This window comes from Kitasatospora sp. NPDC001683 (genome assembly GCF_053596495.1).
Window position 1 is genome coordinate 1 of sequence record NZ_JBSFGK010000069.1, and the last position, 42,684, is coordinate 42,684.

General features: G+C 71.8%; 40 protein-coding genes. 11 read left to right on the forward strand and 29 right to left on the reverse strand.

What is annotated here, in order from left to right; translation table 11 throughout:
- Nucleotides 1-58: 58 nt before the first annotated feature.
- Nucleotides 59-1,489 (reverse strand): pyruvate kinase, encoded by a 1,431-nt coding sequence (gene pyk / locus ACWCYO_RS29485; RefSeq protein WP_270147633.1) that lies wholly within the window; start codon nt 1,487-1,489, stop codon nt 59-61.
- A gap of 281 nt (nt 1,490-1,770) precedes the next feature.
- On the opposite strand from pyk, the gene ACWCYO_RS29490 reads away from it, so the two are divergent.
- From ACWCYO_RS29490 to ACWCYO_RS29520, 7 genes are all read left to right on the forward strand, one after another.
- Nucleotides 1,771-2,865 carry a substrate-binding domain-containing protein gene (locus ACWCYO_RS29490; RefSeq protein WP_449785896.1) on the forward strand — a complete coding sequence of 365 codons (1,095 nt, stop codon included), beginning with the start codon at nt 1,771-1,773 and terminating at the stop codon, nt 2,863-2,865.
- Nucleotides 2,862-4,520 (forward strand): VWA domain-containing protein, encoded by a 1,659-nt coding sequence (locus ACWCYO_RS29495; RefSeq protein WP_449785897.1) that lies wholly within the window; start codon nt 2,862-2,864, stop codon nt 4,518-4,520. Before ACWCYO_RS29490 ends, ACWCYO_RS29495 begins: the two co-directional genes overlap by 4 nt.
- The gene (locus ACWCYO_RS29500) at nt 4,507-4,998 is read left to right on the forward strand and encodes a hypothetical protein (RefSeq protein WP_449785898.1); all 492 of its coding nucleotides are present in this window, start codon (nt 4,507-4,509) and stop codon (nt 4,996-4,998) included. The genes ACWCYO_RS29495 and ACWCYO_RS29500 overlap by 14 nt, the downstream gene beginning before the upstream one ends.
- A gap of 255 nt (nt 4,999-5,253) precedes the next feature.
- Nucleotides 5,254-7,089, forward strand: a complete 1,836-nt coding sequence (locus ACWCYO_RS29505; RefSeq protein ID WP_270147629.1) for a bifunctional metallophosphatase/5'-nucleotidase — start codon at nt 5,254-5,256, stop codon at nt 7,087-7,089.
- An 82-nt stretch (nt 7,090-7,171) separates the two neighbouring features.
- Nucleotides 7,172-7,726: a Uma2 family endonuclease gene (locus ACWCYO_RS29510; protein WP_449785899.1), complete on the forward strand. Its 555-nt coding sequence runs from the start codon at nt 7,172-7,174 to the stop codon at nt 7,724-7,726.
- Nucleotides 7,727-7,865: 139 nt separating this feature from the next.
- Entirely contained in the window at nt 7,866-8,792 is a 927-nt protein-coding gene (locus ACWCYO_RS29515) for an NADP-dependent oxidoreductase (RefSeq protein WP_270147627.1), read from the forward strand.
- 33 nt (nt 8,793-8,825) lie between these two features.
- On the forward strand, nt 8,826-9,761 hold the full coding sequence (locus ACWCYO_RS29520; RefSeq protein ID WP_270147626.1) for an AraC family transcriptional regulator: 936 nt from the start codon (nt 8,826-8,828) through the stop codon (nt 9,759-9,761).
- A 10-nt stretch (nt 9,762-9,771) separates the two neighbouring features.
- On the opposite strand, the gene ACWCYO_RS29525 is transcribed toward ACWCYO_RS29520, so the two are convergent.
- The 19 genes from ACWCYO_RS29525 to hisI form a co-directional block, all read right to left on the reverse strand.
- Nucleotides 9,772-11,229, reverse strand: coding sequence for an aldehyde dehydrogenase family protein (locus ACWCYO_RS29525; RefSeq protein WP_270151310.1), 1,458 nt, complete (start codon nt 11,227-11,229; stop codon nt 9,772-9,774).
- A gap of 48 nt (nt 11,230-11,277) precedes the next feature.
- Nucleotides 11,278-12,144 (reverse strand): helix-turn-helix domain-containing protein, encoded by an 867-nt coding sequence (locus ACWCYO_RS29530; protein ID WP_270147625.1) that lies wholly within the window; start codon nt 12,142-12,144, stop codon nt 11,278-11,280.
- A gap of 426 nt (nt 12,145-12,570) precedes the next feature.
- Complete coding sequence (locus tag ACWCYO_RS29535) at nt 12,571-14,031, reverse strand: glutamate synthase subunit beta (RefSeq protein ID WP_449785900.1); 1,461 nt, start codon at nt 14,029-14,031, stop codon at nt 12,571-12,573.
- Nucleotides 14,024-18,625: a glutamate synthase large subunit gene (gene gltB, locus ACWCYO_RS29540; protein ID WP_270151309.1), complete on the reverse strand. Its 4,602-nt coding sequence runs from the start codon at nt 18,623-18,625 to the stop codon at nt 14,024-14,026. The genes ACWCYO_RS29535 and gltB overlap by 8 nt, the downstream gene beginning before the upstream one ends.
- Before the next feature lie 441 nt (nt 18,626-19,066).
- On the reverse strand, nt 19,067-19,789 hold the full coding sequence (locus tag ACWCYO_RS29545) for a VIT1/CCC1 transporter family protein (RefSeq protein WP_270151307.1): 723 nt from the start codon (nt 19,787-19,789) through the stop codon (nt 19,067-19,069).
- Nucleotides 19,790-19,952: 163 nt separating this feature from the next.
- Entirely contained in the window at nt 19,953-20,969 is a 1,017-nt protein-coding gene (gene lgt / locus ACWCYO_RS29550) for a prolipoprotein diacylglyceryl transferase (RefSeq protein WP_270147622.1), read from the reverse strand.
- Between the two features lie 118 nt (nt 20,970-21,087).
- Entirely contained in the window at nt 21,088-21,951 is an 864-nt protein-coding gene (locus ACWCYO_RS29555) for a DsbA family protein (RefSeq protein WP_270147621.1), read from the reverse strand.
- 61 nt (nt 21,952-22,012) lie between these two features.
- Nucleotides 22,013-22,450, reverse strand: coding sequence for a MauE/DoxX family redox-associated membrane protein (locus tag ACWCYO_RS29560; RefSeq protein ID WP_449785901.1), 438 nt, complete (start codon nt 22,448-22,450; stop codon nt 22,013-22,015).
- A 209-nt stretch (nt 22,451-22,659) separates the two neighbouring features.
- Nucleotides 22,660-22,905, reverse strand: a complete 246-nt coding sequence (locus tag ACWCYO_RS29565; protein ID WP_270147618.1) for a hypothetical protein — start codon at nt 22,903-22,905, stop codon at nt 22,660-22,662.
- Between the two features lie 216 nt (nt 22,906-23,121).
- A complete protein-coding gene (gene trpA / locus ACWCYO_RS29570; protein ID WP_449785902.1) occupies nt 23,122-23,931 on the reverse strand; it encodes a tryptophan synthase subunit alpha in 810 nt (269 codons plus the stop codon).
- Nucleotides 23,932-23,933: 2 nt separating this feature from the next.
- Nucleotides 23,934-25,184 (reverse strand): tryptophan synthase subunit beta, encoded by a 1,251-nt coding sequence (gene trpB, locus ACWCYO_RS29575; protein ID WP_270147615.1) that lies wholly within the window; start codon nt 25,182-25,184, stop codon nt 23,934-23,936.
- A gap of 49 nt (nt 25,185-25,233) precedes the next feature.
- Complete coding sequence (gene trpM, locus ACWCYO_RS29580; RefSeq protein WP_167395798.1) at nt 25,234-25,383, reverse strand: tryptophan biosynthesis modulator TrpM; 150 nt, start codon at nt 25,381-25,383, stop codon at nt 25,234-25,236.
- Nucleotides 25,384-25,393: 10 nt separating this feature from the next.
- Nucleotides 25,394-26,200: an indole-3-glycerol phosphate synthase TrpC gene (gene trpC, locus ACWCYO_RS29585; RefSeq protein ID WP_270147612.1), complete on the reverse strand. Its 807-nt coding sequence runs from the start codon at nt 26,198-26,200 to the stop codon at nt 25,394-25,396.
- A 231-nt stretch (nt 26,201-26,431) separates the two neighbouring features.
- On the reverse strand, nt 26,432-26,872 hold the full coding sequence (locus ACWCYO_RS29590; protein ID WP_333493501.1) for a DUF2752 domain-containing protein: 441 nt from the start codon (nt 26,870-26,872) through the stop codon (nt 26,432-26,434).
- Between the two features lie 143 nt (nt 26,873-27,015).
- A complete protein-coding gene (locus tag ACWCYO_RS29595; RefSeq protein ID WP_270147610.1) occupies nt 27,016-27,291 on the reverse strand; it encodes an HGxxPAAW family protein in 276 nt (91 codons plus the stop codon).
- A gap of 182 nt (nt 27,292-27,473) precedes the next feature.
- Entirely contained in the window at nt 27,474-28,067 is a 594-nt protein-coding gene (locus ACWCYO_RS29600; protein ID WP_449785903.1) for a TIGR02234 family membrane protein, read from the reverse strand.
- 26 nt (nt 28,068-28,093) lie between these two features.
- On the reverse strand, nt 28,094-28,567 hold the full coding sequence (locus tag ACWCYO_RS29605) for a Uma2 family endonuclease (protein WP_270147606.1): 474 nt from the start codon (nt 28,565-28,567) through the stop codon (nt 28,094-28,096).
- Between the two features lie 20 nt (nt 28,568-28,587).
- On the reverse strand, nt 28,588-30,108 hold the full coding sequence (locus ACWCYO_RS29610; RefSeq protein ID WP_270147604.1) for an anthranilate synthase component I: 1,521 nt from the start codon (nt 30,106-30,108) through the stop codon (nt 28,588-28,590).
- A 49-nt stretch (nt 30,109-30,157) separates the two neighbouring features.
- Nucleotides 30,158-30,529: a phosphoribosyl-AMP cyclohydrolase gene (hisI, locus tag ACWCYO_RS29615; protein ID WP_270147601.1), complete on the reverse strand. Its 372-nt coding sequence runs from the start codon at nt 30,527-30,529 to the stop codon at nt 30,158-30,160.
- A 93-nt stretch (nt 30,530-30,622) separates the two neighbouring features.
- Here hisI and ACWCYO_RS29620 point away from each other — a divergent pair, with 93 nt between their 5' ends.
- Nucleotides 30,623-31,204: a hypothetical protein gene (locus ACWCYO_RS29620; protein WP_270147600.1), complete on the forward strand. Its 582-nt coding sequence runs from the start codon at nt 30,623-30,625 to the stop codon at nt 31,202-31,204.
- 223 nt (nt 31,205-31,427) lie between these two features.
- A complete protein-coding gene (locus ACWCYO_RS29625) occupies nt 31,428-32,072 on the forward strand; it encodes a TIGR03085 family metal-binding protein (protein ID WP_270147599.1) in 645 nt (214 codons plus the stop codon).
- 104 nt (nt 32,073-32,176) lie between these two features.
- On the opposite strand, the gene aspS is transcribed toward ACWCYO_RS29625, so the two are convergent.
- Nucleotides 32,177-33,487 (reverse strand): aspartate--tRNA(Asn) ligase, encoded by a 1,311-nt coding sequence (aspS, locus tag ACWCYO_RS29630; RefSeq protein ID WP_449785904.1) that lies wholly within the window; start codon nt 33,485-33,487, stop codon nt 32,177-32,179.
- A gap of 495 nt (nt 33,488-33,982) precedes the next feature.
- Here aspS and ACWCYO_RS29635 point away from each other — a divergent pair, with 495 nt between their 5' ends.
- The gene (locus ACWCYO_RS29635; protein WP_270147595.1) at nt 33,983-34,762 is read left to right on the forward strand and encodes a VOC family protein; all 780 of its coding nucleotides are present in this window, start codon (nt 33,983-33,985) and stop codon (nt 34,760-34,762) included.
- Between the two features lie 74 nt (nt 34,763-34,836).
- On the opposite strand, the gene hisF is transcribed toward ACWCYO_RS29635, so the two are convergent.
- The 8 genes from hisF to hisD are packed head-to-tail and all read right to left on the reverse strand — an operon-like array spanning nt 34,837 to nt 40,627.
- Nucleotides 34,837-35,607: an imidazole glycerol phosphate synthase subunit HisF gene (gene hisF / locus ACWCYO_RS29640; protein WP_270147594.1), complete on the reverse strand. Its 771-nt coding sequence runs from the start codon at nt 35,605-35,607 to the stop codon at nt 34,837-34,839.
- Nucleotides 35,604-36,044 (reverse strand): RidA family protein, encoded by a 441-nt coding sequence (locus ACWCYO_RS29645; RefSeq protein WP_270147593.1) that lies wholly within the window; start codon nt 36,042-36,044, stop codon nt 35,604-35,606. Before ACWCYO_RS29645 ends, hisF begins: the two co-directional genes overlap by 4 nt.
- Nucleotides 36,041-36,766: a bifunctional 1-(5-phosphoribosyl)-5-((5-phosphoribosylamino)methylideneamino)imidazole-4-carboxamide isomerase/phosphoribosylanthranilate isomerase PriA gene (priA, locus tag ACWCYO_RS29650; RefSeq protein ID WP_449785905.1), complete on the reverse strand. Its 726-nt coding sequence runs from the start codon at nt 36,764-36,766 to the stop codon at nt 36,041-36,043. The genes ACWCYO_RS29645 and priA overlap by 4 nt, the downstream gene beginning before the upstream one ends.
- Before the next feature lie 22 nt (nt 36,767-36,788).
- Nucleotides 36,789-37,424, reverse strand: a complete 636-nt coding sequence (hisH, locus tag ACWCYO_RS29655; protein WP_449785906.1) for an imidazole glycerol phosphate synthase subunit HisH — start codon at nt 37,422-37,424, stop codon at nt 36,789-36,791.
- 37 nt (nt 37,425-37,461) lie between these two features.
- Nucleotides 37,462-37,614: a hypothetical protein gene (locus tag ACWCYO_RS29660; protein ID WP_270147590.1), complete on the reverse strand. Its 153-nt coding sequence runs from the start codon at nt 37,612-37,614 to the stop codon at nt 37,462-37,464.
- Nucleotides 37,611-38,204 carry an imidazoleglycerol-phosphate dehydratase HisB gene (hisB, locus tag ACWCYO_RS29665; protein ID WP_270147588.1) on the reverse strand — a complete coding sequence of 198 codons (594 nt, stop codon included), beginning with the start codon at nt 38,202-38,204 and terminating at the stop codon, nt 37,611-37,613. Before hisB ends, ACWCYO_RS29660 begins: the two co-directional genes overlap by 4 nt.
- 6 nt (nt 38,205-38,210) lie before the next feature.
- Complete coding sequence (locus ACWCYO_RS29670) at nt 38,211-39,323, reverse strand: histidinol-phosphate transaminase (RefSeq protein WP_270147586.1); 1,113 nt, start codon at nt 39,321-39,323, stop codon at nt 38,211-38,213.
- Nucleotides 39,320-40,627, reverse strand: a complete 1,308-nt coding sequence (gene hisD / locus ACWCYO_RS29675; protein ID WP_449785907.1) for a histidinol dehydrogenase — start codon at nt 40,625-40,627, stop codon at nt 39,320-39,322. Before hisD ends, ACWCYO_RS29670 begins: the two co-directional genes overlap by 4 nt.
- 91 nt (nt 40,628-40,718) lie before the next feature.
- Between hisD and ACWCYO_RS29680 the strand changes: the two genes are divergently transcribed.
- Nucleotides 40,719-42,296, forward strand: coding sequence for an oxidoreductase (locus ACWCYO_RS29680; RefSeq protein WP_270147583.1), 1,578 nt, complete (start codon nt 40,719-40,721; stop codon nt 42,294-42,296).
- Nucleotides 42,297-42,684 lie beyond the last annotated feature (388 nt).

Here is a 42,684-nt window from a genome sequence, read left to right on the forward strand (position 1 = left end):
GAGGGAACCGGGCTGCGCACCTACTTCCACCGGAAGGGCCGCGCCGCCGACAGACAGCTCAGACGTCCAACGTCCCCACGTGGTGGACGCGGACGAGGTTGGTGGAGCCGGCCAAACCAGGCGGGGAGCCCGCCGTGATGATGACGATGTCGCCCTTCTGGCAGCGGCCCAGCGACAACAGCGCCGCGTCGACCTGTTCGACCATCTGGTCGGTCGTCGGGGCGAAGGGGCCGAGGAAGGTCTCCACGCCCCAGGTGAGGGCGAGTTGGCTGCGTACGGCGGGCTCGTACGTGAAGGCGAGCACGGGGATCGGCGAGCGGTAGCGGGTGAGCCGGCGGGCGGTGTCGCCGGACTGGGTGAAGGCGATGAGGTACTTGGCGTGCAGGAAGTCGCCGATCTCGGCGGCCGCGCGGGCGACGGCGCCGCCCTGGGTCCGCGGCTTGCTGCCGGTGGTCAGCGGGGGCAGGCCGGCGGCCAGGATGTCGTTCTCGGCGGCTTCGATGATCCGGCCCATCGTCCTGACCGTCTCGACGGGGTACTTGCCGACGGAGGTCTCCCCGGAGAGCATCACCGCGTCCGTCCCGTCCAGCACCGCGTTGGCGACGTCGGAGGCCTCCGCGCGGGTGGGCCGGGAGGCGTTGATCATCGAGTCGAGCATCTGGGTGGCGACGATGACCGGCTTGGCGTTGCGCTTCGCGAGCTTGATGGCGCGCTTCTGGACGAGCGGGACCTGTTCGAGGGGCATCTCCACGCCCAGGTCCCCGCGGGCCACCATGATGCCGTCGAAGGCGTCCACGATGGAGTCCAGGTTCTCGACCGCCTGCGGCTTCTCGATCTTGGCGATGACCGGGACGCGCCGCCCTTCCTCGGCCATCACCCGGTGGACGTCCTCGATGTCGCGGCCGCTGCGGACGAAGGAGAGCGCGATCAGGTCGGCCCCGGTGCGCAGCGCCCATCGCAGGTCGGCGACGTCCTTGTCGCTGAGTGCGGGGACGGAGACGGCGACGCCGGGGAGGTTGAGGCCTTTGTGGTCGGAGACGAGTCCGCCTTCGATGACGAGGCATCGCACGCGTGGTCCGTCGACGTCGAGGACTTCCAGGGTGACCCGTCCGTCGTCGACGAGGATGCGTTCACCGCGGCCGACGTCGCCGGCGAGGCCGGCGTAGGTGGTGCCGCAGATGGTGTTGCCCCCCACGACGCCGTTGTCGGTGGAGATGGTGAACTCGTCGCCGCGTTCGAGAAGTACGGGTCCGTGGGCGAAGGTGTCGAGCCGGATCTTCGGGCCTTGAAGGTCGGCGAGGACGCCGACGCTCCGGCCGGTTTCGTCGGCGGCCTTGCGGACGCGACGGTAGCGTTCCTCGTGTTCGGCGTGGGAGCCGTGGCTGAGGTTGAGTCGGGCGATGTCCATCCCGGCGTCGACCAGGGTTTTGATCTGGTCGTACGAGTCGGTGGCCGGCCCGAGGGTGCAGACGATTTTTGCTCGGCGCATACTGCTGAGGGTAGGCATTACCGGCGCGTAACCTCGACGTGGGTCCGGACTGCTGGATGACCTTTGGGGTAAGGCGAGTTGAACAATCTGACACATCCTCGGACCGGTGTGCGACAGCCGAACCGAGGCCGCCCCCGACCCTCCGGCCGATGCGATTCCGTGAAGCGGTGTTCACCCCTGGTTCACCGTCTCTTCCGGCCGTGCTCCCCGCCCGGCGGGACGCTCGTCACCCCCGGGTGACCGCGCCCGGGGGTGGGAGCGACGAGGGGGAGGCGCTCGGCATGAGACGCGCTCTGGGGGTGCTCGCCGCCCTGGCCCTGCTGGGCGGGGTGACGTACGCACTGGTCCCGGACGACGGTCCGGAACCGCGGAAGACGGTCACGGTCACCGGGCTGATCGGTTCGGAGAAGCGGGCGTTCTTCGAAAGCCCCGAGGTGAAGGCCGAGTTGGCGCGGCAGGGCTTGGAGGTGCACGCCGATTCGACCGGTTCCTGGACGATGAGCGAGCAGGCGAAGAGCAACTCCGGGCTGGACTTCGCCTTCCCGGCGAGCACCGCGCCGGCCCGCGAGATCCAGCGCAACTGGGGGCAGCAGGACTCCCCGCTGGTGCCGTTCTACTCGCCGCTGGTGTTGGTGGCGCACGCGCCGGTCGCGCAGATCCTCCGGGACAACAAGCTGGCGGCACAGGACGATTCGGGCGTCTGGACGTTCAAGATGGACGAGTACGTCAACGACCTGAAGGCGAACCGCAGGTGGCAGGACCTGACGAACACCGAGGGCCACGGCGACCTGGCCGGGCCGATCTACATCACCACGACTGATCCGGAGAGTTCCTCCTCCGGTGCGCTGTACGTCGCCCTGCTGTCGTACGTCCTGAACAACCACCAAGTGGTGTCGGACGACGCGGGCATCGAAGCCGCCCGGCCCGTGCTGCACCAGGCGACCGCGATGCAGGGCGGCCAGAAGAGCAGCAGCGACGAGCCGTTCCGGGACTTCCAGGCGGGAGTCGGCAATCCGCTGTTGTTCGGGTACGAGTCCCAGGTCGCCGCGCTGACGGCGCAGGGCCAGTCGGCCGGCGACACGGTGGTGATGTACCCGGACACCACGGTCTACTCCGACCACACCATCATCGCCCGCACCGAGAACGGCAGGAAGCTGGCCGCCCTGCTTCAGGACGACGACGCGCTGCGTGCCCTGGAGGCCAGGTTCGGTTTCCGCCCGCAGGCCCGCCCGGGTGCCTTCGCCGAACTGGTGAAGGGCAGCAAGCAGCCGGCCTTCGCCCAGGACCTGAACGCGGCGAAGGTCAAGCAGTCGCCCGTGCCGTCCCTGGACAACCTGCTCAAACTGACCGCGGCGGCCAAGGGGAGCCCGAAGTGAACGTCCCGACCACCCGTCGCAGTCGGCTGACCGCGGTGCTGGCCGCGGTGCTCGCCGCGGCGACCGCCTGCACCTCCTCCTCGTCCGCCCCCGCGCCGCACCCGAACCCGTCCGACTCGCTCGCCGAGACCGCGCGCCCCGGGGTGCTGCGCGTCCTGGCCGGCAGTGAACTGCAGGACCTGCAGCCGGTCCTGGACGACGCCCGCAAGGCGACCGGGGTGACGGTGCAGCTGGCCTTCACCGGCACCCTGGACGGCGCGGACACGGTCTCCTCGGGCCGGGCGGACGGCAAGTACGACGCGGTCTGGTTCCCGTCCGACCAGTACCTGCGCCTGGATCCGACCGGACGGTCCAAGGTGCTGTCGGAGACCCCGGTGATGGTCTCCCCGGTGGCCGTCGGGGTGCGTTCCTCGGTCCTCGGCGACCTCGGCTGGGGCGACGGTTCGAAGGTCACCTGGGCGCAGATCGGGGACGCGGCCGCGGCCGGGAGGCTGTCGTACGGGATGTCCGATCCTTCGCGCTCCAACTCGGGCTTCTCCGCGCTGGTCGCGGTGGCCTCGGCGTTCTCCGGGGCGGGGGCGGCGCTGACCGAGGCGGACGTGCAGAAGGCGACGCCGCAGCTGAAGCAGTTCTTCACCGGCCAGAAGCTGACCTCCGGTTCCTCGGGCTGGCTGGCGCAGGCGTACGCGCGGGCAGAGCCGGGCAGGGTCGGCGCGCTGGTGAACTACGAGTCGGTGCTGCTGTCGATGAACCGGACCCTGCCGCCGGAGCAGCGGCTGACGGTGGTGCGCCCGGTGGACGGCGTGGTCTCGGCGGACTACCCGCTGTCGCTGCTGTCCTCCTCGGGGCAGGGCGAGCGCGACTCCTTCCAGCGGCTGACCGGCTACCTGCTGAAGGAGGACGTGCAGAAGCGCATCTCGGAGCTGACGCTGCGCCGCCCGGTGACGGCGGGTGCGTCCCCGGCGGCGGGGCTGCCCACGGACCGTCGTCGTGAACTGCCGTTCCCGGGGACGCGGGCGGTGGCGGACGGCCTGTTGGCCTCGTACCAGAACGAGCTGCGCCGCCCGTCGAGGACGGTGTACGTGCTGGACACCTCGGGTTCGATGGAGGGCGCGCGGCTGGACGCGTTGAAGGCGGCGCTGGGCCGGCTGACGGGTACGGACGACACCCGCGGGGTGCGCCGGTTCCGGGACCGTGAGGAGGTGACGCTGATCTCCTTCGCCTCGCAGGTGAAGTGGACGAGGACGCACGTGGTGCCGCCCTCGGGCGGCCGGCCGGGCCCGGAGGCGGAGCTGGCGTCGATCGACGCCGACGTGCGGTCGCTGCGGGCGGAGGGCGGCACGGCGCTGTACGACTCGTTGGAGCAGGCGTACCGGGTGATCGAGGAGCAGCAGAGGGCGTCGGGCGACGACCGGTTCACCTCGATCGTGCTGATGACGGACGGGGAGAGCAACCAGGGCGCGACCGACGGCGACTTCCGGCGCTTCCACGACGCGCTGCCGGCCGCCGAGAAGGCGATCCCGGTGTTCCCGATCAAGTTCGGCGAGGCGGCGGTGGGTCAGCTGCAGGGGATCGCGGACGTGAGCGGCGGCAAGCTGTTCGACGGCAGCGGTTCGCTGGACGGGGTGTTCGAGGAGATCCGTGGCTACCAGTGACGGGTACGGCCGGCGGGTGCTGCGCTACCTGGAGTCGACCCGGAACCTGGTCGGCTGCGGGGGCGGCGCCGTCGGGCTGGGGCTGCACTTCGTGGGGCTGGGCGGGGGTTGGTGGCCGGCGGTGGTGGCGGGGCTGTACGGCGCCGGCGCGCTGCTGGCGCCGGCCCCGCCGCCGCCTCCGCCCCCGCCCCCGCCGCCTCCGCCTCCGTCTCCGCCGACCGACCCCGAACTGGAGGTGCTCGCCGCCTACCTGGAGTCCGTCCCGTTGCCCGCCTCGGCCGGGGTGGACGCCCTGCTGGCGGCGTTGCGCGAGACCGGGCCCGGTCCGGCGGCCGACCCGATCGTGCGGCACGGCCTGCCGGTCGCGGTGGACGGCTACCTGCGGGCCCGGACCTGGCTGCCGTGGGCGGGCCCGGACGCGCCGGACCCTGCTGCGGAGTTGGGCCGCGAGGTGAAGCAGCTCTCGGCCGAGCTCTGAGCGATCTTCGGAGTGGCCGGAAATCGCCCGTCCCGCCCCATACCACCCCCTCCCCCGCCCATCCCGGTCACGAACGAGTCGCCAAGATCTCACCTGTTGGAAACGTCCGAGGGCTATCCAGCGGCCCGGCCCGCACGGCACACTTCTACGCGCGTCCCTCTACGCGCGTCACCGCATCCGCGGGCGCGCCACGCACTTCGTACGTACACAAGTTGACGGTCCATTCGCCGTCGTTCCCACTCGGGAGAGTCGTTCATGTCCCTGAACCGCCGTGACTTCGTCACCCGGTCCGCAGCCACCGCCGCCGGCGCCGCCCTGGCCGGCGGAGCCGTCGTCGCCGCCGCCCCCGCCGCCGCGGCCGCCGAGCCGGACACGGCGGCCGCCAAGGGCAACAAGCGCAAGCCCCACCGCCAGTCCTTCACCGTGATGGGCACCACCGACCTGCACGGCCGGGTGCTCAACTGGGACTACTTCACCGACGCCGAGTACGTCGACAAGGCCCACAACGCGGTCGGCCTCGCCAAGATCTCCACCCTGGCCAACCAGGTCCGCGAGGACAAGGGCTGGGACCGCTGCCTGCTCATCGACTCGGGCGACATCATCCAGGGCACCCAGCTGACCTACTACTACGCCCGGATCGAGCCGATCGCCACCGACGGCGACAACGTGCCGGACCACCCGATGGCCGTCGCCATGAACCTCATGGGCTACGACGCCGCCGCGCTCGGCAACCACGAGTTCAACTACGGCATCCCCACCGTGAAGGCCTTCGAGGACCAGCTGGAGTTCCCGCTGCTGGGCGCCAACGCGCTGCACGCGAAGAACGAGAAGCCCGCCTTCAAGCCGTACGTGATCAAGGAGGTGTGGCTGGACGAGGACACCCCGATCAAGGTCGGCATCCTCGGCCTCACCAACCCCGGCATCGCGATCTGGGACAAGGCCAACGTCGCCGGCAAGATGGTCTTCCCGGGCATCGTCGAGACCGCCGCCAAGTACGTGCCCCGGATGAAGGCCGCCGGCGCCGACGTCATCGTGGTCTCCGCCCACTCCGGCATCGACGAGGCCACCACCTACGGCGACCAGCTCCCCTGGCCCGAGGACGCCTCCGGCGAGATGGCCGCGACCGTCCCGGACATCGACGCGGTGCTGGTGGGTCACACCCACAAGGAGGTCGCCCAGCGCCTCATCGTCAACAAGAAGACCGGGAAGACGGTCGTGCTCTCCGAGCCGCTGTGCTGGGGCCAGCGCCTGAGCTGCTTCGACTTCGAGGTCGAGTTCGCCGACGGCCACTGGAAGGTCGCCTCGGTCTCCGCCCGGGTGCTGAACTCCAACACCGTGCCGGAGAACCCGGAGATCAGCAACGCCATCCTCGACCAGCACAAGAAGGTCGTGGCGTACGTCAACCAGAACATCGGCACCAGCAAGATCGAGCTGTCGATCGCCGACGCCCGGTTCAAGGCCACCCCGATCGTCGACCTGATCGGCAGGGTCCAGGCCGACGCAGTGAAGGCCGCGTTGGCGGGCGGGCAGTACGCCAACCTGCCCGTTGTGGCCCAGGCCGCCCCGTTCAACCGCACCGCGCTGATCCCGGCCGGCCAGGTCAAGCTGCGCGACGCCGCCGGCCTGTACATCTACGAGAACACCCTGGAGGCCCGCATCCTGACGGGCGCCCAGCTCAAGGACTACCTGGAGTTCTCGGCCAAGTACTACAACCAGCTCGCCGTGGGCGCCCCGGTGAACAAGGACACCTTGACCAACGCCGAGGACACCCCGGACTACAACTACGACTCGGTCTACGGCCTGAGCTACGACATCGACGTCTCCCAGCCCAAGGGCAGCCGGATCGTCAACCTCAGCTTCCAGGGCAAGCCGATCGACCCGACCGCCCAGTTCGTCCTCGCGGTCAACAACTACCGCGCCAACGGCGGCGGCAACTTCCCGCACGTCGCCACCGCCAAGGCGGTCTGGTCGAACTCCGACGAGATCCGCAACACCATGATCGCCTGGGTCAAGGCCAAGGGCGTCATCGACCCCGCCGACTTCTTCACCAACTCCTGGCGCCTGGTCCGCGCCGGCCAGCCGGTGTTCTAGTCACACGCCACCGAGGCGCCGCCGGGTCGTCAGTCGATCCGGCGGCGCCTCGCCGTTCCCCGGTGGTGAGATCATGCTCCACATGGTCGAGTTGAACCACCGACTCCTCTCGTACGCCCGAACTCTGAACCCGCCCGAGGGCTGGAAGGTCGAGGTGTCGGGCGATGCGATCGTCATCACGGCGACCCCGTGTCTGCTCATCCAGCGCAATCTGCTGTTCGTCCGCGAGCAGTTCGACGCGCACTGCCCCGCCGGCCTCATGCCGAGCGAGAACACCGACCTCGTCTCCCGGGCCGCAGGCACACTGCGCAACCCCGACCTGACCTACTTCCCGCTCTCAGCCGTGGAGCTCGGCGGCAACCCGACCCCCGCCGAGCAGGCCGCCATCGCCGTCGAGATCGTCTCCCCGTCGAACCCCGAGAACGACCTTGTCGGCAAAGTCCGTGACTACCCACTGATGGGCATCCCGCTCTACCTCCTGATCGACCCGCGCGAGGGCGACATCACCCTCTACTCGGATCTCTCCGACGGCGGCTACCACCAGCAGTGGCACGGCAAGTTCGGCGACCGCGTGCCGATCCCGGCCCCCTTCGACTTCGAGCTCGCCACCGACGCCCTCGTCCGCTACCCCGCCTGATCCGCTCCCGCCGCGAGACGATCGGACATCCAGCCGAGACTGGAGGATATTCATCCGCTCGCCCGATCTCCCTACCGTTGAGCACATCGAGAACCGCCCCACACGGGGCCGGTGTTGAACCGGTATGAGGGAGAAGACAATGCGCGCGATCGTGCAGCAGGAGTTCGGCGGCCCCGAGGTCATGGAGCTGGCCGAGGTGGAGCGCCCGAAGCCGCTCAGCGGCGAGGTGCTGGTGCGGGTGAAGGCCGCCGGGGTGAACCCGGTGGACGTGGCGGTGCGGTCGGGGGCGTTCCCGCTGCTGGGCGAGCCGCCGTTCACGGTGGGCTGGGACGTCTCCGGGGTGGTCGAGGAGGTGGGGCCGGGCGCCCGCTACCGGGTGGGCGAGGAGGTGTACGGGATGCCGTTCTTCCCGCGCGCCGCCGGCGCCTACGCCGAGTACGTGGCCGCGCCGTCCCGCCAGCTGGCCCGCAAGCCCGCCTCGCTGGACCACGTCCAGGCCGCCGCGCTGCCGCTGGCCGCGCTGACCGCCTGGCAGGGCCTGGTGGACCTCGCCGACGTCAAGAAGGGCGACCGGGTGCTGATCCACCGTGCGGCCGGCGGCGTCGGCCACCTCGCGGTGCAGATCGCCAAGGCCCGCGGCGCGTACGTGATCGCCCTCGCCAGCGAGCCCAAGCACGCCTTCCTCAAGGAGATCGGCGCCGACGAGGTGATCGACTACCGGACCACCGACTACACCGAGGCCGTCCGGGACGTCGACATCGTCTTCGACTCCTCCTCCGAGGGCACCCGCGCCCTGGAGGTGCTGAAGCCGGGCGGCACCCTGGTCAGCATCATGGAGCACTGGAACCAGGAGCTGATCGCCGCGATCGAGGCCGCCGGACGGCGCTTCGCGGGCGTCTCGGTCGAGCCCGACTACGCCGCGCTGGAGGCGATCGCCGCCCTGGTGGACGAGGGCCGGATCCGCCCGCACATCGCCGCGGCGTTCCCGCTCGCCGAGGCCGCGAAGGCCCACGACCTGGTCGGTTCCGGTACCGTCCAGGGCAAGGTCGTCCTCACCACGGACTGACCGTTGCACCAGCCACGATCCCGGGGGCGGACGATGGACATCCTGACCGAGGCGCTGGCCTCGATGCGCACGGCGCACCCCGCGTCCGTGCGCACCGAGGGCCGGGCGCCGTGGGCCCTGCGGCTGCCCCCGGTGGCCGGGGCCGGCTTCCACGTGGTGCTGTACGGCACCTGCTGGCTGATCCCGGTCGACCCGGCCGCGGCCGGTGAGCCCGTCCCGCTCAGCCCCGGGGACGTCGTCTTCCTGCGGGACGGCCGGGGCCACGTGCTGGCCGACCACCCGGACACCCCGCCGGTGGGCGCCGAGTCCTGCCGGGTCGACGGCGGCTCGCCGATCGGGACCCTGACACTCGGCGGCGACGGCGCCCGCACCAGCCTGCTGTGCGGCAACTACCACCTGGACCAGGGCCGTCCGCATCCGATGGTCCGCCAGCTGCCGGCCCTGATCCATCTGCCGACCCGGCACGGCCGGCATCCCGAACTGGCCGCCGCCGTCCAGCTGTTGGGCGCCGAGCTGGAGAATCCGCGGATCGGCTCGGTCGGGATCGTCCCGGCGCTGATCGACTCGCTGCTGCTGTACGTGCTGCGGGCCTGGTTCGAGGACCAGCCCGCCGCGACCGCCGCGGGCTGGGCGGCGGCGCTGCGCGACGCCGCGGTGGCGCCCGCCCTGACGGCCATCCACGAGGCCCCGGCGACCGCGTGGACGGTGGAGTCCCTGGCGGACCGGGCGGGCCTGTCCCGGGCCGCCTTCGCCCGCCGCTTCACCTCGATGGTGGGCGAGCCGCCGATGGCGTACCTGACCCGCTGGCGGATGACCACCGCCGCCCGGCTGCTGCGCGAGTCGGAGGCGCCGCTGACGGCGGTGGCCGCGCAGACCGGGTACGGCTCGGAGTACGCCTTCGCGAAGGCGTTCAAGCGGGAGTTCGGCCAGGCTCCCGGCGGCTACCGCCGGGAGGCCCGCGCCGCGTAGCCGGGCGGCTCTAGAACGGGAACGGCGCCCGCCCGTGCTGCACCGAGATCCACTTCACCGTGGTGAAGGCGTCCACCGTGGACTCCCCGTTGAGCCGTCCGACCCCGGAGTTCTTCTCCCCGCCGAACGGCACCCCGGGCTCGTCCGCGATGGTCCCGCCGTTGACGTGGACCATGCCGGTCTCGATCCGCTGGGCGATCCGCACCCCGCGTTCGAGGTCCGCGGTGTGCACCGCGCCGCTGAGCCCGAAGGGCGTGTCGTTGGCGATCCGGACGGCCTCGTCCTCGCCGTCGAAGGGCACCAGCAGCGCCACCGGGCCGAAGAGTTCGCGCTGCAGGATGGGCGCGTCCTGGGCCAGGTCGGTGAGCACGGTGGGCGCCATCAGACTTCCCACCGTCTCGCCGCGCAGCAGCGCGGTGGCGCCGGCGGCGATCGCCTGGTCGACCTGGGCCTTGATCGCGTCGGCCTGGACGGCGTTGATCAGCGGGCCGATGTGGGTGGCCGGGTCCCTGGGGTCGCCGACGGTCAGCGAGGCGGTCTTCGCGACGAACTTCTCGGTGAACTCGGCGAGCACGCTGCGGTCGACCAGCACCCGGTTGGCGGCCATGCAGACCTGGCCCTGGTGGACGAAGCGGCTGAACACGGCCGCGTCGACGGCGTAGTCGAGGTCGGCGTCGTCCAGCACGATCAGCGCGCTGTTGCCGCCGAGTTCCAGCACCGTCCGCTTGAAGTGGGCGGCGGCGACGGTGGCGACGTGCCGGCCGACCTGGTCGGAGCCGGTGAAGGAGATCACCTTGGGCACCGGGTGCTCGATGAAGCTGTCGCCGATCTCCGCGATGTCGGTGATGACCACGTTCAGCAGGCCGGGGGGCAGGCCGGCGTCCTCGAAGAGCTTGGCGATCAGGCTGCCGCCGACGATCGGGGTCTCCTGGTGCGGCTTGAGCACCACGCCGTTGCCGAGCGCGAGCGCCGGGGCGACGGCCTTGAGGGCCAGGAACAGCGGGAAGTTGAACGGGCTGATCACGCCGACCACGCCGACCGGCAGCCGGTGGAGGCGGTTCTCCTTGCCCGGCGCGGTCGAGGGCAGCAGCCGCCCCTCGGAGGCCACCGACAGGTGCAGGCACTCCCGCAGCACGTCCTTGACCAGGGACAGTTCGAAGCCGGCCTTGAGCGCGGTGCCGCCGAGTTCGGCCGTGATCGCCCGGACGATCTCGTCCTCGCGCTCCTCGACCAGCCGCAGCGCGCGCTCGAAGACCAGCCGGCGCTGGTACGGGTTGGTGGCGGCCCAGCCGCGCTGGGCGCGCTCGGCGGCCCGGTAGGCCCGGTCGACCTCGGCGACGGTGGCCACGGTGATGGTGGCCAGCTTGTCACCGGTGTACGGGTCGACGTCGACGATGTCCCAGGAGCCGCCGCCGCCGCACCATTCGCCGTCGATGAACTGCAGCGCCAACTCGGAGAAGTACGACATCTGTTCCCTCTCGTGCCCGACCTGATGGGGGCTCATCGTACTGATGTGTCAAAGCTCTTGGCGTACGGAGTGCAGAAGATCGCGGGTCGGTCCGGGCTCGAGACTCTCGGCGAGCAGCCCGTCCATCGCCTGCCGGTAGGAGGCGACCTCGGCGGGCTTGTCGACGTAGAGCGCGGTGGTGAACTGCTCCAGGTAGACCACGTCGGCGAGTTCGGCCTCGTTGAAGCCGAGCACGCTGAACGCGCCGCTCTCGGCGCCCAGCGCGGCGCCGCCGAGCGGGCGCACCTGCAGCCGCACGTTGGGCAGTTCGGAGAGTTCGAGCAGCGTGTCGAGCTGGCCGCGCATCAGCTCGGGGCCGCCCCAGGGGCGGCGCAGCGCGGCCTCGTCGAGGACGGCGAGCAGCTGGGGCGGGTGGTCGGCGGTGAGCAGGTCCTGGCGCTTGCGGCGCACCTCGACCCGGCGTTCGATCTCCTGGTCGGGGAGGCCGTGGGGGCCGGCGGCGATGACGGCGCGGGCGTAGTCGGCGGTCTGCAGCAGCCCGTGGACGAACTGGACCTCGTAGCTGAGGATCTCGGCGGCGGATTCCTCGAGCCCGAGGTAGTTCTGGAACCAGGCGGGCAGGACGTCGCCGTAGTCGTGCCACCAGGAGGTGGCGTTGGCTTCCCGGACGAGGCCGAGCACGTTGGCGCGTTCCTGTTCGGCGTCGACGCCGTAGAGGGTGAGCAGGTCGGCGACGTCGCGTTCCTTGAAGCCGACCCGGCCGAGTTCCATCCGGCTGATCTTGGATTCGGAGGCGCGGATCGAGTATCCGGCCTCCTCGCGGCTGACGCCTCTGGACTCGCGGAGCTTGCGCAGCTGGCTGCCGAGCAGCAGGCGCCGTACGGTGGCGCCTCCGCCTGCCTGAGTCGTGCCCATCGAAGTCAACCTCCGCACTCGCGCAGCCCCCCGGCCGTCGGCGGCAGTCTGCCACCTGGCACCGACGAACAACAGCCCGTTCCGGTGCGCTTTCCGGCCGCTGTGCGAAGCCTGGGAGGAAGCTGGGAGCCGCCCTTCGGGGCGCGGGCTCGAGCGCAGGTGGGAGCGCTGGTAAGAGGCGGGTGAGAGCGTTCGTGAGAAGCGCCTGGGAGCGCGTGCGAAGCGCCCGCGAAGGGCGGGGAAACGTGCGGGAACGGGTGCGGGGACGGGCACGCGACGGCGCCCGCCCTCCAACTGGTCGGGGAAGAGGGCGGACGCCAGGAGACCGCGTTGGCCCGGCGACGCTGGCGGGGGCAGCGGGTTGAGCTCCCGGCGATGCGGCGCCGGGGGTTCGGGGTGGGGCCGGTCGGGGACCGTCGGGGCCCGTCAGACCACCAGCGGGCGGTCGGTGGGCCGGATCGGGGCGGGGAGCGGGGTCTTGCCGCCCAGGTACTTGTCCACCGCGGCTGCGGCCGAGCGGCCCTCCGCGATGGCCCAGACGATCAGCGACTGGCCTCGGCCGGCGTCTCCGCAGACGTACACGCCATCGACATTGGTGGCGAACCGGCCGTCGCGGGCAATGTTACCGCGCGCGTCGAGGTCCACTCCCAGCTGCTCGACCAGGCCGTTCTTGACGTCCGTCCCGGTGAAGCCCATGGCGAGGGTGACCAGCTGGGCGGGGATGGTCCGCTCGGTGCCGGGCACGGGCTCGAACCGGCCGTCCTTGAACTCGACCTCGACGAGGTGCAGTTCCTGGACGTTGCCGTCCTCGTCGCCGCTCAGACCCGTGGTGTTGACGGAGTAGACCCGCTCGCCGCCCTCCTCGTGCGCGGAGGTGACCTTGTAGGTCATCGGCATGGTGGGCCAGGGCTGGTGCCCGGGGCGGTCCTCGCCGGGGCGGGGCATGATCTCCAGCTGGGTGACCGAGAGGGCGCCCTGGCGGTGGGCGGTGCCGACGCAGTCGGCGCCGGTGTCGCCGCCGCCGATGACGACGACGTGCTTGCCCTTGGCGCTGATCGGCGAGTCGACGAGGTCGCCCTCCTGCACCTTGTTGGCCAGCGGCAGGTACTCCATGGCCTGGTGGACGCCCTTGAGCTCGCGTCCGGGCACCGGCAGGTCGCGGGCGGTGGTGGCGCCGGCGGCGACGACGACGGCGTCGAAGCGCTCGCGCAGCTGCTGCCCGGTGATGTCCTCGCCGACGTGCACGCCGGTGCGGAACCGGGTGCCCTCCGCGCGCATCTGCTCGATGCGGCGGTTGATGTGGCGCTTCTCCATCTTGAACTCGGGGATGCCGTAGCGCAGCAGGCCGCCGATGCGGTCGGCGCGCTCGTACACCACCACGGTGTGTCCGGCCCGGGTGAGCTGCTGGGCGGCGGCCAGGCCGGCCGGGCCGGAGCCGACGACGGCGACGGTCTTGCCGGAGAGCCGCTCGGGGACCTGCGGGGTGACCCCGCCGCGGTCCCAGGCCTTGTCGATGATGGTGACCTCGACGTTCTTGATGGTCACCGCGTCCTGGTTGATGCCGAGCACGCAGGCCGACTCGCAGGGCGCCGGGCACAGCCGCCCGGTGAACTCCGGGAAGTTGTTGGTGGCGTGCAGGCGCTCGATGGCGCCGGTGAAGTCGTCGCGGTAGGCGAGGTCGTTCCACTCGGGGATGAGGTTCCCGAGCGGGCAGCCGTTGTGGCAGAACGGGATGCCGCAGTCCATGCAGCGGCCGGCCTGCTTGGTGATGATCGGCAGGAGGCTGCGCTCGACGTAGACCTCGTTCCAGTCCCGGATGCGAACGTCCACGGGCCGGCGCTCGGCCAGCTGCTTGGGCGTGGTCAGGAAGCCCTTGGGGTCAGCCATGTGCCGCCTCCATCATCTTGCGAGTGGTCTCGGCCTCGGAGAGGCCATCGCGCTCAGCGGCGTCCTTGGCGGCGAGCACTGCCTTGTAGTCGGTCGGCATGATCTTGGAGAAGCGGGAGACGCCGCTGCCCCAGTCGGCCAGGAGCTCGGCGGCGACGGTGGAGCCGGTCTCCTCGTAGTGCTGCTGCACGGTTTCGCGCAGCCAGTCGCGGTCGGCGGCGGTGGGGGCCTCGATGCCCACCATGCCGTCGTTGACGTTGGCGGGGCGCAGGTCCAGGACGTACGCGATGCCGCCGGACATGCCGGCCGCGAGGTTGCGTCCGGTCTCGCCGAGGATGACGACCCGGCCGCCGGTCATGTACTCCAGGCCGTGGTCGCCGACGCCCTCGACGACGAGGGTGGCGCCGGAGTTGCGGACGGCGAAGCGCTCACCGGCCTTGCCGCGCAGGTGGATCCGGCCGGAGGTGGCGCCGTAGCCGATGGTGTTGCCGGCGATGACGTGGTTCTGGGCGTCGTTGCCGATGGCCGCGGCCTCGCGCGCCGGGCGCACGACGATCACGCCGCCCGAGAGGCCCTTGCCGACGTAGTCGTTGGCGTCGCCCTCCAGTCGCAGGGTGATCCCCTTGGGCACGAAGGCGCCGAAGGACTGCCCGGCGGAGCCGGTGAAGGTGACGTCGATGGTCCCCTCCGGCAGGCCCTCGCCGCGGTACCGCTTGGTCACCTCGTGGCCGAGCATGGTGCCGACGGTGCGGTTGACGTTGCGGATCGGCAGCTCGAGGCGGACCGACTCGCCGCGCTCCAGGGCGTCCTGGGCCAGCTCGATCAGCTGGTTGTCGAGGGCCTTGTCGAGCGCGTGGTCCTGGCTGGTGGTGCGGTGCCGGGCGGTGCCCTCGGGCAGCTCGGGCACGTGGAACAGCGGGGCCAGGTCGAGTCCGGCGGCCTTCCAGTGGTCGATCGCGGCCCGGGCGTCGATGTGCTCGGCGTGGCCGACGGCCTCCTCGATCGAGCGGAAGCCCAGCGAGGCCAGGATCTCCCGGACCTCCTCGGCGATGAACTCGAAGAAGTTGACCACGAATTCGGGCTTGCCGGAGAAGCGTTCGCGCAGCACCGGGTTCTGGGTGGCGACGCCGACCGGGCAGGTGTCCAGGTGGCAGACGCGCATCATGATGCAGCCGGAGACGACCAGCGGGGCGGTGGCGAAGCCGAACTCCTCGGCGCCGAGCAGCGCGGCGATGACGACGTCGCGGCCGGTCTTCAGCTGGCCGTCGGTCTGGACCACGATGCGGTCGCGCAGCCCGTTGAGCAGCAGGGTCTGCTGGGTCTCGGCGAGGCCGAGCTCCCAGGGGCCGCCGGCGTGCTTGAGCGAGGTGAGCGGCGAGGCGCCGGTACCACCGTCGTGCCCTGACACCAGGACCACGTCGGCGTGCGCCTTGGAGACACCCGCCGCGACCGTGCCGACGCCGACTTCCGACACCAGCTTCACGTGGATGCGGGCCGCCGGGTTGGCGTTCTTGAGGTCGTGGATCAGCTGCGCCAGGTCCTCGATCGAGTAGATGTCGTGGTGCGGCGGCGGGGAGATCAGGCCGACGCCCGGGGTGGAGTGCCGGGTCCTGGCGACCCACGGGTAGACCTTGTGGCCGGGCAGCTGGCCGCCCTCGCCGGGCTTGGCGCCCTGGGCCATCTTGATCTGGATGTCGTCGGCGTTGACCAGGTACTCGGAGGTGACGCCGAACCGGCCGGAGGCGACCTGCTTGATCGCCGAGCGGCGCTCGGGGTCGTACAGGCGGTCCGGGTCCTCGCCGCCCTCGCCGGTGTTGGACTTGCCGCCGAGGCGGTTCATCGCGATGGCGAGGGTCTCGTGGGCCTCGCGGGAGATCGAGCCGTAGGACATGGCGCCGGTGGAGAAGCGCTTGACGATCTCGGAGACCGGCTCGACCTCGTCGACCGGGATCGGCTCCCGGCCGAGGCCGTCCAGCTGGAACAGGCCGCGCAGGGTCATCAGGCGCTCGGACTGCTCGTTCACCCGGTCGGTGTACTGCTTGAAGATGTCGTACCGGCGGTTGCGGGTGGAGTGCTGCAGCCGGAAGACGGTGTCCGGGTCGAACAGGTGCGGCTCGCCCTCGCGGCGCCACTGGTACTCGCCGCCGATCTCCAGCGCGCGGTGGGCGGCGGGGATGCCGGAGGCCGGGTAGGCCTTGGCGTGCCGGGCGGCGGTCTCCTTGGCGATCTCCTCCAGGCCGATGCCGCCGAGCTTGGTGGTGGTGCCGGCGAAGTAGCCGTCGACCAGGTCCTGGGAGAGGCCGATGGCCTCGAAGACCTGGGCGCCGCGGTAGGAGGCGACGGTGGAGATGCCCATCTTGGACATCACCTTGAGCACGCCCTTGCCGAGCGCCTTGATCAGGTTCTTGATCGCCTTCTCGGGCTCGACGCCCTCGATGAACACCCCCTGGGCGACGAGGTCCTCGACCGACTCCATGGCCAGGTACGGGTTGACCGCGCCGGCGCCGTAGCCGATCAGCAGGGCGACGTGGTGCACCTCGCGGACGTCGCCGGCCTCGACCAGCAGCGACACCTGGGTGCGCTGCTTGGTGCGGATCAGGTGGTGGTGGATGGCGGAGGTGAGCAGCAGCGAGGGGATCGGGGCGTGCTCGGCGTCGGAGTGCCGGTCGGAGAGCACGATGATCCGGGCGCCGTCGGCGATCGCGGCGTCGGCCTCGGCGGCTATCTCGGCGAGGCGCGCGGCCAGGCCCTCGCCGCCGCTGGCGACCTTGTAGAGGCCGGACAGGGTGACGGCCTTGAGGCCGGGCTGGTCGCCGTCGGCGTTGATGTGGACGAGCTTGGCGAGCTCGTCGTTGTCGATCACCGGGAAGGTGATGCCGACCGAGCGGCAGGAGGCGGCCTCGGCGGTCAGCAGGTTGCCCTCGGGGCCGAGGTTGGACAGCAGCGAGGTGACGAGTTCCTCGCGGATGGCGTCCAGCGGCGGGTTGGTGACCTGCGCGAAGAGCTGCACGAAGTAGTCGAACAGCAGGCGCGGCTTCTCGCTCAGGGCGGCGATCGGCGAGTCGGTGCCCATCGAGCCGAGGGCCTCGGCGCCGGTGCGGGCCATCGGGGCGAGGATGACGCGCAGCTCCTCCTCGGTGTAGCCGAAGGTCTGCTGGCGGCGGGTGACGGAGGCGTGGGTGTGGGCGATGTGCTCGCGCTCGGGGAGCTTGGCGAGCTGGATCTGCCCGCCGGTGACCCACTCCTCGTAGGGGTGCTCGGCGGCCAGGGCGGCCTTGATCTCCTCGTCCGGGACGATCCGGTTCTCGTTGAGGCAGACCAGGAACATCTTGCCGGGCTGCAGGCGGCCCTTCTGGACCACCTTCTGCTGGTCGATGTCGAGGACGCCGACCTCGGAGGAGAGCACCACCAGGCCGTCCTCGGTGACCCAGTAGCGGGCCGGGCGCAGGCCGTTGCGGTCGAGCACGGCGCCGATCCGGGTGCCGTCGGTGAAGGTGACGCAGGCCGGGCCGTCCCAGGGCTCCATCAGGTTGGAGTGGTACTGGTAGAAGGCGCGGCGGGCCGGGTCCATGGTGGCGTGGTTCTCCCACGCCTCCGGGATCATCATCAGCACCGAGTGCGGCAGCGAGCGGCCGCCGAGGTGGAGCAGCTCCAGGACCTCGTCGAAGGAGGCGGAGTCGGAGTGGTCCGGGGTGCAGATCGGGAAGATCCGGCTGAGACCCTGCCCGTTCTTGTTGGCCGGGATCAGGTCGGTGGCGAGCTGGGACTCCCGGGCGCGCATCCAGTTGCGGTTGCCCTTGACCGTGTTGATCTCGCCGTTGTGGGCGACGAAGCGGTACGGGTGGGCGAGCGGCCAGCTCGGGAAGGTGTTGGTGGAGAACCGCGAGTGCACCAGGCCGATGGCGGACGCGTAGCTGCGGTCCGACAGGTCGGGGAAGAAGGGCTCCAGCTGGCCGGTGGTCAGCATGCCCTTGTAGACGATGGTGCGGGCGGACAGCGACGGGAAGTACACCCCGGCCTCGCGCTCGGCCCGCTTGCGGACCACGAACGCGATGCGGTCCAGCTCGATGCCGGCCCTCTCGCCGTGGCCCAGGAAGAGCTGCCGGAACCGCGGCATCACGCTGCGCGCGGTGGCGCCGAGCAGGTCCGGGGTGACCGGCACGTCGCGCCAGCCGAGGACGGTCAGTCCCTCCTGGGCCGCGATCTCCTCGATCTGCGCGACTGCGGCGGCGTCGGCGCCGTCCTCGTCGGGCAGGAAGGCGATGCCGACGGCGTAGGAGCCGGCGGCCGGGAGCTCGAACTCGACCTTGGTGCGCAGGAAGGCGTCCGGGATCTGGGTGAGGATGCCGGCGCCGTCACCGGAGTCCGGCTCGGCGCCGGTGGCGCCGCGGTGCTCCAGGTTGCGCAGGACGTTCAGCGCCTGCTCGACGATCGTGTGGTCGGCGATGCCGGTCAGCGTGGCGACGAAACCGACGCCACAGGCGTCGTGCTCGTTTCGCGGGTCGTACAGGCCCTGAGCAGCAGGTCGCGCATCCGGCACGAGCGCGTACGGCTGGCGGGCGGCGCCGGCCTGGGGCTCGTTGGCGGAGTGCATGGATGCAGACAGCATCGGCTCTCCCGTCGTCGTCTTTCGGCAAGTCGGTGCAAGTAGGGACGACGTTGGCCCTGATGCGATGGTGCGGTGGTGGTGCAGTTTCCATGATGCCCAGGATCCCGAGAAGCGGAATATGCCGTCCACATGGCGGGACGGAGCGCAGGTCAGGGGCTGGAGGAAGAGGACGTGCCACAGCGCACGTCCCGACGATTGTGCCCAACCACCCACGGCCTGAAACAGGGGCGAAATCTGATCGCCACATGAGCCGATCACGGACGCCTGGGAATCCATTCCAGGACCGGGGCCGACGGATGCGAATCCGCGGCTCCGAGCGCCGGATGATGAGACGATGCCGGGCAGCGCGCGACGTCCATGTGTGAAACGTCACGCACTGCCCGGCATAGTCATGCAGTGCTGTGGATACCCGGGACCGCGCCGCGGCTACCCGACGTGCCCGCCGATCAGCCACCCCAGCAGGTACGTCACCCCGGCCGCGGCCCCGCCCAGCACCAGCTGCCGCAGCCCGCTGAACCACCAGCTGCGCGCCGTCACCCGGGCCACCACCGCGCCGCAGCCGAACAGCCCGAGCGCGGCCAGCACCAGCGCGGGCAGCAGCGAGGTGGCCCCCAGCAGGTAGGGCAGCAGCGGCAGCAGCGCGCCGAGCGCGAAGCACAGGAAGGACGAGCCGGCCGCGACCAGCGGGGACGGCAGGTCGGTGGGGTCGATCCCCAGCTCCTCCCGGGCGTGGATCTCCAGCGCCAGCTCCGGGTCTCGGGACAGCTGCCGGGCCACCTCGTGGGCGAGCTCCGGCTCCACCCCGCGCGAGACGTACAGCTGCGCCAGCTCGGCCAGCTCGCCGTGCGGGTTGCGGCTCAGCTCCAGCCGCTCGGCCTCTATCTCGGCCTGCACCAGCTCCCGCTGCGAGGCCACCGAGGTGTACTCCCCCGCCGCCATCGAGCAGGCGCCGGCCGCCAGGCCCGCCAGCCCGGTCAGGATCACCGTGCCGTTGGACACCGCCCCGCCGACCACGCCGGTCATCAGGGCGAAGTTGGACACCAGGCCGTCCACCGCGCCGAACACCGCGGGCCGCAGCCAGCCGCCGTTGACGTCCCGGTGGTGGTCGGGCGCGGGTATCCGCGGGTGCTGGGCGGGCTCGGCTTCCAGGGTGCTCGCAGTCACGGTTCTGTTCCCCTCGTCAGGTTCGTCGCACCCCGACGGTAGCCCGCTTGACCTGGGCATTTCCAGCAAGACAAGGCTTCCCGAACGATGCTGAGGCTGCCCTTCGCAAGCCTCGCGAAGGGCAGCCTCAGTCAGCGGAAGTGCCTGCTCAGATGGGGTTCTTGGCGTCCTCGCCGGTCTTCTCGGCGGCCGTGACGGCCGATTCCGGGGCCGCTTCCGGGTCCGCGTCCCCGTCCACGATCCGGGACGGCTTCTCCCCGTCCACCGTCTCGCTCGGCTTCTCGCCCGTGGACTTCTCCCCGGCCGCCTTCCCCTCGGCCTGCTCCGCCTCGACGTGCGCCGCGGGGTCGATGCTCGCCGGGTCCTCGCGCCCGGGCCGCTTCTTCCCGACGATCACGAAGTACACCACGGCGCCGATGAACACCACGATCGACGTCCAGTCGTTGAGCCGCAGCCCGAAGTAGACGTGCGCCTCGTCGATCCTCAGCCACTCGGTCCAGAAACGACCCACCGTGTACGCGGCCACGTACACGGCGAAGGCCCGGCCGTGCCCCAGCTTCCAGCGCCGGTCCGCCCAGATCACCAGCAGCGCGACGGCCACGTCCCAGATCGACTCGTACAGGAAGGTCGGGTGGAAGACGCCGTTCACGACCGTGCCGTCGGGCAGCGTCTTGTGGATCTCCAGGCCCCACGGCAGCGTGGTCGCCCGCCCGTACAGCTCCTGGTTGAAGTAGTTGCCCCAGCGGCCCATCGCCTGCGCGAGCACGATGCCCGGCGCGATGGCGTCGGCGTACGCGGGCAGCGGCACGCCCCGGCGGCGGCAGCCGATCCAGGCGCCGACCGCGCCCAGCGCGACCGCGCCCCAGATCCCGAGGCCGCCCTCCCAGATCTTGAAGGCGTTCCAGGGGTTCTTCCCCTCGCCGAAGTACAGCTGGTGGTCGGTGATCACGTGGTACAGCCGGCCACCGACCAGGCCGAAGGGCACGGCCCAGACGGCGATGTCCCCGACGGTGTGCTTGGCACCGCCCCGGGCGACCCAGCGCTTGCTGCCGAGCCAGACGGCGGCGACGACACCGAGGATGATGCAGAAGGCGTAGGCGCGCAGCGGGATCGGTCCGAGGTACAGGACGCCCCGCGACGGGCTGGGAATGTAGGCGATATCCATGGCAGTTCCGACGCTACAGGGTCCGGCGTCCGCTTCGGACACCCCCGGGGTCACAGAAACCGAACAACGGACGCCGCCGCCCCCTCCCGGCGGAAGGGGGCGACGGCGGCGGGGCGGCTCAGCCGGCCGTCGGTGACGGGTTGTTGGCCTCCGAAGCGGCGGCGGTGGGCGCCGGGGTCTGCCCGTGCGAGCCCGCCGTGCCCAGCTGCTTGCCCTGGTTGGCGGCGTCCACCCACTTCACCAGGTTGGCCGGGGTGATCTCCTCGTCGCCGTTCTTCGGGAAGATCGGCTTGCCGTTGAGCAGCACGGTCGGGGTCGACTTGTAGCTGGACTTGTCGAAGTCCTGCTGCACCGACGACACCCACCCGCCGTACTTGTTGTCGTTGACGCAGGCCTGGAACTCGGGCGTGTCCAGGCCGTCCACCTGCTTCGCCAGGTTGAGCAGGACCGCCTTGTTGCCGAAGGCGTCGTTGGTCTCGTCCGGCTGGTTGCGGTACAGCACGTCGTGGAAGTCCCGGAAGTGCCCGGCGTCCTGGGCGCAGGCCAGGGCGTTGGCGCCGTTCTTGGAGCCCTTGCCCGGCACCGCGCGGTCGATGAACGACACGATGTGGGCGTTGGTGTAGATCTTCCCGGCGTCCTCCAGCTGGTCGATGGTCGCCGAGAACTCGCGCTCGAAGATGCCGCAGGCCGGGCAGCGGGGGTCCTCGTACACCGTGAGGACGGAGGGCGCGTTGCTCGCGCCGACCGGGATCACCAGGTTCTTGTCGCCGATCGTCCCGGCCGGGGCGGCGGCCGGGGTCTCGGGCTTGGAGCGCTGGTTCTGCACCAGGACGCCGGTGATCGCCGCGGCGGCGATCACCGCGAGCACTGACCCGCCGACGATCAGCTTCTTCCTGCGCCGGGAGGAGGCCCGTTCGGCCGCCCGCTGCTCCAGCATCCGCTCGCGGGCGGTGCGCTTGCCTTCTCGGTTCTTCTCGCTCATTGCCTTGACATCCACGGTCGGGGGCCTTCGTCGGGTGCGGGGACGGGAATGGCCGGACGGGTCAGCTCGCCAGCCAGCCGTCGGCCGAGAGCCGGGTGCGGGGCCGCCACAGCAGCCACCCGGCCAGCAACAGGAACCCGGTGTCGCGCAGGATCTCCTGCAGGTACTCGGTCTGCGAGGCGTCGACGTGCCCGCCGCCGCCGAAGCAGCCGCAGTCGATCGAGATGCCGCGCGCCCAGGCCGAGGCGATCCCGGTGATGAAGGTGAGCAGCAGCAGTGCGCAGACCCCGGCGACCAGCCGGACCCCGAGCCCGATCACCAGCAGCAGGGCGAGTGCCAGCTCCAGGAAGGGCAGCCCGTAGCCGATCGGCTTGACCAGGCCCTCGGGCAGGATCTCGTACGCCCGGACCGCCTGGGCGGCCTCCGCCGGATCGGCGGTCTTGGCCAGCCCGGCCCACCCCCAGACCACCGCCAGGCCGAGCCGCACGGCCGTGCCCACCCACGCGCTCCAGGCCGGCTCCGGCCACCGCGCCGCCGACTCGAGCGCGGGATCACCGGGCTGCGCTGCCGGGCCCGCCATCAGGGAACCCCCGTCGGGAAACTCGTTCACTCCCTGACGAACCGTAAGGGATGGAGGGCGGTTCCTCCGGATTCGGGAATTACGTCGGACGAGTGATGTTACGTTCGGTTTCCCCGAACACTCCTTCGTCACCGGCACCCCGGCATCCGCATCGGATCGAACAGCTCCGGGTGCCCGTCGTGCTGTGCCCGGGCGGCCCGCTCGGCCGCGTCCCAGCGCGCCGCCTGGGCGCAGGCCACCGCGTCCCGCTCCGCCCGCTCGGCCCCGCGCCTGGCCAGCGCCTGCCCCACCTCGGTGTGCGCGCCGACCGCGGCCCCCAGGGCCAGCGCGGCGGCCGCCGCCCGCAGCAGCACGGCCCGATGAAGACCCGCCACCGGCGCTCACCCCTTCGTTCGCTCGGCAACCCCCGTGCACGTGGTCCGTGCACTCGTCCCTCCAGTCAACGCCGGTCAATCCCGCCTGATGCGTGTCGCCGCCGCTGTTCACTCGTTCGGGGCCGCCCCGAGGCTGACGGCGGTGATCCGCGCCCGGGAAGCGGAACGGCCCGCCACCCCCGTCGAGGGGTGGCGGGCCGTCACATCGGCCGCGCGTCAGCGCCTGCGCACTCCGGCCGCCAGCTCACCGGCCAGCGCCCGCACCGCGTCCAGCGCCGCGCCCTCGTCCTCGCCCGCGGCGAGGATCCGCTGCACGAACGCCGATCCCACGATCACCCCGTCCGCGAACCGGGCGACCTCCGCCGCCTGCTCCGCGTTGGAGACCCCGAGTCCGACGCACACCGGAAGGTCCGTGGTGGCCCGGGTCCGGGCGACCAGGTCCTCGGCCAGCGATCCGACCGCCGAGCGGGTGCCGGTCACCCCCATCACCGCGGCCGCGTACACGAACCCGCTGCCCGCCGCCGTGACCTCGGCCAGCCGCGCGTCCTTGCTGCTGGGGGCGACCACGAACACGGTGTCCAGCCCGTGCGCGTCCGCCGCCTTGCGCCACTCCTCGGACTCCTCCACCGGCAGGTCCGGCAGGATGCAGCCCGCCCCGCCCGCCGCGGCCAGGTCCGCGGCGAAGCGCGCGACACCGTAGCGGTCGACCGGGTTCCAGTACGTCATCACCAGCACCGCCGCCTCGGGGTGCGCGGTGGCGACCTCCTGGACGGTGCGCAGCACGTCCTTGATCCGCACGCCGCCGCGCAGCGCGATGTCGTCGGCGGTCTGGATGACGGCCCCGTCCAGGACCGGGTCGGAGTGCGGCAGGCCGATCTCGACGACGTCGCAGCCGCCCTCGATCAGCGCGTTGACCGCCCGGATCCCGCCGTCGACGGTGGGGAAGCCGGCCGGGAGGTAGCCGATCAGCGCGGCCCGGCCCTCGGCCTTGGCGCCCGCCAGGATGTCAGTGAGCTTCGAAGCCATGATCACTTGCCCCCCTCGGCCCGGCCGCCGGCCGGCTCGTCGTACAGCCCGAAGTACTGGGCCGCGGTGTGCATGTCCTTGTCCCCGCGCCCGGAGAGCGAGACCAGGATGATGGCCTCCGGCCCGAGCTCGCGGCCCAGGTCCAGCGCTCCGGCGAGCGCGTGGGCGCTCTCGATGGCCGGGATGATGCCCTCGGTGCGGGACAGCAGGCGCAGCGCCTGCATCGCCGCGTCGTCCGTCACCGGCCGGTACTCGGCCCGTCCGGTGTCCTTCAGCCAGGCGTGCTCCGGCCCGACGCCCGGGTAGTCGAGGCCGGCCGAGATGGAGTGCGACTCGATGGTCTGCCCGTCCTCGTCCTGCAGGACGTACGTCCGGGAGCCGTGCAGCACCCCCGGGTCGCCCTTGGTCAGGGTGGCGGCGTGCTTCGGGGTGTCGGCGCCCTCGCCGGCCGCCTCGCAGCCGATCAGCCGCACTCCGGTGTCCGGGATGAACTCGTGGAAGATGCCCATCGCGTTGGAGCCGCCGCCGACGCAGGCGACCACCGCGTCGGGCAGCCGCCCGGTGCGGTCGAGCACCTGCTGCCGGGCCTCGACACCGATGATCCGGTGGAAGTCGCGGACCATCATCGGGAACGGGTGCGGCCCGGCGACGGTCCCGAACAGGTAGTGGGTGGAGTCGACGTTGGCGACCCAGTCGCGGAAGGCCTCGTTGATGGCGTCCTTGAGCGTCCGGCTACCGGACTTGACGGCGATCACCTCGGCGCCGAGCATCCGCATCCGGGCGACGTTGAGCGCCTGGCGCTCGGTGTCGACCTCGCCCATGTAGATGGTGCAGTCGAAGCCGAACAGGGCGCAGGCGGTGGCGGTGGCGACGCCGTGCTGGCCGGCGCCGGTCTCGGCGATGATCCGGGTCTTGCCCATCCGCTTGGTGAGCAGGGCCTGGCCCAGCACATTGTTGATCTTGTGCGAGCCGGTGTGGTTGAGGTCCTCGCGCTTGAGCAGGATGCGCGCGCCGCCCGCCTCGGCGGAGAAGCGGTGGACGTCGGTCAACGGGCTCGGGCGGCCGGTGTAGTCCTTCAGCAGCCCGTCGAGCTCGGCGGCGAAGGCCGGGTCTGACTTGGCCTTCTCGTACTCCTCGGCGACCTGTTCGACCGCGGCGACCAGAGCCTCGGGGATGAAGCGGCCGCCGTACGCGCCGAAGTAGCCGCGGGCGTCCGGCACCTGGGCGCCGGGCAGGTAGTCCTTCTCGGACATGGTGGTTTCCCTTGCGGAGATGGATGACGGTGACGTCTGATCGGCTGGTTCAGCCGTGCGTCACGCGCCATCGCCGCCCCGGCACCTGCCCCGGCTCGCAGCCGATCACGTACCGCACCCGGCGCCCCAGCACCCGGCGTGCGGGCGCGCGGCAGCCGCGCGGGCGGCAGCCGGGGGCGAGTCGGGTGGCGATCTTCATCGGGTCCGGGTCAGTCCTTGTGCCGGATGGCGGGGTGGGCGCCGGCCGCGACCAGGTCGGCGACCGCGGCCCGCGGGTCCTTGCCGGTCACCAGCGACTCGCCGACCAGCACCGCGTCGGCCCCCAGATTGGCGTAGTTGATCACGTCCAGCGGGCCGCGCACACCGGACTCGGCGACCTTGACGATGCCGTCCGGGATGGCGTGCACGACGTTCTCGAACGTGCTGCGGTCGACCTCGAGGGTCTTCAGGTTGCGGGCGTTGACGCCGATGATCCGCGCCCCGGCGTCCACCGCGCGCTGGATCTCGTCCTCGTCGTGCACCTCGACCAGCGGGGTGAGGCCGATCGACTCGGCGCGCTCGATCAGCGACACCAGGGCCGGCTGCTCGAGGGCGGCGACGATCAGCAGGGCGAGGTCGGCGCCGTGCGCGCGGGCCTCCCACAGCTGGTAGGCGGTGACGATGAAGTCCTTGCGCAGCAGCGGGGTGTCCACCGCGGCGCGGACCGCGTCCAGGTCGGCGAGCGACCCGCCGAAGCGGCGCTGCTCGGTCAGCACGCTGATCGCGGCGGCACCGCCGGCCGCGTAGTCGCGGGCCAGGGCGGCCGGGTCGGCGATCGAGGCCAACGCGCCCTTGGACGGGCTGGAGCGCTTCACCTCGCAGATCACCCGGACCCCGTCGCCCTTGAGGGCGGCGACGCCGTCCTTGGCCTCCGGGGCCTTGGCCGCGAGCGCCTTGAGCTCGTCCAGCGAGACCCGGGCCTGCCGCTCGGCGAGGTCCTCGCGGACCCCTTCGATGATCGAGTCGAGCACACTCACTCAGGAGCCCCCATCATTTCTGCTGGTTCGCCAGCGCGAGCCGGACGGGCGGGGGCCCGTCGGCCCTTCGATGGTATCGGCACCCGGGTGCGCGCAGCGCATCCGCCCGGCACGCGTCTCGCGGAACGGACGCTCCGTCCGACGGCTCCCAACTGCGGCTTCACCGGCTCTCCACCGGCGGTGTGCCGCGCTCCGGCGGGGCTGGGAGCCCGCGGCCGGGCTCGGGGCCGCTCAGACCACCGGCGGTGCCAGCCCCGCCCCCACGGGCAGGTTGCGGACCACCGCGAACACCAGCACCAGCAGGCCGATCAGCGCCCAGCGCCGGGCCCCGACCGAGATCCGCACCGGCGGTCCGAGGGTCAGCGCGGCCCAGGCCCAGCGCAGCCAGAGCACCGCCAGGACGCCGAACAGCAGGACGGCCACCGCGTTGTCGTGCAGCGCGCCGGTGAGGTCCCCGTGGGCCAGCGCGTGGACGCAGCGCAGGCCCCCGCAGCCGGGGCACCACCAGCCGGTGGCGGTCAGGAAGGGGCAGTCGGGGTAGTGCCCGGGGGCGTTGGGGTCCACCGCCGCGACGTATCCGGCGGGGACGGCCACCGCCGCCAGCGCGGCCAGCGGCGGGCCCATCCGGCGCAGTACGGGCGGTGGGGCGGAGGCGGTGGGGGCGGCGTTCACGCCCCGATTGTGCCCGCGGGCGGGCCCGGATACGACGAAACGGCGGGCGTGGCGCGCCCGCCGTTCGGTTGTACGAATCCCCGGTCGGTTCCGCAGTCGACTCCTCGGTCGAGCGGGGTCCGTACCAGGGGTGTCCGTCGTCGTCAGGCGGCGACGGTCGCGCGGGCCTCGAGGGCCGCCTTGCGCGCCGCGGTCTGCTCCTCGACCGACTTGTAGACGTTGGTGCTGGCCTGCCTGCCCATGCCCGCCATCGACATCGCCTTGCCGACGATGCCGCCCACGACGACGACCGCCAGACCGGCGATGACCAGCAGCGGCGACGGCAGGATCATCGCGACGCCTGCGATGCCGAAGCCGACGAAGGAGATGACGACGCCGGTCCAGGCGGCGGTGGTGTGGCCGTGTGCTGCTGCTGCCATCGATGGTGCTCCTAGGCTCTCGGGGCCCGGCCGGGCCTGCGGGGCCGCCGGCGGGTTGACGGGGTCCATTGTGCCGGGCCACACACGGGCGACCCAAAGCGGGTGGCCCGTCTATCGCGTCACACCCGCTGGTCGGCCGTGCGGTCTCATACGGCGGTCGGGTCCTCGCCGCGGTCGGGTCCTCAGACGGCGGTCGGGTCCTCGCCGCGGTCCAGGGCCTTCCACAGGTCACCAGGCGTGTCGGCCTTCGCCGGCGCCTTGCGGGTGGGCGCCTCGTAGCGGCTGCCCATGGCCGGCCAGCCGCGGCCGTAGCGCAGGGTGATCAGCCCGGCCAGGGCCAGCAGCAGCCCGCCCACCAGCGCGACCCAGGGCCAGCCGGTGTGCGAGACCTCGGTGGCGGTCGAGCCGGCCAGCGCCAGCTTGCCCGAGGCGGCGGAGTCCAGCGCGACGGTGTCCGAGGCGCCAGCCACCGAGGCGGCGGCCGCGCCCAGTCCGGCCAGCAGGGTCAGCGTGCCGACCGCGAGCCGGCCGACGCCGCGCACCGCGAACACCGCGACGGCCGCGGCCAGGCCCACCAAGGCCAGCCCGCCGGGCAGTTCGGAGATCTTGCCGCCGGTCACGGACACGTCCAGGGTGCCGGCCCGGCCCTCGGCCCAGACCCGCCCGGCCGCGGTCAGCACCAGCACGGCGCTCAGCACGGTCAGCAGCAGCATCACGCCGAGGGTGCGGCGGCCGGCCGCGGGCGTGGGGACAGGGGTCTGGTCTGCGTCGGTCACCCGTCCACTATCCCCCGGGCCGTGCCCTACGCCGTACCCGGGGTGGGCCTCTCGGTCGGAAACCCGCCGGTCTGCAGCACCAGGGTCCGATCGCCGAGCGGCAGGAAGAGGTCGTTGCCGAACGGCACCCGCTCCGCTTCGCGGTAGCCGCCGCCCGAGTCCGGCGCGGTGTGCACGGTGCAGACCTCGGCCGCCGGGTCGACCACCACGTACAGCGGTACGCCGCTCTCCGCGCAGGCCCGCACCCACGCGTGGTCCCGGCCGGGGTGCGCCACCTCCAGCACCATCTCGACCTCGGCCGCCTCGTACCGGCCGCGGGCGTTGTGCACCGCGTCCGGGGCGACCACCGCCAGGTCCGGGGCGAGCGGGCCGTGCGCGGCCGGGAAGTCGATCAGGACCTGCGACAGTACCCGCCTCCGGCCCCCGAGTTCGTCCCCGATCTGCACGGCAGCGTCGAACACGACCCCCCAGCGCAGCTCGTCGTACGGCACCTCGGGCATCCCGGCCGCCTCCTCACGCCTCAGGACAGTTCCGGCCTCCGCAGCGTATTGGCGGTGGCGACGGCTCGCAGCACGGCGGCCGCCTTGTTGCGGCACTCGGTGTCCTCGCCGTGCGGGTCCGAGTCGGCGACCACGCCCGCGCCCGCCTGCACGTACGCGGTGCCGTCGCGCAGCACCGCGGTGCGGATCGCGATCGCGGTGTCCGAGTCCCCGGCGAAGTCCAGGTAGCCGACGCAGCCGCCGTACAGGCCGCGCCGGGTGGGTTCCAGCTCCTCGATGATCCGCATCGCCCGGGGCTTGGGGGCGCCGGAGAGGGTGCCGGCCGGGAAGCAGGCGGTCAGCACGTCGAAGGCGCTCCGCCCCGGGGCGACCTTGCCGGTCACCGTCGAGACGATGTGCATCACGTGGCTGTAGCGCTCGATCTGCATGAAGTCGACCACCTCGACGCTGCCCGGCTCGCACACCCGGCCCAGGTCGTTGCGGCCGAGGTCGACCAGCATCAGGTGCTCGGCCCGCTCCTTGGGGTCGGCGAGCAGTTCGGCGGCCAGCACGGCGTCCTCGTGCGGGGTGGCGCCGCGGTGCCGGGTGCCGGCGATCGGGTGCAGCATCGCCTCCCCGTCGGCGACCTTGACCAGCGCCTCCGGGCTGGAGCCGACCACGTCGAAGCCGCCCTCGGCGCCGCCGTCCGGCCCGGGGAAGCGGAACAGGTACATGTACGGGCTGGGGTTGGTGGTGCGCAGCACCCGGTAGACGTCCAGCGCGGAGGCCGGGCAGGGCGCCTCGAAGCGCTGCGAGGGCACCACCTGGAAGGCCTCGCCGGCCCGGATCCGCTCCTTGATCTCCTCCACCGCGGCCCGGTACGGCTCCCCGCCGAACGGCGAGTGCACCTCGCCGGGGCCGGCCGGGGTGAAGGTCGCCAGCCCCGGGTCGACCGGCTTGAGCAGGCCCGCCTCCATGGCGTCCAGGCGGGCCACCGCGTCCGCGTACGCCTCGTCCACGCCACTGGCCAGGTCGTTGTGGTTGACGGCGTTGGCGATCAGCAGCACCGTGCCGTCCAGGTGGTCGAGCACGGCGAGGTCGGTGGCGAGCAGCATGGTCAGCTCGGGCAGCCGGAGGTCGTCCGGGTTGAGGTCGGGCAGCTTCTCCAGCCGGCGGACGACGTCGTACCCGAGGTAGCCGACCAGGCCGCCGGTCAGCGGGGGCAGGCCGTCGTCGGGGCGGCGCGGGGTGTGCAGGGCCGCCAGGGCGGCGCGCAGCACCTCCAGCGGGTCGCCGCCGGTGGGGATGCCGACCGGCGGGCTGCCGAGCCAGCGGGCGCCGCCGTCCGGGCCGGTGGTCAGCGCGGCGGCGCTGCGCACGCCCACGAAGGAGTAGCGCGACCAGGTGCCCTGCTCGGCGGACTCCAGCAGGAAGGTGCCGGGCCGCTCCTCGGCGAGGCTGCGGTAGAGGCCGATCGGGGTGAGGCCGTCCGCGAGGAGCCTGCGGGTGACGGGGATGACCCGGGTGTCGACGGCGAGCTTGCGGAAGGCTTCGAGATCCATGCGGGGCGGCACCTTCTGGAGTCGGATGGCGGGAATCAGACGCTGGGGATCAGGCGGTCGGGAGCACGTCGGCGTCGAAGCAGGTGCGGTCGCCGGTGTGGCAGGCCGCGCCCGTCTGGTCGACCTTGACCAGCAGGGTGTCGCCGTCGCAGTCGAGGGCCACCGACTTGACCGCCTGCACGTGACCGGAGGTGTCGCCCTTCACCCAGTACTCACGGCGGCTGCGGCTCCAGTACGTGCAGCGGCCGGTGGTGAGCGTGCGGTGCAGCGCCTCGTCGTCCATCCAGCCCAGCATCAGCACCTCGCCGGTGTCGTACTGCTGCGCGATGGCCGGGAGCAGGCCGTCCTCGGTGCGCTTGAGGCGGGCGGCGATCGCCGGGTCGAGGGCGGTGGTGCCGGGGGCGGCGGGTGTGGTGGACATGGGGCCATTGTGTCAGCCCGGCCGCGGCGTCCGAACGGGGTCAGTTCCGCCAACCACCTGCCGGGCCGGGCCCCGCTGGGCCATCCTCAGCCCATGACCTCCGAGCAGCAGCCGCCCGAAGCCGCCGCCTCCCGTCCGCCCCGGGGCCTGGTGATCACCGTCGTCGCCGTCCTGGCCGTGCTGCTCGCGGTGGTGGCCACCGTGCTGCTCTGGCCCGAGGACACCCCCAAGCCCGCCGCGGCCCCGCCCCCGCCCTCCCCTTCCTCCTCCTCCGCGACCCCGCCCCCCACGCCGACGCCCACCCCCACCAAGCCCCAACCCCCGTACGCCTACTTCCCGGTGGGCACCTGCTTCGACCACCCTCAGCTCAGCCCGGTGATCACCAAGGCCGAGGAGCGCCCCTGCACCACCCCCCACGACGGCGAAGTCATCGCCAACCTCAAACTCCCCGACAACCTCACGGGCGAAATCCCCATCGCCCTCGCCATGCGCGACGGCTGCAAGGACCCCGAAGCCACCGCCAAGGCCCACCAGCCCGACGGAAAGTCCTACTACCCCCGCCAGTTCGGCCCCGCCCTCACCAACTACCAACAGGGCTGGCGCGACTACACCTGCACCCTCACCGCCGGCCCCAAACCGGGCAGCCCCAAACTCACGAGGCAGCTGCACCAGTAGCCTCGACGCCGCAATCATTGACAAGAACAAGAGAATGAAATTCGGCGTGCCCATCGATGTATCGATGGGCACGCCGAAGAAAACCCCGAGCAGCACCCTAACCTCACCCTTTCCCGTCCAACACGGATGAGGCTGAGGAGGAGCCTGCTCGTGTCGCCCCTCGCCGGGCTGAGCCGCGTCGGCCAGGTCATCAATTGATGGCCGCCCCCATAGGCTTGAGGCCATGTCGAACCACGCCCTCGCCGAACGCCACCGCCTCGCCCAACTCCTCACCGCCGCGGGGCCGGACGCCCCCACCCTGTGTGCCGGGTGGACCACCCGGGACCTCGCCGCCCACCTGGTGATCCGCGAGCGCCGCCCCGACGCGGCGCCCGGCATCCGGGTCGGCGCCCTGGCCGGCTGGACGAAGCGGGTACAGGACGACTACGCGTCACGCCCCTACGAGGAACTGGTCCGACTCTTCCGCGCCGGACCGCCCGTCTACTCCCTGTTCGCCCTCCCCGGCGCCGACGAAGCGGCCAACACCGTCGAGTACTTCGTCCACGCCGAAGACATCGCCCGCGCCGGCGACGACTGGACCGCCCGGCCCGTTCCGCCCGGCCGCGCCGAAGCCCTCTGGCGCCGACTCCCCCTTCTCGCCCGTCTCGAGGCCGGCCGCCGCTCCCCCGTCCGCCTCACCCTCTCCCGCCCCGACGGCCAGTCCATCACCGTCGGCCCCGCCGGCGCCCCCACCGTCCACCTCACCGGCGAACCCGCCGAACTCGTCCTCTTCACCTACGGCCGCGGCGCCCACACCACCCTCACCGTCGACGGCCCCCCGGACGCCGTCGAGGCCCTCCGCCACGCCCTGCCGCTGCCTGTGAAGTAGGGCTGTGCGCCGCCTTGGCAAGCCAAGGCGGCGCCACCATACTGGCCGACCACCTTCCCACGGCACGGCCCCCGCCCGGGCCGTGGGACGCCGCCGCAACCCGCCTACGGCGTGAGCCGGTTCGGGCCGCGGAAGAGGAAGGTGGCCTCGCGGATCGAGGGCAGGCCGAGGAGGACCATCAGCATCCGGCCGAGGCCCATGCCGAGGCCGCCGTGGGGTGGGCAGCCGTAGCGGAAGGCGTTGAGGTAGTCCCGGATCGGCTCCGGGCTGAGGCCCTTCTCGGCGGCCTGCCGCAGCAGGACGTCGTAGCGGTGTTCGCGCTGGGCGCCGGTGGTGACTTCCAGGCCGTTCCAGAGCAGGTCGAAGCTCAGGGTCAGGCCTGGGTCGTCGGCGGGTCGCATGTGGTAGAAGGGCCGGATGCCGACCGGGTAGTGGGTGATGAACACGAACTGGTGCCCGGTGGCTTCCCTGATGTGGGCCGAGACGGCGCGCTCGCCCTCCGGGTCCAGGTCCTCCTTGACGCCTTCCGGGTCCCAGCCGCCCTTGCGCAGGATCTCCTGTGCCTCGGCCATGGTGAGGCGGGGGAAGGGGGTCGTGGGCACGGTGACCTGGACGCCGAAGTGCTCGGCGATGCCCGCGCCGTGCCGGTCGGCGACCTTGGCGATGGCGTGGGCGAGCATCCGCTCCTCGAAGGCCATCACGTCCTCGACCCCGTCGATCCAGGCGAGCTCCACGTCGACGCCGGTGAACTCGGTGGCGTGCCGGGAGGTGAAGGAGGGCTCGGCGCGGAAGACCGGTCCGATCTCGAAGACCTTGTCGATGCCGGCCGCGATCGCCATCTGCTTGAAGAACTGCGGTGACTGCGCGAGGTAGGCGCTGCGGCCGAAGTAGCCGAGCTCGAAGACCTCCGCGCCGGACTCCGAGGCGGTGCCCATGAGTTTGGGGGTGTGCATCTCGGTGGCGCCCTGCGCGTACGCGTACTCGCGCAGGCCCTGTTCCAGGGTGGTCTGCACGGCGAACAGCAGCTGGGCGGCGGGGCGGCGACGCACGTCCAGGAAGCGCCAGTCGAGGCGCTGCTCCGGGCCCGTGTGGTCGTCGATCGGCAGCGGGGTGGCGGCCGGGTTCAGGACCTCGACCGCCTCGGGGACGATCTCCAGGCCGCCGAGCTTGACCTGCGCCGCCTCGACGACACGGCCGGTGATCCGTACGGCGGACTCGGGGGTGAGGGCTTCGAGCCGGGCCTCCAGGGGCCCGCCGTCACGCTTGTGGGTCACCTGTACCATTCCGCTTCCGTCCCGCACGATGACGAACTGCATCGCGCGCTGCAACCGGAGGGCGTTCACCCATCCGCGGACGGAGACGGTACGGCCGACGTGTTCTCGCAGGTCGGAGACGGGTACGCGGCTGTGGATCATTGCGGTCCTCCTTGAGGACGTCGTCATGATCCCTTGGGAGTGCGGGCGAGAAGGGCAACTCGCGGTACCACCGCACTTTCGCCGCCACACAAACGCAGTGGCGGCCTCGTTCGGGCCCGGTGACGGGGGCCGGCCGGCGGGGCATTGGACCACCGGGCGGTGGCCGTTCCTCCCCGCGCTCAGGAGGGTCTTCGCCTCGGGGCGCGAGGCCGCCTTCCCAGCTTCCGGCGGCTCTCTCTGCTCGCGTGATCCCTGGCTACTCGTCTCCGTCGACGCGTTGCCCAGCACCATACGGAACCGTGGCGCCGGCGGCAATCAAGAAACCGCAGGCGTCAAGAAACCGCAGGCATGAAGGACCGCAGGCATCAAGGAACCGGCGGCAATCAAGAAATGCGGATGTCAGTGCCCGGGTGCAGACTCTCAGGTGGCCGGGGAGGGGCGGGTAGCCGCCCGAGGGAGCTGCCCCGGTCACTCTCCGTCGAAGGGCACCACTTCATGCTCACCACCGACTTCCCGATCGGCTCGCCCTGCTGGATCGACCTGGGCAGCCCGAACATCCGGGCCACCGCCGACTTCTACGGCAAGGTCTTCGGCTGGACCTTCCAGGAGGTCCCCGACGCGGGCGGTTACGGCTTCCTGAAGCTGGGCGACAAGCGGGTTGCCGCGCTCGGCAGCCTCGACGCGGGCGCGCGGTCCGCCTGGACGACGTACTTCCGCACCGCCGACGCGGACGCCACCGCCAAGGCCGCCGAGCAGGCCGGGGCCACCGTCCGCGTCCCGCCGACGGACGTCATGCAGGAGGGCCGGTTCGCGGCGCTCACCGATCCGCAGGGGGCCGAGTTCGCGATCTGGCAGGCCGGGAACACGATCGGGCTGGACGCCGTCTCCGAGCCCAACACCCTGGTCTGGGCCGAGCTGCACACCTCCGACCAGGAGGGCGCCTTCACCTTCTACACCAGCCTGTTCAACTGGCGGGTGCAGAACTTCGAGCCGAGCCCGGGCATGAACTACCGGGTGGTCTCCACGGCCGACGGCGACCAGCAGCAGACGAGCTTCGGCGGCATCGCCCCGGCGACGGGCGGGGGCCAGCCCTCCGCCTGGACGCCGTACTTCGCCGCCGAGGACGTGGACGCCCTGGTCAGCAAGGCGTCGGCGGCCGGCGGCTCGGTGCTGATGCCGGCGGAGGACGTGGAGAACGTCGGCCGGATCGCCTGGCTGGCGGACCCGAACGGCGCCCCCTTCGCCCTGATCAAGGGCGAGCCGCAGGAGTCCTGAGCAGAGCCGCAGGCGTCCTGAGCAGAAAACCGGGCCCGCTGCGCGAGCAGCGGGCCCTCAAGCACCCTGAAAGATCACCGGACCGGGTGCCCGGCCTCCCGCAGCGCGTTCTTGACCTCGCCGATCCGCAGGTCCCCGAAGTGGAAGACGCTGGCCGCGAGCACCGCGTCCGCCCCCGCCTCGACGGCCGGGGCGAAGTCGCCGAGCTTGCCGGCCCCGCCGGAGGCGATCACCGGCACCGAGACAGCCTTGCGGACGGCGCGGATCATCTCCAGGTCGTAGCCGTCCTTGGTGCCGTCCGCGTCCATCGAGTTGAGCAGGATCTCGCCCGCCCCCAACTCGGCGGCGCGGCCCGCCCATTCGACGGCGTCCAGACCGGTGCCCTGGCGCCCGCCGTGGGTGGTGACCTCGTAGCCCGAAGCGGTCTCGGTCCCGGGAGGGCAGCGCCGGGCGTCGACCGACAGCACCAGCACCTGCCGTCCGAACCGCTGGGCGATCTCGCGGATCAGCTCGGGCCGGGCGATGGCCGCGGTGTTGACGCCGACCTTGTCGGCGCCGGCCCGCAGCAGCTTGTCGACGTCCTCGACGGCCCGGATGCCGCCACCGACGGTGAGCGGGATGAACACCTGCTCGGCGGTGCGGCGGACCACGTCGTAGGTGGTCTCGCGGTCGCCGGAGGAGGCCGTGATGTCGAGGAAGGTCAGCTCGTCGGCGCCCTCGGCGTCGTAGAGCTTGGCCATCTCGACCGGGTCGCCGGCGTCGCGCAGGTTCTGGAAGTTGACGCCCTTGACCACCCGCCCGGCGTCGACGTCCAGGCAGGGGATGACACGTACTGCAAGGGTCACGGCTGATTGCCTTCCGGGGCTTCCAGGGTCTTTGCCAGCCCGGTGCGGTACGCGTCGATCTCGACCTCGACCATCATCCGGGAGTCGATCAGCCCGTCGACCACCACCATGGTGGCCACCGGGCGTGCGACGACGAAGAGTTCGCGGTGGGCGCGGCCCACCTCCTCGGCGTCGCGGACGTGGGTGATGTACATCCGGGTGCGGACCACGTCGTCCGCGGTCAGACCGTACGCGGCCAGGGCCCGGAGCCCGACGCCGAACGCGGCGAGGGTTTGCCGGTACGGGTCGCCCTCGTGCTCGATCCGGCCGTCCACCCAGGCGGTGGAGCCGGCGACGTGCACGTGGTCGCCCGCGGCGACCGCCCGGGAGTAGCCGAACTCCTCCTCCCAGGGGGAGAAGCCGGTGATCCGCCCGCGTACGATCCGACCATCGGTCATCCGGAAACCGCCTCCAGGGCCTCTTCGAGGGTGAACTTCTGCTCGTAGAGTGCCTTGCCCACGATGGCGCCCTCGACACCCTCACCGACGAGGGTGGCGATGGCGCGCAGGTCGTCCAGCGAGGAGACGCCGCCGGAGGCGACGACCGGGCGGTCGGTGGCGCCGCAGACGTCGCGCAGCAGCTGCAGGTTGGGGCCGGTCAGGGTGCCGTCGCGGTTGACGTCGGTGACGACGTAGCGGGCGCAGCCCTCCTGGTTGAGGCGCTCCAGCACCTCGAAGAGCTGGCCGCCGTCGCGGGTCCAGCCGCGGCCGCGCAGGGTGGTGCCGACCACGTCCAGGCCGACGGCGATCTTGTCGCCGTGCTCGGCGATGGCCTTGGCGACCCACTCGGGGGCCTCCAGGGCGGCGGTGCCGAGGTTGACCCGGGTGCAGCCGGTGGCGAGCGCGCGGGCGAGCGACTCGTCGTCGCGGATGCCGCCGGACAGCTCGACCTTGATGTCCAGCCGGCCGGTGACCTCGCGCAGCAGCTCGTAGTTGGAGCCGGTGCCGAAGGCGGCGTCCAGGTCGACCAGGTGCAGCCACTCTGCGCCGGCGTCCTGCCAGGCGAGGGCGGCGGCCAGCGGCTCGCCGAAGGAGGTCTCGGTGCCGGACGCGCCCTTGACCAGGCGCACGGCCTGGCCGTCCCGGACGTCGACGGCGGGGAGCAGTTCGAGGCGGGTCATGATGTACGCAACTCTCAGATCGTCAGAGGGTGTTGACCCAGTTGGTCAGCAGGGCGGCGCCGGCGTCGCCGGACTTCTCGGGGTGGAACTGGGTGGCCCACAGCGGGCCGTTCTCGACGGCGGCGACGAACGGCTGCCCGTGGGTGGCCCAGGTGACCAGCGGCGGGTTGATCCGCGCGCTGTGGGTCTCCAGCTCCCAGTGCCGCACCCCGTAGGAGTGCACGAAGTAGAAGCGGGTCTCCGGGTCCAGGCCGGCGAACATCCGGCTGCCCTCGGGCACGTCCACGGTGTTCCAGCCCATGTGCGGGACGACCGGGGCGTCCAGCGGCTCGACGGTGCCGGGCCACTCGTCGCAGCCGGCCGTCTCCACGCCGTGCTCGACGCCCTTCTCGAAGAGGATCTGCATGCCGACGCAGATGCCCATGACCGGGCGGCCCCCGGCGAGCCGGCGGCCGATGATCCAGTCCCCGCGGACCGACTTCAGCCCGCGCATGCACGCCTCGAAGGCGCCCACGCCGGGGACGAGCAGGCCGTCCGCGGCCATCGCGGTGTCGTAGTCGGCGCTGACCCTGACGTTCGCCCCGGTCCGCTCCAGGGCGCGCTGCGCGGAGCGGAGGTTGCCGGAGCCGTAGTCGAGGACGACGACGTTCTTGCCCATGTTCAGGTGTCCAGTCTCTCTACAGGTCCGGGCGGGTCTACAGGCGCATGACGCCGGCGGCCAGGCACATCCCCGCGCCCATCCCCAGCACGAGCATGACGCTCTTCGGCAGCTTCTGCTTCCAGAACGAGATCACCCCGCCGAACAGGAAGAGTCCGACGAAGATCAGAGCCACAGCGGACTTGCTCACAGTGCACCCTTGGTCGAGGGGAGGATTCCGGCCGCGCGCGGGTCGCGTTCGGCGGCGTAGCGCAGCGCCCGGGCCAGCGCCTTGAACTGGCACTCCACGATGTGGTGCGCGTTGCGCCCGTACGGGACGTGCACGTGCAGCGCGATCTGGGCCTGGGCGACGAAGGACTCCAGGATGTGCCGGGTCATCGTGGTGTCGTAGCTGCCGATCATCGGCGCCATGCCCTCGGGCTCGGTGTGCACCAGGTAGGGCCGGCCGGAGAGGTCGACGGTGACCTGGGCGAGCGACTCGTCCAGCGGCACCGTGCAGTTGCCGAAGCGGTAGATGCCGACCTTGTCGCCGAGCGCCTGCTTGAAGGCGGCGCCGAGCGCGAGGGCGGTGTCCTCGATGGTGTGGTGGGTGTCGATGTGCAGGTCGCCGTCGGTCTTGACGGTGAGGTCGAACAGACCGTGGCGACCGAGCTGGTCGAGCATGTGGTCGTAGAACCCGACGCCCGTCGAGATGTCGGTCTTGCCGGTGCCGTCGAGGTCTATCTCGACCAGGACGGAGGTCTCCTTGGTGGTGCGCTCGACGCGTCCGATGCGGGACATACGGGGTTACAGCTCCTTGATCACGGTGCGGACGGCGTCCAGGAAGGCGTCGTTCTCGGCGGGCGTGCCGGCGGTGACGCGCAGCCACCCGGGGACGCCGTTGTCACGGACCAGGACACCCTGGTCGAGGATGGCCTGCCAGACGGCGTGGGTGTCGGCGAAGCGGCCGAACTGGACGAAGTTGGCATCCGAGTCGGTCACCTCCAGGCCCATCGCGCGCAGCGCGTCCACCAGCCGGTCGCGCTCCTGCTTGAGCCGGCCGACGTACCCGAGCAGGGTGTCGGTGTGCTCCAGGCAGGCCAGCGCGGTGGCCTGGGTGACGGCCGACAGGTGGTACGGCAGGCGCACCAGCTGGACGGCGTCGACGACGGCCGGGTCGGCGGCCAGGTATCCCAGGCGCAGGCCGGCGGCGCCGAAGGCCTTGGACATGGTGCGGCTGACCACCAGGTTCGGGCGGCCCTCGATCAGCGGCAGCAGGGAGGCGCGGTGCGAGAACTCGACGTACGCCTCGTCCACCACCACCAGGCTGGGCCGGGCGGCCTGCGCGGCCTCGTACAGCCGCAGCACGGTGTCGGTCGACACCGCCGTCCCGGTCGGGTTGTTCGGGGAGCAGATGAACACCACGTCGGGCCGGTGCTCGGCGATGGCGGCGAGCGCCGCGTCGACGTCGATGGTGAAGTCGTCATTGCGCGGGCCGGAGATCCAGGCGGTGCCGGTGCCCCGGGAGATCAGCGCGTGCATCGAGTACGAGGGCTCGAAGCCGAGGGCGCTGCGGCCGGGGCCGCCGAAGGTCTGCAGCAGCTGCTGGAGGACCTCGTTGGAGCCGTTGGCGGCCCACACCTGCTCGCGCGCGACCGGGAAGCCGGTGGTGCGGGTCAGGTAGGCGGCGAGGCCTTCGCGCAGCTCAACCGCGTCCCGGTCGGGGTAGCGGTTGAGGTTGCGGGCGGCCTCGGCGACGCGCTCGGCGATCCGGGCGACCAGCTCCTCGGGCAGCGGGTACGGGTTCTCGTTGGTGTTCAACTGGACGGGGACGTCCAACTGCGGTGCGCCGTACGGGGACTGGCCGCGCAGCTCGTCCCGGATGGGCAGGTCGTCGATACGAGTCGTACGAATGGTCACGAGCCGGGAACCGTCCAGTCGAAGCGAGCCTTGATCGCGTCCCCGTGCCCGGGGAGGTCCTCGGCGTCGGCCAGGGTGACCACGTGCGCGGCGACGTCGGCCAGCGCGTCCCGGTCGTACTCGACGACCTGGACGCCGCGCAGGAAGGTCTGCACCGACAGCCCGGAGGAGTGGCAGGCGCAGCCGCCGGTCGGCAGCACGTGGTTGGAGCCGGCCGCGTAGTCGCCCAGCGAGACCGGGGTCCAGCGACCGATGAAGATCGCGCCGGCGTTGACGACCCGGGCCGCCACCGCGTGCGGGTCGCGGGTCTGGATCTCCAGGTGCTCGGCCGCGTACGCGTTGACCACGGCGAGGCCCTGGGTCAGGTCGTCGACCAGGATGATGCCGGACTGCCGGCCGCCCAGCGCCTCGGCGACCCGCTCGCTGTGCTTGGTCCGCGCGACCTGCACGGCCAGCTCGGCCTCGACCGCGTCGGCCAGCTCCGGGGAGTCGGTGACCAGCACCGAGCCGGAGGTCGGGCCGTGCTCGGCCTGGCTGATCAGGTCGGCGGCGACGTCGCCGGGCAGCGCGCTGTCGTCGGCGAGGACGGCGATCTCGGTCGGGCCGGCCTCGGAGTCGATGCCGATCCGGCCGGCGAACAGCCGCTTGGCGGCGGCGACGTAGATGTTGCCGGGGCCGGTCACCATGTTGACCGGCGCGCACTCCTCGGTGCCGAGGGCGAACATCGCCACCGCCTGGGCGCCGCCGACGGAGTAGACCTCGTCGACGCCGAGCAGCGCGCAGGCCGCCAGGATGGTCGGGTGGACCCGGCCACCGAACTCCTTCTGCGGCGGGGAGGTGACCGCGATGCCCTGGACGCCTGCCTCCTGGGCCGGCACCACGTTCATCACCACGGAGGACGGGTAGACCGCCAGCCCACCCGGCACGTACAGGCCGACCCGCTCGACCGGCACCCAGCGCTGGGTGACCGTGCCGCCCGGCACCACCTGGGTGGTGTGCCCGGTGCGGCGCTGGTCGGCGTGCACGCCCCGGGCCCGGCGGATCGACTCCTCCAGTGCGGCCCGCACCCGCGGGTCCAGCGTCTCCAGGGCGGCGGTCAGCTGCTCGGCCGGGACGCGGGTGGATTCCAGCCGGACGCCGTCGAAGCGTTCGGTGATCTCGATCAGCGCCGCGACCCCGCGATGGCGTACGTCCTCGGCGATCGGCCGCACCTTCTCCAGGGCGGCCGCCACGTCGAACTCGGCACGGGGCAGCAGGTCACGCGGGTCGTCCAGCGAGCCGCGGAGGTCGATTCGAGAGATCACGCCACCCAGTGTAAGGAGTGGCCGGAACAGGTGGTCGCACATTTCAGTCCGTGATACGAAAGGCGAGACGACCGGGGGGACGGGGAAAATCATGGCGGAATCGGCTCCGGAAAGCTGGACGGACACCGAACGCGAGCTCTGGGAGGCCTTCCGCGAGGGCGAGGTCTTCGACCGCCGCTGTGGCCGGGACGACGTCGACGACCCGTTCGGGGACGCCATCTGGGGGCCCGGCCGGACAGTGAGCGCCGAGGTGCTCGCCCACCTGCTGCTGGCCGGCCCGCGGCCCACCGCCGGGCGTGTCGCCTCACTGCGGATGAGCGGCGTGTACGTCACCGGTGCGCTCAACCTGGCCGGCGGCCACATCGACCGGTACGTCGAACTGCGCGGCTGCCGCTTCGAGCACAAGATCCTCATCTCGGAGGCCTCGGCGACCACCCTGCGCATGGTCGACTGCCTGGTCCCCCGCCTGGAGGCCTCCCGACTCTCCACCACCGGCGACCTCCACCTGGCCCGCTGCCGGATCCCCGACGGCATCCGGCTCACCGACGCCAAGATCGGCACCGACCTGCTGCTCAACCTGGCCGTCATCGGCGGCGACCGCTACGGCCGCGCGGTGTCCGCCGACGGGATCACCGTCCACCAGGACTTCGAGGCCGAACGCCTGGAGACCCGGGGCGAGTTGAGCGTCCGCACGGCCCGGATAGGCGGCCGGTTCTCGCTCCGCGGCGCCCAGCTGCACGCCGACCCGCAGAACCGGGTCTGCCTGAACGCCGTCCGGCTCAACGTCGGCCATACCCTCTACCTGACCAGCTCCGCCGACGGCGGCTGGTTCGGCTCCCGCAGCTACTACGGCTCCGGCTACGGCCAGAGCCCCCCACCCGACGCCCCCAGCACCCCGTTCCGCGCCTTCGGCCAGGTGCGGCTCTCCGACGCCCGCTTCGAGGCCGCGTGCCTGATCTCCGGAGAATTCCACCTGGAGGGTGACGACGAGGTCTCACTGCGCCGCATCCACACCCCCGAGCTCCGCTTCACCTGCAAGATCCGGCCCACCGGCACCGTCTCCCTCTCCCGCGCCCGGGTCGGCAACCTGGTCGACACCCCGGAGGCCTGGCCGCTCGGCAAGCACCTGCGGCTGACCGGCTTCGTCTACGAGAACCTCCGCCCGGTCGGCCCGTTCACCATCCGGCAGCGGATCGCCTGGCTGGAGGGCTCCGCGGTGGAGTTCCAGCCGGAGTCCTACGAGCAGCTCGCCGCCGCCCTGCGCCGCGACGGCGCCGACGACGACGCCCGCGAGGTGCTGTACGCCAAGCAGCGCCGCCGCCAGGAGACCCTGCCGCTACCCGCCCGGATCTGGGGCCGGGTCCAGGACATCACCGTCGGTTACGGCTACCGCCCCGGCCGCGCCGGCCTGTGGCTGCTGCTCGCCTGGGCACTCGGCAGCATCTGGTTCGCCACCCACGAGCTGGACCCGCTCAAGGCCGACGAGAAGCCCCACTGGAACGCGGTGCTCTACACCCTCAACCAGCTGCTGCCGATCATCGACCTCAACCAGGGCGCCTGGAACCCCGGCGGGACCAGCCAGTGGATCTCCGCCGGCCTGGTCGTGGTCGGCTGGCTGCTCGCCTCCACCGTCGTCGCGGGCGCCACCCGCCTCCTCCAACGCGGCTGAGGAGATCCGGCCGCGGCTACCTGCGCCGCCTTCCAGACCGCCCGGATCAGCGCCCGTACCCCTCCTGCACCCCACCATCGTCGGGATAGCCCCCTGCCAACGCGGCGCCTCGCGCTGGCGCCCACGGCCACCCGAGGTCTCCCTGTTGGGGTGGGCTCGTGTCCGGGGACACGAACCCACCCCAACCACGCGCCACTTCGCCCTCATCGCCCCGTCGCCGCTTCGGCCAGATCGACTTCCTACGCAGAAGCAAAAAGGCCAGGGTTCAATTGCAGTGGACTGGCTGGTCATTCCGCCCCGCCGCGCAATCGCGGCGGGGCGGAATGTACACATAGCGCCTGCCAAGAAGCGATGAGAACTGGGCGGGGGGCCGGCCCCGGGGGGCGGG

Bases quoted from the DNA above. Each gene is read 5' to 3' on its own strand.
- pyk (WP_270147633.1), bottom strand. From the start codon at position 1,489: ATGCGCCGAGCAAAAATCGTCTGCACCCTCGGGCCGGCCACCGACTCG.
- ACWCYO_RS29490 (WP_449785896.1), top strand. From the start codon at position 1,771: ATGAGACGCGCTCTGGGGGTGCTCGCCGCCCTGGCCCTGCTGGGCGGG.
- ACWCYO_RS29505 (WP_270147629.1), top strand. From the start codon at position 5,254: ATGTCCCTGAACCGCCGTGACTTCGTCACCCGGTCCGCAGCCACCGCC.
- ACWCYO_RS29510 (WP_449785899.1), top strand. From the start codon at position 7,172: ATGGTCGAGTTGAACCACCGACTCCTCTCGTACGCCCGAACTCTGAAC.
- ACWCYO_RS29515 (WP_270147627.1), top strand. From the start codon at position 7,866: ATGCGCGCGATCGTGCAGCAGGAGTTCGGCGGCCCCGAGGTCATGGAG.
- ACWCYO_RS29520 (WP_270147626.1), top strand. From the start codon at position 8,826: ATGGACATCCTGACCGAGGCGCTGGCCTCGATGCGCACGGCGCACCCC.
- ACWCYO_RS29525 (WP_270151310.1), bottom strand. From the start codon at position 11,229: ATGTCGTACTTCTCCGAGTTGGCGCTGCAGTTCATCGACGGCGAATGG.
- ACWCYO_RS29530 (WP_270147625.1), bottom strand. From the start codon at position 12,144: ATGGGCACGACTCAGGCAGGCGGAGGCGCCACCGTACGGCGCCTGCTG.
- ACWCYO_RS29535 (WP_449785900.1), bottom strand. From the start codon at position 14,031: ATGGCTGACCCCAAGGGCTTCCTGACCACGCCCAAGCAGCTGGCCGAG.
- gltB (WP_270151309.1), bottom strand. From the start codon at position 18,625: ATGCACTCCGCCAACGAGCCCCAGGCCGGCGCCGCCCGCCAGCCGTAC.
- lgt (WP_270147622.1), bottom strand. From the start codon at position 20,969: ATGGATATCGCCTACATTCCCAGCCCGTCGCGGGGCGTCCTGTACCTC.
- ACWCYO_RS29555 (WP_270147621.1), bottom strand. From the start codon at position 21,951: ATGAGCGAGAAGAACCGAGAAGGCAAGCGCACCGCCCGCGAGCGGATG.
- trpA (WP_449785902.1), bottom strand. From the start codon at position 23,931: ATGGCTTCGAAGCTCACTGACATCCTGGCGGGCGCCAAGGCCGAGGGC.
- trpB (WP_270147615.1), bottom strand. From the start codon at position 25,184: ATGTCCGAGAAGGACTACCTGCCCGGCGCCCAGGTGCCGGACGCCCGC.
- trpM (WP_167395798.1), bottom strand. From the start codon at position 25,383: ATGAAGATCGCCACCCGACTCGCCCCCGGCTGCCGCCCGCGCGGCTGC.
- ACWCYO_RS29595 (WP_270147610.1), bottom strand. From the start codon at position 27,291: ATGGCAGCAGCAGCACACGGCCACACCACCGCCGCCTGGACCGGCGTC.
- ACWCYO_RS29605 (WP_270147606.1), bottom strand. From the start codon at position 28,567: ATGCCCGAGGTGCCGTACGACGAGCTGCGCTGGGGGGTCGTGTTCGAC.
- ACWCYO_RS29610 (WP_270147604.1), bottom strand. From the start codon at position 30,108: ATGGATCTCGAAGCCTTCCGCAAGCTCGCCGTCGACACCCGGGTCATC.
- hisI (WP_270147601.1), bottom strand. From the start codon at position 30,529: ATGTCCACCACACCCGCCGCCCCCGGCACCACCGCCCTCGACCCGGCG.
- ACWCYO_RS29620 (WP_270147600.1), top strand. From the start codon at position 30,623: ATGACCTCCGAGCAGCAGCCGCCCGAAGCCGCCGCCTCCCGTCCGCCC.
- ACWCYO_RS29625 (WP_270147599.1), top strand. From the start codon at position 31,428: ATGTCGAACCACGCCCTCGCCGAACGCCACCGCCTCGCCCAACTCCTC.
- aspS (WP_449785904.1), bottom strand. From the start codon at position 33,487: ATGATCCACAGCCGCGTACCCGTCTCCGACCTGCGAGAACACGTCGGC.
- ACWCYO_RS29635 (WP_270147595.1), top strand. From the start codon at position 33,983: ATGCTCACCACCGACTTCCCGATCGGCTCGCCCTGCTGGATCGACCTG.
- ACWCYO_RS29645 (WP_270147593.1), bottom strand. From the start codon at position 36,044: ATGACCGATGGTCGGATCGTACGCGGGCGGATCACCGGCTTCTCCCCC.
- priA (WP_449785905.1), bottom strand. From the start codon at position 36,766: ATGACCCGCCTCGAACTGCTCCCCGCCGTCGACGTCCGGGACGGCCAG.
- hisH (WP_449785906.1), bottom strand. From the start codon at position 37,424: ATGGGCAAGAACGTCGTCGTCCTCGACTACGGCTCCGGCAACCTCCGC.
- hisB (WP_270147588.1), bottom strand. From the start codon at position 38,204: ATGTCCCGCATCGGACGCGTCGAGCGCACCACCAAGGAGACCTCCGTC.
- ACWCYO_RS29680 (WP_270147583.1), top strand. From the start codon at position 40,719: ATGGCGGAATCGGCTCCGGAAAGCTGGACGGACACCGAACGCGAGCTC.